This window comes from Acidovorax sp. IB03, assembly GCF_016406015.1.
In the GTDB taxonomy this organism is placed as follows: Bacteria; Pseudomonadota; Gammaproteobacteria; order Burkholderiales; family Burkholderiaceae_C; genus Acidovorax; species Acidovorax temperans.
The window spans coordinates 24161-79767 of record NZ_JAEFCH010000006.1; the positions used below are offsets into that span (position 1 = coordinate 24161).

The 55607-nt window shown below is 62.6% G+C and carries 54 protein-coding genes, 1 tRNA gene and 1 pseudogene (1 of these 56 cut by a window edge); 26 read left to right on the top strand and 30 right to left on the bottom strand.

Annotated features, from left to right (window positions below; genetic code table 11):
- Nucleotides 1–223 precede the first annotated feature (223 nt).
- Complete coding sequence (gene recX, locus IHV84_RS05055; RefSeq protein ID WP_198846069.1) at nt 224–682, top strand: recombination regulator RecX; 459 nt, start codon at nt 224–226, stop codon at nt 680–682.
- A 45-nt stretch (nt 683–727) separates the two neighbouring features.
- Here the strand turns inward: recX and argC are convergent, their stop codons facing one another.
- Nucleotides 728–1660 (bottom strand): N-acetyl-gamma-glutamyl-phosphate reductase, encoded by a 933-nt coding sequence (gene argC / locus IHV84_RS05060; protein ID WP_198846070.1) that lies wholly within the window; start codon nt 1658–1660, stop codon nt 728–730.
- Nucleotides 1661–1866: 206 nt separating this feature from the next.
- Between argC and sucC the strand changes: the two genes are divergently transcribed.
- The 14 genes from sucC to IHV84_RS05130 all read left to right on the top strand — a co-directional run bounded on the left by sucC (nt 1867) and on the right by IHV84_RS05130 (nt 18219).
- The gene (gene sucC, locus IHV84_RS05065; RefSeq protein WP_066696971.1) at nt 1867–3027 is read left to right on the top strand and encodes an ADP-forming succinate--CoA ligase subunit beta; all 1161 of its coding nucleotides are present in this window, start codon (nt 1867–1869) and stop codon (nt 3025–3027) included.
- Nucleotides 3028–3042: 15 nt separating this feature from the next.
- Nucleotides 3043–3939 (top strand): succinate--CoA ligase subunit alpha, encoded by an 897-nt coding sequence (gene sucD, locus IHV84_RS05070; RefSeq protein WP_066696974.1) that lies wholly within the window; start codon nt 3043–3045, stop codon nt 3937–3939.
- A gap of 322 nt (nt 3940–4261) precedes the next feature.
- Nucleotides 4262–6790, top strand: coding sequence for a serine/threonine-protein kinase (locus IHV84_RS05075; protein WP_198846071.1), 2529 nt, complete (start codon nt 4262–4264; stop codon nt 6788–6790).
- Between the two features lie 15 nt (nt 6791–6805).
- Nucleotides 6806–7594 (top strand): Stp1/IreP family PP2C-type Ser/Thr phosphatase, encoded by a 789-nt coding sequence (locus IHV84_RS05080; protein ID WP_198846072.1) that lies wholly within the window; start codon nt 6806–6808, stop codon nt 7592–7594.
- Nucleotides 7595–7637: 43 nt separating this feature from the next.
- Nucleotides 7638–8288 (top strand): FHA domain-containing protein, encoded by a 651-nt coding sequence (locus IHV84_RS05085; protein ID WP_198846073.1) that lies wholly within the window; start codon nt 7638–7640, stop codon nt 8286–8288.
- Between the two features lie 5 nt (nt 8289–8293).
- The gene (locus IHV84_RS05090) at nt 8294–10594 is read left to right on the top strand and encodes a CHASE2 domain-containing protein (protein ID WP_370541197.1); all 2301 of its coding nucleotides are present in this window, start codon (nt 8294–8296) and stop codon (nt 10592–10594) included.
- Between the two features lie 10 nt (nt 10595–10604).
- Nucleotides 10605–11393 carry an MBL fold metallo-hydrolase gene (locus IHV84_RS05095; protein WP_198846074.1) on the top strand — a complete coding sequence of 263 codons (789 nt, stop codon included), beginning with the start codon at nt 10605–10607 and terminating at the stop codon, nt 11391–11393.
- 305 nt (nt 11394–11698) lie between these two features.
- The gene (locus IHV84_RS20605; protein WP_198846075.1) at nt 11699–12109 is read left to right on the top strand and encodes a prepilin-type N-terminal cleavage/methylation domain-containing protein; all 411 of its coding nucleotides are present in this window, start codon (nt 11699–11701) and stop codon (nt 12107–12109) included.
- A 10-nt stretch (nt 12110–12119) separates the two neighbouring features.
- Nucleotides 12120–14102 carry a hypothetical protein gene (locus IHV84_RS05105; protein WP_198846076.1) on the top strand — a complete coding sequence of 661 codons (1983 nt, stop codon included), beginning with the start codon at nt 12120–12122 and terminating at the stop codon, nt 14100–14102.
- The gene (locus IHV84_RS05110; RefSeq protein WP_198846077.1) at nt 14092–14943 is read left to right on the top strand and encodes a glycosyltransferase family 2 protein; all 852 of its coding nucleotides are present in this window, start codon (nt 14092–14094) and stop codon (nt 14941–14943) included. The genes IHV84_RS05105 and IHV84_RS05110 overlap by 11 nt, the downstream gene beginning before the upstream one ends.
- A gap of 46 nt (nt 14944–14989) precedes the next feature.
- Nucleotides 14990–16216, top strand: a complete 1227-nt coding sequence (locus tag IHV84_RS05115; protein ID WP_198846078.1) for a lipopolysaccharide biosynthesis protein — start codon at nt 14990–14992, stop codon at nt 16214–16216.
- Nucleotides 16217–16237: 21 nt separating this feature from the next.
- Complete coding sequence (locus IHV84_RS05120; RefSeq protein ID WP_198846079.1) at nt 16238–16939, top strand: FkbM family methyltransferase; 702 nt, start codon at nt 16238–16240, stop codon at nt 16937–16939.
- Nucleotides 16936–17088: a hypothetical protein gene (locus IHV84_RS05125; protein WP_198846080.1), complete on the top strand. Its 153-nt coding sequence runs from the start codon at nt 16936–16938 to the stop codon at nt 17086–17088. Before IHV84_RS05120 ends, IHV84_RS05125 begins: the two co-directional genes overlap by 4 nt.
- Before the next feature lie 3 nt (nt 17089–17091).
- Nucleotides 17092–18219, top strand: a complete 1128-nt coding sequence (locus IHV84_RS05130; protein ID WP_198846081.1) for a glycosyltransferase — start codon at nt 17092–17094, stop codon at nt 18217–18219.
- A 1-nt stretch (nt 18220) separates the two neighbouring features.
- Here IHV84_RS05130 and IHV84_RS05135 read toward each other — a convergent pair whose 3' ends face one another.
- The 6 genes from IHV84_RS05135 to IHV84_RS05160 form a co-directional block, all read right to left on the bottom strand.
- Nucleotides 18221–19045, bottom strand: coding sequence for a glycosyltransferase (locus IHV84_RS05135; RefSeq protein WP_198846082.1), 825 nt, complete (start codon nt 19043–19045; stop codon nt 18221–18223).
- Entirely contained in the window at nt 19042–20082 is a 1041-nt protein-coding gene (locus tag IHV84_RS05140) for a glycosyltransferase family 4 protein (RefSeq protein WP_198846083.1), read from the bottom strand. The genes IHV84_RS05135 and IHV84_RS05140 overlap by 4 nt, the downstream gene beginning before the upstream one ends.
- A gap of 6 nt (nt 20083–20088) precedes the next feature.
- Nucleotides 20089–21243: a glycosyltransferase family 4 protein gene (locus IHV84_RS05145; RefSeq protein ID WP_198846084.1), complete on the bottom strand. Its 1155-nt coding sequence runs from the start codon at nt 21241–21243 to the stop codon at nt 20089–20091.
- Between the two features lie 26 nt (nt 21244–21269).
- Entirely contained in the window at nt 21270–21638 is a 369-nt protein-coding gene (locus IHV84_RS05150; protein ID WP_198846085.1) for a UDP binding domain-containing protein, read from the bottom strand.
- 213 nt (nt 21639–21851) lie between these two features.
- A complete protein-coding gene (locus tag IHV84_RS05155) occupies nt 21852–23798 on the bottom strand; it encodes an acyltransferase family protein (RefSeq protein ID WP_198846086.1) in 1947 nt (648 codons plus the stop codon).
- A 4-nt stretch (nt 23799–23802) separates the two neighbouring features.
- Nucleotides 23803–25128 (bottom strand): nucleotide sugar dehydrogenase, encoded by a 1326-nt coding sequence (locus IHV84_RS05160; RefSeq protein ID WP_198846087.1) that lies wholly within the window; start codon nt 25126–25128, stop codon nt 23803–23805.
- Between the two features lie 106 nt (nt 25129–25234).
- On the opposite strand from IHV84_RS05160, the gene IHV84_RS05165 reads away from it, so the two are divergent.
- A tRNA-Arg gene (locus IHV84_RS05165) sits at nt 25235–25311 on the top strand.
- 25 nt (nt 25312–25336) lie between these two features.
- Here the strand turns inward: IHV84_RS05165 and IHV84_RS05170 are convergent.
- From IHV84_RS05170 to IHV84_RS05180, 3 genes and pseudogenes are all read right to left on the bottom strand, one after another.
- A pseudogene (locus IHV84_RS05170) lies at nt 25337–25543 on the bottom strand (cyclic pyranopterin monophosphate synthase MoaC); the annotation flags it as partial.
- Between the two features lie 92 nt (nt 25544–25635).
- Nucleotides 25636–26064 (bottom strand): TA system VapC family ribonuclease toxin, encoded by a 429-nt coding sequence (locus IHV84_RS05175; protein WP_198846088.1) that lies wholly within the window; start codon nt 26062–26064, stop codon nt 25636–25638.
- Between the two features lie 3 nt (nt 26065–26067).
- The gene (locus tag IHV84_RS05180) at nt 26068–26313 is read right to left on the bottom strand and encodes a hypothetical protein (RefSeq protein ID WP_198846089.1); all 246 of its coding nucleotides are present in this window, start codon (nt 26311–26313) and stop codon (nt 26068–26070) included.
- A 165-nt stretch (nt 26314–26478) separates the two neighbouring features.
- Here IHV84_RS05180 and IHV84_RS05185 point away from each other — a divergent pair, with 165 nt between their 5' ends.
- A complete protein-coding gene (locus IHV84_RS05185; RefSeq protein ID WP_198846090.1) occupies nt 26479–28101 on the top strand; it encodes a Wzy polymerase domain-containing protein in 1623 nt (540 codons plus the stop codon).
- Here IHV84_RS05185 and IHV84_RS05190 read toward each other — a convergent pair.
- Nucleotides 28058–28663, bottom strand: coding sequence for a Uma2 family endonuclease (locus IHV84_RS05190; protein WP_198846091.1), 606 nt, complete (start codon nt 28661–28663; stop codon nt 28058–28060). The two genes, IHV84_RS05185 and IHV84_RS05190, sit on opposite strands and share 44 nt — an antisense overlap.
- A 60-nt stretch (nt 28664–28723) precedes the next feature.
- Nucleotides 28724–29242, bottom strand: a complete 519-nt coding sequence (gene moaC / locus IHV84_RS05195) for a cyclic pyranopterin monophosphate synthase MoaC (RefSeq protein ID WP_198846092.1) — start codon at nt 29240–29242, stop codon at nt 28724–28726.
- Nucleotides 29243–29367: 125 nt separating this feature from the next.
- On the opposite strand from moaC, the gene IHV84_RS05200 reads away from it, so the two are divergent.
- The gene (locus IHV84_RS05200; protein WP_370541198.1) at nt 29368–30906 is read left to right on the top strand and encodes a M48 family metalloprotease; all 1539 of its coding nucleotides are present in this window, start codon (nt 29368–29370) and stop codon (nt 30904–30906) included.
- Here IHV84_RS05200 and IHV84_RS05205 read toward each other — a convergent pair.
- From IHV84_RS05205 to IHV84_RS05215, 3 genes are all read right to left on the bottom strand, one after another.
- Nucleotides 30874–31227, bottom strand: coding sequence for a phage holin family protein (locus IHV84_RS05205; RefSeq protein ID WP_198846094.1), 354 nt, complete (start codon nt 31225–31227; stop codon nt 30874–30876). The two genes, IHV84_RS05200 and IHV84_RS05205, sit on opposite strands and share 33 nt — an antisense overlap.
- A 55-nt stretch (nt 31228–31282) precedes the next feature.
- Entirely contained in the window at nt 31283–31762 is a 480-nt protein-coding gene (locus IHV84_RS05210; RefSeq protein WP_198846095.1) for a hypothetical protein, read from the bottom strand.
- 149 nt (nt 31763–31911) lie between these two features.
- The gene (locus tag IHV84_RS05215; protein WP_198846096.1) at nt 31912–32679 is read right to left on the bottom strand and encodes a TerC family protein; all 768 of its coding nucleotides are present in this window, start codon (nt 32677–32679) and stop codon (nt 31912–31914) included.
- A gap of 525 nt (nt 32680–33204) precedes the next feature.
- On the opposite strand from IHV84_RS05215, the gene IHV84_RS05220 reads away from it, so the two are divergent.
- Nucleotides 33205–33633, top strand: a complete 429-nt coding sequence (locus tag IHV84_RS05220) for a DUF3717 domain-containing protein (RefSeq protein ID WP_142082717.1) — start codon at nt 33205–33207, stop codon at nt 33631–33633.
- Nucleotides 33634–33691: 58 nt separating this feature from the next.
- Nucleotides 33692–33997 carry a hypothetical protein gene (locus IHV84_RS05225; protein ID WP_044395146.1) on the top strand — a complete coding sequence of 102 codons (306 nt, stop codon included), beginning with the start codon at nt 33692–33694 and terminating at the stop codon, nt 33995–33997.
- 72 nt (nt 33998–34069) lie between these two features.
- On the opposite strand, the gene IHV84_RS05230 is transcribed toward IHV84_RS05225, so the two are convergent.
- Both IHV84_RS05230 and purB read right to left on the bottom strand, forming a co-directional pair.
- A complete protein-coding gene (locus IHV84_RS05230; protein ID WP_066786348.1) occupies nt 34070–34630 on the bottom strand; it encodes a YaeQ family protein in 561 nt (186 codons plus the stop codon).
- Nucleotides 34631–34813: 183 nt separating this feature from the next.
- Complete coding sequence (gene purB / locus IHV84_RS05235; RefSeq protein WP_142082720.1) at nt 34814–36193, bottom strand: adenylosuccinate lyase; 1380 nt, start codon at nt 36191–36193, stop codon at nt 34814–34816.
- A 148-nt stretch (nt 36194–36341) separates the two neighbouring features.
- On the opposite strand from purB, the gene IHV84_RS05240 reads away from it, so the two are divergent.
- The 6 genes from IHV84_RS05240 (at nt 36342) to aroQ (ending at nt 41537) form a co-directional block, all read left to right on the top strand.
- Nucleotides 36342–36959: a glutathione S-transferase N-terminal domain-containing protein gene (locus IHV84_RS05240; protein ID WP_198846097.1), complete on the top strand. Its 618-nt coding sequence runs from the start codon at nt 36342–36344 to the stop codon at nt 36957–36959.
- A 122-nt stretch (nt 36960–37081) separates the two neighbouring features.
- Nucleotides 37082–37786 carry a TetR/AcrR family transcriptional regulator gene (locus IHV84_RS05245; RefSeq protein ID WP_198846098.1) on the top strand — a complete coding sequence of 235 codons (705 nt, stop codon included), beginning with the start codon at nt 37082–37084 and terminating at the stop codon, nt 37784–37786.
- Between the two features lie 173 nt (nt 37787–37959).
- The gene (locus tag IHV84_RS05250; protein WP_198846099.1) at nt 37960–38577 is read left to right on the top strand and encodes a TRAP transporter small permease; all 618 of its coding nucleotides are present in this window, start codon (nt 37960–37962) and stop codon (nt 38575–38577) included.
- 43 nt (nt 38578–38620) lie between these two features.
- The gene (locus IHV84_RS05255) at nt 38621–39901 is read left to right on the top strand and encodes a TRAP transporter large permease subunit (protein WP_198846100.1); all 1281 of its coding nucleotides are present in this window, start codon (nt 38621–38623) and stop codon (nt 39899–39901) included.
- 63 nt (nt 39902–39964) lie between these two features.
- On the top strand, nt 39965–40969 hold the full coding sequence (locus IHV84_RS05260) for a TRAP transporter substrate-binding protein (protein ID WP_066697939.1): 1005 nt from the start codon (nt 39965–39967) through the stop codon (nt 40967–40969).
- Between the two features lie 88 nt (nt 40970–41057).
- Nucleotides 41058–41537 carry a type II 3-dehydroquinate dehydratase gene (aroQ, locus tag IHV84_RS05265; RefSeq protein ID WP_066786362.1) on the top strand — a complete coding sequence of 160 codons (480 nt, stop codon included), beginning with the start codon at nt 41058–41060 and terminating at the stop codon, nt 41535–41537.
- 22 nt (nt 41538–41559) lie between these two features.
- Here aroQ and IHV84_RS05270 read toward each other — a convergent pair whose 3' ends face one another.
- The 13 genes from IHV84_RS05270 to IHV84_RS05330 form a co-directional block, all read right to left on the bottom strand.
- Nucleotides 41560–42021: a nuclear transport factor 2 family protein gene (locus IHV84_RS05270; protein WP_198846101.1), complete on the bottom strand. Its 462-nt coding sequence runs from the start codon at nt 42019–42021 to the stop codon at nt 41560–41562.
- 10 nt (nt 42022–42031) lie between these two features.
- On the bottom strand, nt 42032–42814 hold the full coding sequence (locus tag IHV84_RS05275; RefSeq protein ID WP_067512586.1) for an SDR family oxidoreductase: 783 nt from the start codon (nt 42812–42814) through the stop codon (nt 42032–42034).
- Between the two features lie 8 nt (nt 42815–42822).
- Nucleotides 42823–43365: a DUF3833 domain-containing protein gene (locus IHV84_RS05280; protein ID WP_198846102.1), complete on the bottom strand. Its 543-nt coding sequence runs from the start codon at nt 43363–43365 to the stop codon at nt 42823–42825.
- A 47-nt stretch (nt 43366–43412) separates the two neighbouring features.
- Nucleotides 43413–44723, bottom strand: a complete 1311-nt coding sequence (locus tag IHV84_RS05285) for an MFS transporter (RefSeq protein WP_198846103.1) — start codon at nt 44721–44723, stop codon at nt 43413–43415.
- Nucleotides 44720–45274, bottom strand: a complete 555-nt coding sequence (locus IHV84_RS05290) for a chalcone isomerase family protein (RefSeq protein ID WP_198846104.1) — start codon at nt 45272–45274, stop codon at nt 44720–44722. Before IHV84_RS05290 ends, IHV84_RS05285 begins: the two co-directional genes overlap by 4 nt.
- 27 nt (nt 45275–45301) lie before the next feature.
- Nucleotides 45302–46534, bottom strand: a complete 1233-nt coding sequence (locus tag IHV84_RS05295; RefSeq protein WP_198846105.1) for a cyclopropane-fatty-acyl-phospholipid synthase family protein — start codon at nt 46532–46534, stop codon at nt 45302–45304.
- A 43-nt stretch (nt 46535–46577) separates the two neighbouring features.
- On the bottom strand, nt 46578–47378 hold the full coding sequence (locus tag IHV84_RS05300) for a DUF1365 domain-containing protein (RefSeq protein WP_198846106.1): 801 nt from the start codon (nt 47376–47378) through the stop codon (nt 46578–46580).
- A complete protein-coding gene (locus tag IHV84_RS05305) occupies nt 47375–48682 on the bottom strand; it encodes an NAD(P)/FAD-dependent oxidoreductase (protein WP_198846107.1) in 1308 nt (435 codons plus the stop codon). Before IHV84_RS05305 ends, IHV84_RS05300 begins: the two co-directional genes overlap by 4 nt.
- Before the next feature lie 244 nt (nt 48683–48926).
- Complete coding sequence (locus IHV84_RS05310) at nt 48927–49535, bottom strand: glutathione peroxidase (protein WP_198846108.1); 609 nt, start codon at nt 49533–49535, stop codon at nt 48927–48929.
- Nucleotides 49536–49880: 345 nt separating this feature from the next.
- Complete coding sequence (locus IHV84_RS05315) at nt 49881–51092, bottom strand: HD-GYP domain-containing protein (protein ID WP_198846109.1); 1212 nt, start codon at nt 51090–51092, stop codon at nt 49881–49883.
- 77 nt (nt 51093–51169) lie between these two features.
- On the bottom strand, nt 51170–54256 hold the full coding sequence (locus IHV84_RS05320) for an efflux RND transporter permease subunit (protein WP_198846110.1): 3087 nt from the start codon (nt 54254–54256) through the stop codon (nt 51170–51172).
- An 11-nt stretch (nt 54257–54267) separates the two neighbouring features.
- A complete protein-coding gene (locus IHV84_RS05325; protein ID WP_198846111.1) occupies nt 54268–55437 on the bottom strand; it encodes an efflux RND transporter periplasmic adaptor subunit in 1170 nt (389 codons plus the stop codon).
- 44 nt (nt 55438–55481) lie between these two features.
- Nucleotides 55482–55607, bottom strand: the end of a protein-coding gene (locus IHV84_RS05330; RefSeq protein ID WP_370541205.1) for an efflux transporter outer membrane subunit. Its footprint extends 1293 nt past the window's final position; the window shows 126 of its 1419 coding nt (coding positions 1294–1419); the start codon falls outside the window, past its right edge; it ends in the stop codon at nt 55482–55484.

Below are 55607 nucleotides of genomic sequence, written 5' to 3' on the forward strand. Positions count from 1 at the left end.
TTGGCGGCAGCCAGTGCTGCAGACGAGGCGTAAGCCGAGTGGACCGCAGTTTCACTAGAACAAGGTGCGCGAAGGCTTGGGCATTGCCCTGTTGCCCGGCGCGCTGCAGGCTCCTGCTGCTGCTGGTGAGTGAGCGGCTGCGCCTGAGTTTTAAGAAAAATAGCCCGCTAGCGCTTGATTTGTAAGCGCTGGCAGCTATCAAAACGGAAGCATTCCATCTGCCATGGGTTTCACCACGCTATCGCTCACGGGTCGCGCGCTGCGCTTGCTGAGCCAGCGGGAGCATTCACGGGCCGAGTTGCAGCGCAAGCTCGGCCCCCATGTGCAAGAGGGCGAGGATTTGAATGCGGTGCTCGATGGCCTGCAGGCCAAGGGCTTCATCAGCGAGGAGCGGGTGGTCGAATCGGTGTTGAACCGGCGCGCCAGCCGCCTGGGCGCGGCGCGCATCCGGCAAGAGCTGCAGGCCAAGGGCTTGGGTGCAGAGGCGGTGCAGCAAGCCGTGGCCCGGCTGCAAGATACTGAGCTGGAACGTGCCCGCGAGGTGTGGCGCCGCAAGTTTGGCGAGCCTGCCGCAGACCCGCAAACCCGCGCCAAGCACATGCGGTTTTTGCTGGCTCGGGGGTTTTCTGGCGACGTGGTGCGCCGCGCGGTGCAGGGCACTGAGGATGGCGACGGGGCTTGACCCCGTGGGTGCGCAACGCACCCACGCCATGCGCCATAAAACGTTTTAAACGCCCAACATCAATTGCAGGTTTTGCACGGCAGCGCCGCTGGCGCCTTTGCCCAGATTGTCCAGGCGCGCCACGGCCACGGCCTGGCGGTACTGCTCGTTGGCAAACACGCGCAACTCCAGCTTGTTGGTGTCAGCCAGCGTGTCGGCGGCCAGCTTCAAGTCATCGGTGGGCGGCAGCACGCTCACCCATTGCTCGGGTGTATTGGTGCGGCGGTAGTGGCTGGCGAGCGCGTCGTGCAGGTCGCTGGCCTTGGGCGCGCCGGGCAGCAAGTCCAAATGCAGCGGCAGTTGCACCAGCATGCCCTGGCGGAAGTTGCCCACGGCGGGGATGAACACCGGGCGGCGTGTGAGGCCGGTGTAGCGCAGGATCTCGGGAATGTGCTTGTGGGCCAGACCCAGGGCGTAGGCTTCGTACGGAGCGGCCGTGCCTGCCTCGTACGCTTCGATCATGGTGCGGCCGCCACCCGAGTAGCCCGACACCGAGGGCAGGCTCAAGGGGTAGTCGGCAGGAATCAGGCCCGCATCCACCAAGGGGCGCAGCAGTGCGATGGCGCCCGTGGCATAGCAGCCAGGGTTGGAAACGCGCGAGGCTTCGCGCACGGCCTGGGCCTGTGCAGCGGCCAGTTCTGGAAAGCCGTACACCCAGCCATCGGCTGTGCGGTGCGCGGTGCTGGCATCAATCACTTTCACCGTGCGGCCCGTGCTGCGCTCGATCTCATCGACCATGGCCACGGTCTCGCGGGCTGCGTCGTCGTGCAGGCACAGCACCACCAGGTCCACGCCCGCAATCAGGTCGCGCTTGGCGGCGGGGTCTTTGCGCAGTTCGGGGGCAATGCTCACCAGCTCGATTTGCGGCATGGCTTGCAGGCGTTCACGGATCTGCAGGCCCGTGGTGCCGGCTTCGCCATCGATAAAGACTTTGGACATGGGGGTGTGCTCCTGCGAAAAAGAGAGGGGGCTGCGACAGGCGCCTGCCCTGTATGACTTGACCGGGTGCGTGGGGGCCGTAAGTTTCCCACAAGGATGGTGCGTTGCAGCATGATACAGTCGCAGGTTGCCATGTCCCAAGCCCGCGGCCAGACAATCTGTTCATGGCAAACGGGTAACTACCATCCTTCCCTGAGAGAGACCTCATGAAGATTCACGAATACCAAGGCAAGGAAATCTTGCGTCAATTTGGTGTGCCCGTTCCGCGCGGCATTCCCGCTTTCACGGTGCAAGAAGCCGTGGAAGCTGCACAAAAGCTCGGCGGCCCCGTGTGGGTGGTCAAGGCCCAGATCCACGCAGGTGGCCGTGGCAAGGGCGGCGGCGTGAAGGTTGCCAAGACCATCGACGACGTCAAGAAGCTGGCTGAACAAATCCTGGGCATGCAGCTGGTCACGCACCAGACGGGCCCCGAAGGCCAGAAGGTTCGCCGCCTGTACATCGAAGACGGCGCCGACATCAAGAACGAACTGTACGTGTCCCTGGTGACCGACCGCGCCACGCAGAAGGTGGCCCTGATCGCTTCGAGCGAAGGCGGCATGGACATCGAAGAAGTGGCCCACTCCACTCCCGAGAAGATCGTCACCGAGATGATCGACCCGCTGGTTGGCATCACTGCCGAGCAGAGCAAGAAGGTGGCAGCCGCCATCGGCCTGACGGGCGCTTCCATCGACCAAGCCGTAGACATCTTTGCCAAGATCTACAAGTGCTACATGGACACCGATGCGTCGCTGGTGGAAATCAACCCGCTGAACTGCGACTCCAAGGGCAACCTGATGGCCCTGGACGCGAAGTTCAACTTTGACGCCAACGCCCTGTTCCGCCACCCCGAAATCGTGGCCTACCGCGATCTGGACGAAGAAGATCCCGCCGAAGTGGAAGCTTCGAAGTTCGATCTGGCCTACATCAGCCTGGACGGCAACATCGGCTGCCTGGTGAACGGCGCTGGCCTGGCCATGGCCACCATGGACACCATCAAGCTGTTCGGCGGCGAGCCAGCCAACTTCCTGGACGTGGGCGGCGGTGCTACCCCCGAGAAGGTCACCGAAGCCTTCAAGATCATGCTCAAGAACCCCAAGGTCAAGGGCATTCTGGTCAACATCTTCGGCGGCATCATGAAGTGCGACACCATCGCCACCGGCGTGATCACCGCTTGCAAGGCCGTGAACCTGAACGTGCCGCTGGTCGTGCGCATGAAGGGCACGAATGAAGAGCTGGGCAAGAAGATGCTGGCCGAGTCCGGCCTGCCCATCATCGCTGCAGACACCATGGCCGAAGCCGCGACCAAGATCGTTGCTGCCGTCAAGTAAGCCCGGAGAACATACATGTCGATCTACATCAACAAAGACACCAAGGTCATCACCCAGGGTATCACGGGCAAGACTGGCCAGTTCCACACCGAAAAGTGCCAGGAATACGCAAACGGCAAGAACTGCTTTGTCGCGGGCGTGAACCCCAAGAAGGCTGGCGAGTCGATCTTCAACATCCCGATCTACGCCTCCGTCAAGGAAGCCGCCCAGCAAACCGGCGCCACCGTGTCGGTGATCTACGTGCCTCCAGCAGGCGCTGCGGATGCCATCTGGGAAGCTGTGGAAGCCGACCTGGACATGGCCATCTGTATTACCGAAGGCATTCCGGTCAAGGACATGCTGATGGTGCGCAACAAGATGAAAGCCAAGGAAGCTGCTGGCGGCAAGAAGACCCTGCTGCTGGGCCCCAACTGCCCCGGCATCATCACGCCCGACGAAATCAAGATCGGCATCATGCCCGGTCACATCCACCGCAAGGGCCGTATCGGCGTGGTGTCCCGTTCGGGCACGCTGACGTACGAAGCCGTGGCCATGCTGACCGAAGTGGGCCTGGGCCAGTCGACCGCCGTGGGCATTGGTGGCGACCCCATCAACGGCCTGAAGCACATCGACGTGATGAAGGCTTTCAACGACGATCCAGACACCGATGCCGTGATCATGATCGGCGAAATCGGCGGCCCTGACGAAGCCGAAGCCGCCCAGTGGTGCAAGGCCAACATGAAGAAGCCTGTGGTCGGCTTCATCGCTGGCGTGACGGCCCCTCCCGGCAAGCGCATGGGCCACGCTGGCGCGCTGATCTCTGGCGGCGCTGACACGGCTGACGCCAAGCTCGCCATCATGGAAGAGTCGGGTTTCGTCATCACCCGCAACCCGTCGGAACTGGGCAAGCTGCTCAAGGCCCAGCTGAAGTAATCCAGCGGTTCCAGGCCAGCCCATGGGTTGGCCTGCCACGTACCGTTGACTGCACCCGCCACCGTTTGGTCGCGGGTGCTTTTTTTTGCTGTTCAGGCAGACCGGGATGCTCGGACAAGCTTGAGAGATTGGTGTGACAAATTTGTCGCTACGAGGGTGGCAGGCGACAAAGAGCGGCACCGCCAGAGTGTCGGGCGCCCTGGGAAAGCTGGTGGGGGAGCGCCTACCCGCCGTGTGGCGAACGGGCTTAATTTTTGCTTTTTACATCCACTCACAGAATGGAACGTGGATTGCAGTGGCCAGAAAATTACCGGAGCGCAGGGTGGAACCAAGGCGGTGGACGGGATGGATCAGCGCCGCCACGGCCCTGGCTTTGACGGGAGGCTTGTGGCTTGCGGGTGTATTGCCTCAGGCCCAGCAGATCTTGTACGACGCTGCTGTGGCCCACGCTTCGCCCGGCGCGATGAGCGAGGCGGTGTTGGTGGACATTGATGCCCGTAGCTTGGCAGCGGCTGGCGGTAACTGGACCTATGACAACCATGCCGCATTGATTGACCGCTTGGCCCAGGCCGGCGCCAGCACCGTGGTGTATGCCGTACCGTTGGCCCCGCCTGCCACGCCGCCCGATGCACAAGCGCTGGTGAGCAGCATTGCCCAGGCCCAAAACGTGATCTGGCCAGCGGTAATTGCGGACAAAGGGCCGGCCGCTTCACTGCCACCGGCTTTTCATCGCAGTACCTTGGCAGCCCTTGGCGGCCGTGGGCCTGCCATGGTGCCTGTGCAGATGGGGCCTTTTGCGGAGGCCGCTGCAGGCGTGGGGCATTTGCAATGGGGGGCTGACAGCGATGGCATTCTCCGGCAGGTGCCTCTGGTACTCAGCCACGATAGCGTGGGAGTGCCTGCGCTTGCGCTGCTGGCTGCCCAGCGTGTGTTGCATCTCAGCGCCGAAGATATTTCTTGGAGAGGCGGCAGTTCCAGCCCTGGTCTGCTGCTGGGCAGCTTGGCGGTGGGGGTGGATGCGGGTGCGGTGATGCGCCCAGTGTTTGGCGTATCCCTGCCTCGGTTGGCGGCAGCCGATGTGGTGGCTAACCAAGTGCCACCGGCAGCCCTGCGCGACAAGACCGTGGTGGTAGGAATGACGGCAGGGCCGCAAGCCGCTGTGTGGACCGTACCGGGGGGCTCGTCTTTGCACGCATCCGATGTGGTGGCCCAGACCTTGGTCGGATTGCGTGTGGCCCGCTCCGTGACGGCTCCAAACTGGGCCCACACCCTGGCATGGGGTGCGGTGCTCGCCATGGCTTTGGTGGTTGTGGCGCTGCCCGGTTTGCGCACAAGAGTGGCTTGGGGCGTTGCACTGGGGCTCGCCACGTTGCTGCTTGCCATGCAATGGTGGTGGTTGCAACGCGCCTTGCATATGGTGCCTCTTATGGCCGCCGCCGCAGTGGTGCTGTGGGGGCAGTTGCTGTGCAGTGTTTGGGCTGCATTACCAAAACGAACGCCGGGTGAAGTGCCGCAAGGCTCTGCCGATGCCGAGCGCATGATGGCGCTAGCTCTGCATGGTCGTGGTGAGTTTCTGCAGGCCTTTGAGCGCTTCAAGTTACTGCCGACCAGCGACGCATTGAAGGAAAACCTCTACCACCTGGGCAAGGACTTTGAGCGCAAAAAAGACTTTGCTCTGGCCAAGAAGGTGTTCAAGCATCTGGTGTATCGCGATGCCGAATACAAAGATGCGCGGGCACGCTACCGCCATGCCAAGACCCACTTGCTGGCCCAGGCTGGCATTTCGCCGGGCCATGGCGCTGGCAGTAGCTTTGGCGAAGGTGCTTCGTCACTGCCTGCCTCCGTGCAAGAAACGCTGCCGCGCCAAAAGGCCTCCGGTGCATTTGCGCACTATGAGCTCAAGCACGAGTTGGGCAAGGGCGCGATGGGGGTCGTCTACCAAGGGCGAGACTTGCGCTCAGGCCGAATGGTGGCGATCAAAACCTTGGCACTGCACCAGGAGTTTGAGGGGGCTGCGCTGGTGGATGTCCGCGAACGTTTTTTCAAAGAGGCAGAAGCCGCAGGGCGGTTGGAGCACCCGAACATCGTGACCATTGATGGCTCTGGGGAAGCGCAGGGGCTCGCCTACATCGCGATGGAGTTCGTGGCCGGCACGGACCTGACCGCTTTCACTCAAACCCCCCACCTGTTGCCGGTGGCGCAGGTGTTGGCCATTGGCGCTCGGGTAGCAGGTGCCCTGGACTATGCCCATGCACACCATGTCGTACATCGCGATGTCAAACCCGCGAACATCATGTGGGACCCTGCCACCGACACGGTGAAGGTGATGGATTTTGGAGTAGCCCGTATTACCGATGCGAGCAAGACGCGCACGGGCATCGTGCTGGGCACGCCCAGCTTCATGTCGCCTGAACAGCTGTGTGGCGCCAAGGTGGATGGGCGAACAGATCTGTACGCGTTGGGTGTGACCCTGTTCCAGCTGCTCACGGGCGCATTGCCGCTGCGAGCCGAGTCGATGCCAGAACTCATGCACAAGATCGTTCATGTGCCAGCGCCAGACGTTCGCACGCTGCGCCCCGACTTGCCCGAGGCCGTAGCAACACTGGTGGCCAAGGCGTTGAACAAGCGGCCCGAGGACCGTTACCAGACAGGTGCGCAGCTGGCGCAAGCGCTCACGCACGCCATGGACAACGCTCTGCAACAAAGTATTGGCGAAGCAATTGCGGCAGTCGTCTATGATCCAGACCGCTCCCCTGCAGAGCAAAACATGTTGCTGACAAAAACCACGGTGCTGGAGCACCCACAGCAACAAAGCCCAGCATCCAGGCCTGTGGCTGCCCCTGTGGGATGACGTGCTTCCCAATCCATGACTTACGAATTTTTCGCCCAAACCGACCGGGGGCGCGTGCGCGCCAACAATGAAGACGCCGTGGCTGTCGATCGGGAAGCCCAGGTGGCCGTCTTGGCTGACGGCATGGGCGGCTACAACGCGGGCGAAATTGCCAGTGGAATGGCCATTGCCTACATTGGCACGGAAATGAGTCGCTGGCTGGCGCAGGCCGGGACTACGCCACCCGCCACGGATGTGTGGCGGGCGCTGGAGTTGTGTGTGGAAAACGCCAACCATGCCATTTTGGGCGCTTCGCTGTCCAACCCGCAGTACTCCGGCATGGGTACCACGTTGGTGGTGGGCGTTTTTCAGTGCGATCGCCTCATCCTCGGCCATATCGGGGATTCACGCTGCTACCGCTTGCGCGCAGGGGTTTTGCAGCAAATCACGCGAGACCATTCCTGGTTGCAGGAACAGGTCGATGCAGGCATATTGACCCGGGAGCAGGCAGCCGCGTCGTCCAACCGCAATTTGGTCACCCGTGCGTTGGGCGTAGAGCCGCATGTGCAAATGGAAGTGAACGAATTTCAAGTGGCGCCCAGCGACCTGTTTGTGATGTGCTCTGACGGTTTGACCGACATGGTCAATGACGAAGAGCTGGCAGATTTGCTGTGCGCGCCTGGCTCTCTGGAAGAAAAAGCAGGGCGGCTCATTGACACGGCCAATGCCCATGGCGGTCGTGATAACGTCAGCGTATTGCTGGTGCAGGCGGCTGCCGGAGGGAAAAAACGCAGCCTCATGTCCCGTCTTTTGGGCTCTGCCTGACGGACAGCAACATAACAATTCATCAAATCAGGAGTAGATCATCATGCCCAGAATGATCGTTTCGATCGACGGCGTCGTCATCAAAGAAGTGCAACTCACCAAAGAGCGCACGACGCTGGGCCGCCGCCCGTACAACGACATCGTGATCGACAACCTGGCGGTGAGCGGTGAACACGCGGCCATCCACATGGTGCCTGATGGTGTCGAGATTGAAGACCTGGGGAGCACGAACGGCACCTACGTCAACGCCAAGGCAGTCAAGCGCCAGGAGCTGCGCAACGGCGACACCATCGAGGTGGGCAAATACAAGATACGCTTCCTGCAAGATGCAGACGCCCAGAACTTCGAGAAGACCATGGTGTTCAAGCCGGGAATGGCTCCGGCGCTGAATCCGGCGGCAAGGCCCGGTGGTGTGGTTGCGCCTCCTGCCCCTATGAATGCCGTTATCCGGGTGCTGTCGGGCGCAGCGGCTGGCCGCGAAGTCGCCTTGCACAAGGTGGTGACAACCATCGGCAAACCCGGTGTTGCCGTGGCGTCCATCACCAAGCGCATTCAGGGCTTCGTGCTGGCCCATGTGGAAGGCCCGGACATGCCTCTGCTCAATGGTGTGGCGATTGGCTCCAGCCCTGTCCCGCTCAAAAGCGGCGACAAGCTGGAACTCGCGGGCACCGAGATGCAGTTCGAGCAAACCTGATTGACGTGACCGCCAAGCCCCGGCGATTTGCCTGGGCCGGGTGCGTTGAGCCCATGCGCAGCTCCTTGTTGTTTCGCCGCTGGCGCCGCGTGCTGCTCACGTTGATCCCGCTGGCACTGGCGCTTTTGCATGTTTCGGCCGCCATGCCCCTGCCGCTGCTGGAGCGGCTGGACCAGTTCATCTACGACGCCCGCATGCGCCTGGGGATGTCGCGAACCCTTGACGAGCGCATCGTCATTGTGGATATCGATGAAAAAAGCATCGATCGCATCGGGCGCTGGCCCTGGGGCCGAGACAAACTCGCAGATCTGACCCAAGAATTGTTCGCACGCCAGCGTGTGTCTGTGGTGGGCTTCGATGTGGTGTTTGCCGAGCGCGACAACAGCTCCGGGCTGGCATCCCTGCGCGCCTTGGAGCGAGGGCCCTTGGCCAAAACTCCTGGCTTTGCCGAGCAACTGGCTCGTTTGGCTCCTTCCCTCGACCACGATGCCTTGTTTGCTCGCAGCCTTCATGGGCATGCGGCGGTGCTGGGCTACTACTTCACCAGTGATCGCCAGGGGCACACCCAAGGCACGCTTCCTCCGCCGGTGGTGACTGGTGCCCAGCTGCGCGGCAGGCCGCTGGCAGCCACCACCTGGAATGGCTACGGAGCCAATCTCAGCGAATTGAATCAGGCTGCCGCTCAGGCGGGGTTCTTCAACACCATCGGCGACAACGATGGGGTCGTTCGCAGCTTGCCACTGCTGGCCGAATACCAGGGCCAGTATTACGAGTCGCTGGCTCTGGCCATGTTTCGCGCCATGATGGGCGGGCCCACCGTGGAGCCCGGCTTTCCGGCGACGGCTTCTCTTGGCACCCACGACACACTGGAAAGCGTGGTCTTGGTAGACGGCACGCGCCGCATGGCTTTGCCTGTGGATGAACGGCTGGCCATGCTCATCCCTTTCCGCGGCCCCGGCGGCCCTGAGGGCGGCTCCTATGCCTACATTTCTGCCAGCGACTTGCTGGAAGGAAAAATTGCAGAGGGCACCTTGGCAGACAAAGCGGTCTTGATCGGCACCTCGGCCCCGGGGCTGCAAGATGTGCGTACGACCCCGGTCGGCCCGGTGTATCCAGGCGTAGAAGCCCATGCCAGTATGCTGACGGCACTGATGGACGGCAGCACCATCGCCATCCCGGATTACGCACGCGGTTTCGATGTTCTTCAGCTTTTGATGGTGGGGCTGGTTCTTGCGTTTGGGCTGTCAGTGCTGCCGGCTGGCCCCGCGTTGTTGCTGAGCGCAGCGGTGTTCCTCGCTCTGACCCTGCTCAATTTCTGGTTGTATCGGACGCACGGGCTGGCAATGCCGCTGGCAACCGCCCTTGCGCTGGTATTCACAGCCACAGCGGTCAACATCGCCCATGGCTATTTGTTTGAAAGCCGGGCCAAACGCGCTCTGGCTTCGCGTTTTCGCTCTTACGTGCCGCCCCCACTGGTAGATGAGATGCTCAAGCATCCCGAGCACTACAGCATGCAAGCAGACAGTCGGGAACTCACGGTGATGTTCTGCGACATGCGAGGCTTCACGGCCCTGTCTGAGTGCATGCCCCCGCTGCAACTGCAAGCGCTTTTGAACCGGGTGTTCACGCGGCTGACGGAAGTCATCCAGGGTGAGCGGGGCACCATCGACAAATACATGGGCGACTGCGTGATGGCCTTCTGGGGCGCTCCTGTGCCTGCACAAGATCACGCTGCGTGCGCTGTGCGTGCGGCTTTGGGCATGGCCCGGGCAGTCGAGCAACTCAACCAGGAGCATCGCGCGCAAGGCTTGCCGGAAATTGGCGTTGGCATTGGTCTGAACACGGGGCTCATGTGCGTTGGTGACATGGGCTCCAACATTCGTTTGAGCTACACCGTCATCGGCGATGCGGTCAACCTGGGTTCGCGTCTCGAAGGGCTGTGCAAGACCTACGGCACATCCATCGTGGTGAGTGAATCTGCCATGCAACTCGCCCCTCAGTTTGTTTGGCAGGCCATGGATCGCGTTCGTGTCAAGGGCAAGGCGCAGGCCGTACCGATTTACCAGCCGCTGCTGCCCCTGGATCAGCTACCCGCCGAACTCGCCGAAGAACTGGTGGTGTGGGAGGGTTTTCTGCGAGCCTATGCAGCGCAGGAATGGGCACAATGCGACAAGCTGATGGCGCAGTTGCGAGGCCTCAGACCTTGTTGCACTCTTTATGAGTTGTATGCTGCACGGGTCGAAGGCCTGCGTGGGTTGCCTTTCAATCCCGACTGGGACAGCGCCACCAATTTCGACACCAAGTAGAAGGCTCTACATGAAGGTTCGCGTGCTGGGGTGTTCCGGCGCTATCGCCAAGGACTGTCGCACGACATCGTTCTTGATTGGTGACAGCATCTTGCTCGATGCCGGCACCGGCGTGGGCGACTTGACGCTGGAAGAGATGGACAAGATTGACCATGTGTTGCTGACGCATTCGCACCTGGACCACGTCGCCGCGCTGCCCCTGATGCTCGACGCGGTGTCGTCACAGCGCCGTCACCCGGTGCAAGTGCACGCCCTGGCTGCCACTATTTCGGCGCTGCAGACACATGTCTTCAACAACGTCATCTGGCCGGATTTCAGTGCGATACCGTCTGCTGCATCCCCATTTCTGCAGTATCAAGCTTTTGTATGCGGTGATTTACTGAGCATCGCAGGTGTGCAGATCGAGGTGCTGCCAGCCCACCATACCGTCCCCGCGGTGGGGTTTGCGGTAGAAGGGGATACGGGCTGGTGGGTGTTCAGCGGGGACACCGAGCGCAATCCCCCATTTTGGAATCGTATCAACACATTGAAGGTGGCTTGTTTGGTGATCGAAACAGCCTTCAGCAACCGTGAAAGCGATCTGGCAAGGCGGAGCTTGCACCTCTCGCCCGAGGCCTTGGCGCAGGAACTGGCTCATATCCCTGCAGCTAACCATTACCCCATCTATATCACGCACACCAAGCCGTCGGAAACCGAACTGATCATGGACGAGATCAGGCAGCTTGACGGCACCGCAAGCCCCCTGCACAGCCAGCACGACATCCGATGGCTCAGCGCAGGGCAGACGCTGGAGGTGTAGTGGCCCGTTGTGCTGACATTACTGGGCGACAAAAATGTAATTTGCAAAAGGGTTGGGGCAATGTGCTGCTTGTCGGCCTGTTTCAGGAGTCGCCCAAGGCGAGATAGCTTCCTGCAGCGTCTGCAAAAAACTACGTTTTATGGGGTGATTGTGAAAGACCGCTTGACTCGAAGAGTGAGCTTTTGATCTTGCTCAATGTCTCCAACGCTTGCGCAGTGGTTTGGCCCAGTCACAAGCAGCGAAGGTCAGTGGGCATGGCGTTTGCTTAAAAGCTGCGCATTTGCAACTTTTCCTAGGAGTTCTTCATGAAGCGTTCTCTCCAAAAGGGTTTTACCCTGATCGAATTGATGATCGTTGTGGCGATCATCGGTATCTTGGCCGCCGTGGCCCTGCCTGCTTACCAGGATTACACCAAGCGCGCCAAAGCATCTGAAATCGTGCTCGCAGCCAGTTCTGCACGTACCTGTGTGACGGAAATTGTTCAATCATCAGGTTTTGCCAGTCTCAACACCTGCGGGAGTGGTTTCAAAAAGACGAAATACGCATCTGCCCTCACCGTTGGCACGACAAGCGGGTTGATCACGGTCGTGGGCCAGGTGAGCGCTACCGACCCTATTACAGTCACACTTAAGCCGTCGGGAACCGCCGACAATGGTATCAAAGAATGGGTTTGCAAGGGCACCCCAATCAAGTTGATGCCGGGCTCTTGCCGTTAATTTCGCATTTATGCGACCAAAAACCCCAGGCAACTGGGGTTTTTTTTTGAATATGCAGAAAAAATACCCGCACTTGTTGGCTTTGATTCTGGGTGTCATCACCGTTTTGCTCTACTGGCCAGGGCTGGGCGGTACCTTTTTTTATGACGATTATTCCAATCTCAATGCTCTTTCAAGCATCGCCAATCTGCACCAGTTCATTGAATTTGTTTTCTCTGGCAATGCCGGCCCACTTGGTCGCCCCATTGCTTTATTGACCTTTGGATTGCAGAGCGCCTATTGGCCTGGAGGCGGTACCATTTTGCTTGGTACCAATGTCGCCATTCATGCGTGCAATACCATCCTGGTTTTTTATCTCTGCCGCCAACTCCGGCTTTTGACCCATAACACTTGCGAAGCCAGCCGATCTGACAACGAATTTGCGTTGATCGCTGCAGCCTTCTGGGCACTTTCACCCATTTTGGCGTCGAGCAGCCTGATTCTGGTACAGCGCATGACAGGGCTTTCAGCCCTCTTCGTCTTACTGGGTTTGCTGGGCTATCTCCGTTGCTATTCGCACTTTAAAAACCACCCCCGCCAGCAATTGCTGGTGCAGGCGCTCATACTCGGCGCAGCAACGGTTTTGTCTGCATTGTCCAAAGAAAATGGTGTATTGCTGCCCTCGTTGGCTTTTGCTATCGAGATTGCCTTGCTTAACAATACGGTGGTCGTACAAAAATACAGAAATATCCGCCTTGCCGTTCTGGGGCTTTCTGTTGCAGTTTTTTTGGTATATTTATCGCCCCTCGCAAGGCCCTGGTTTGAAATCAATGAATACCGGGGTTTTTCATCTTGGCAGCGCGTGCAAGGCGAGCTGGTCATACTTTGGCGATATATTTATTTAACCCTGTTTCCAAAAATCGCCTACTTTGGTCCATTTCAGGATCAAGTTGATCTTGGTTATTCTGTCGAGGCCATCGGGCTGAGCGCCTTTGCGTGGTTATTAATCACAGGGGTTGCATTTGGCCTCAGAAAGCGCAATCCCTGGCCCTGGTTTGCCGTGCTGTGGTTTCTGATCGGCCACATGATCGAATCTGGCCCGCTGTTGCTGGAGCCTTACTTTGAGCACCGCAATTACATCCCCCTGCTGGGCATCGCCACGCTCATTGCCCATGCATCCAGCGTTGCCATAAAACACTGGGGCAATCTTGCCAGATTGGCTATTTACGGTTATCTGACCATTCTTGCCGCCATCTTGCTCACCCTTGCCAGTCTTTGGGGCAAGCCACTGGAAGCTGCCAACTTCTGGGTTGAAACCAATCCGGGCTCCATTCGGGCGGTTGTGCACCAAGTCAACCTTAGCATGAGTAGTGACAGTACTGCATTGGCAGAAAATAATATGAACACTATTCAGATCAATCGCATGATGGTTGCCATCAAGCTATTGGACAAAACAACACAATGGTGTAAAGACTGCCTCAGCATCTACATGCAAACGCTTGCTTACTCTTGCATTATTGAAGAGCCAGATAAGACGCGTGTGCGTTTGGCGAAGATTGATGAATTGCTAGCGCAACCAAAAATAAGCATTGACATCACAAGCGTAGACGGTACCGCGGCGCTTGGGAGTTTGGTCGTCAATCAGCGGTGCCCGGCGGTTCAATACACCGATATTGAAAAAATACTTAATGCTATGCTGGCGCATGAAAAACAGGCCACATCGCCAGGGCTTGTGGCACGAATTTATTACCAGCTTGCCACACTTGCCTATGCAGAGCAGCGCTATGATGAAGTTGAAAAAATAATATCAACAGCAGATAAAAAATGGCCAGATGCACAGCCAGTCATTGAATTTCGGATCGAATATTATCTGCAACACAGCTCACGCATCGCTGCCATCAACTACATCCGTGAAAAAATGGCCCAGCATCAGCGAAACGAAGTTCACCTTCCCCGCTCTTACCTGATTGATTTGGAGCGCAGACTTCAAGAGCTGGAAAAAAATGAAAATTAGCATTGTTTTACCCGCAAAGAATGAAAGCGCTGCGATTGGCCAGACCCTCCAAAAGCTGCGCATGCAGTGCGCCCTCGCCGAAATCATCGTAGTCAACGATGGCTCCACCGATGACACTGCTGCCGTTGCGCAGGCGGCGGGTGCGCGCGTGGTGCACCACCCCTACAGCAAAGGCAATGGCGCGGCCATCAAGACGGGTGCGCGTGCTGTAACGGGTGACGTGATCGTGTTCATGGATGCGGATGGCCAGCATGACCCGGCAGACATTGCCCGCCTGTTGTCCAAGTTGGACGAGGGCCACGACATGGTCGTCGGCGCTCGCCAAAAAGGTTCGCAGGCTAGCGTGGGACGCGGGCTAGCAAATGGGCTATACAACCGGCTAGCCAGCTGGATGACCGGGCACAAGGTGGAAGACCTGACCAGCGGCTTTCGCGCCGTGCGGGCAGACAAGTTCCGCGAGTTTCTCTACCTCCTGCCCAATGGCTTTTCTTACCCCACCACCAGCACCATGGCGTTTTTCCGTGCCGGGTACTCGGTGGCTTACGTGCCCATTCATGCCGCCAAGCGCATTGGCAAAAGCCACATCCGCCTGCTGCGCGATGGTGCGCGATTTTTACTCATCATTTTCAAGATTGGTACGCTGTTTTCACCAATGAAGATTTTTGCCCCTGTGGCCTTGGTGATGTTTTTACTGGCGAGCGGCTGGTATGGTTGGACATTTATCACCATGCACAAGTTCACCAATATGAGCGCCTTGCTGTATACCGGCAGCGTGATTACCTTCATGATGGGGCTGATTTCAGAGCAGATTACGGCGCTGATGTACCGTGGCACTGAATAATGCTGTAACCTTTGCTGATTACATGTTGGCTTGATCCGCGCTGCTTATGAGCAGGCTTTCCATCCGCTGGCGCCCCGGCGGCCTGGCCCGTAGCGGCCTGGTTTTGCTGGGCTGGATGCTGCTGCGGGCTGCCATGCAGGCCGCCACGGTGGTGTGGCTGGCGCGGCAACTGGGCGCACAACCTTATGGGCAGTTTGTGGCAGTGGTGGCTGCATCCTCGTTTTTCACCCCGTTTGTAGGCTTGGGGTTGTCGCACATACTGCTGCGCAATGCGGCCCGCGACCCAGCGCACGCTGGCAACTATCTGGCGCGTGCGCTGCGTTGGTGGCTCCGCACGCTCCTGCCGTGCGTGGCTGCGTCCGTGGTGGTGGCCCTGTGGTTGCTGCCTGAGCGTATAGCGTTGCTTGCTCTGTTGGTGGTAGCTGCAGCCGAACTATCCGCAACCTCGTTGACCGAGCTGTGCGCCCGCCACGTGCAGGCGCAGCAGCGCACCCATGCCTTTGGCGCCGTCAACGCGGGCTTGCCGGGCGCTCGGCTGGTGGCACTGGGCCTGTTGTGGTCAGGCACGCGGGATGCAGGAGTCACCGCCGTGCTGTGGACTTACGCGGCCAGCGGGCTGATCTATGCCGCGCTGTTATGGCTGCCTTTGCGCGCGGCGGCCAAAGCGCCTGATGCGGTGCTGCCCGAGCCCATGACAGCGCGCAGTGGGCTGCCATTCAGCTTGGCCGTTTTTGCCACCAAGCTGCAAGGCGAGTTCAACAAACCCATGCTGGCACAAGCGGGGTATGGCCTGGCAGGCACCTACAACGTGGCCCAACGGGTGGTGGACATGGCCAGCCTGCCTGTCTTGGCGCTGCAAGAGGCGTTGTGGCCGCGCTTGTATGCCCAGGCCAACCCGGCGCGGCAGTTGCGCCGCACTGGTGCAGCGCTGCTGGTGCTGGCGCTGGCTTTGGGTGTAGCTTTATGGCTGGTGGCCCCGCTGCTGCCCGTAGTGTTTGGTGCCGATTTTATGGATGCGGTTGCAGTGCTGCGCCTGCTGGCCTGGTTGCCTATGCTGCAGGTGTTGCGGGGCCTGCTCAATTTCCATGCGATTCATCATGGGCGAATGCAGAAAATTGCTTGGGCCTACGCCATCGGTGGGATGGTCAGCGTGGTGAGCGTGGCAGTATTGGCGCCTACTTATGGCCTGATGGGGGCTGTGTGGGCCGGCTACGCCGCAGAGGCCGTGATGATTGTTTTTTTGCTTCAGGGCGCGCTACGCATCCGCCGATAACCCGTTTGACGAAAGCTACGCATGTCTCTGCCTGAACCCATACGCAACTCCCAGGTACTGCGTCGCCCCTTGCTAGCTGTTAGCCGAGCTTTGTTTGCGCTGCTAAAGACCGGGCCTGCGCTGCTGCGTCGGGCTGTCTACGACGCCATGCCGGTACCGTATTTAGTGACCGGGCGTCCTGAACATTTCGTGGTTGCGACTGCGGACAAAGTGATTGGCCGCGAATTGTTCCTGCATGGCGAATTTGACTTTGCCAAACTGCAAACGGCTTTGGCGATTATTGAGCGAGAGGGTCTACCCCGCCCTAAACACTTGATCGATGTCGCCGCCAATATCGGCACCATCGTCATTCCTGCATTGGCCCGCGGACTGATGCAATCGGCCACCGCTGTCGAACCGCACCCCAACAATCTTCGGCTGCTGCGCACCAACCTGGCACTGAACGGCTTGTCGGAGCGTGTGCGCGTGCTGGCACAGGCCGTGGGAGCGGAGTCCCATGCTTCGTTATTCCTCACGGAGTCTTCAACCAACAGTGGCAACCATTCGATTGGTCGCACGGGCCTGCCTGTCGATTCAACGCGTCTCGACGATGTGGATTGTCCGCACGATGGTGCGCTGCTATGGATGGATATCGAGGGTTATGAAGGCCATGCACTGCGCGGTGCGCCAAACCTGTTGTCTGTGAATACAACACTGGCTACCTTGAAAACTCGGGTGGAATGAATTGGTTTCGGGAGGCGCTGGCGGGGCGGCGGATTTTTGATTTGAAGCAAGGTGTGCAGCCTGTAGAGATCACGCTGGATAAGTTGACTGTGATGTATCCGGCAGGTTCTGCATTTACGGATATTTTGGCAATAAAAAATAGGGGTTGATCTTTGAAAATCATATTTTTCACCCCTAGGCTTTTGGCGGGAGGAGCAGAGCAAGTTGCTTATTTGTTGGCTGCTGCGCTTATAGAAAATGGGCATGAAATCATCGTTGCCACACCTTTGGCAGATGGTGAATTTTCTGGAAAATTCAGTAAAAAATGTCGCGTCGTTGACTTCAAGACAGGTAAGCCGATTAAATCAATAAAAAATCTCGCCCAAATTGTCCAAAAAATTGAATTCGATGCGGTGATTTGTTTTGGTATCACTACGGGAATAGCGGCAGCGTTATCTAAGGTGTTTTTTCGATGGAAGTCCCCAATTTTCATACGCAACGAGAACAATCTTCATCTTGATTGGCAGCAGGCAAGCTTCGTTAATCGCTTCATTGGCCCGGTGCTTTCGCGTTGGGCGGCACGGCGCTCCCATGTGATTGCCGTTTCGCGGGCGCTGGCTTCAGCAACTGCCAGTTACCTGCATATTGATTCCTCGCATGTCACAACCATTCTGAATCCAGTCATTGACGATGCCGCAGTGCCAGTTGAAACAGAGTCGGCAAAGTTGCACCCTTGGCTTGAAGATGCATCTGTTCCGGTCTTTGTTGCCATGGGGCGCTTGGAAAATCAAAAGGGTTTTGATGTTTTGATTGACGCTTTTGCAAAAATAAAAAATAAATCCAATGCGCGCTTGGTGATTTTTGGAAGCGGTTCTTTGCGCGATGCATTGCAGGCGCAAATTAATTCATTAAATCTAGAGGGGGCTGTTGTGCTGGCTGGGTATACAGATAGCCCAATCGCACAAATGCGGAAGGCATGTGCTTTTGTTCTCAGCTCCAGATTCGAAGGTTTTGGGCTAGTGCTTGTAGAGGCGTTGTGGGCGGGCACGCGAGTGATTTCTACCGACTGTGATTACGGCCCAGCCGAGGTCTTGGAAGGTGGCCGGTATGGCACCTTGGTCCCTGTTGAGGATCGTGATGCCCTTGCCAACGCCATGTTGGATGTGTTGCAGCAACCACGCTCTATTCAACGCCCGCCTGATACATGGTTTGAAAAATTCACAGCAACGGAAGCTGCGCGCCAGCATGTGGCGCTGATCGAATCCGTAGAGAGAGGCCAGCAAGCTCGCTTTGCCAATTGATTCATTCAAATAGCCTGGAAATTGCCCGCAACGGCACCCATGACCGATACCGCCACGACCGCAGGCATGCACGGGCCAATAAAGATGGAATGCGCGATACACGCATCAACGTTGCAGAAACGGCATTGGACGCCAGTTTTCCCGCCAGCAGCCAGTGGGACTGCACCAGATACCGCTCATAGGCAGCACTGGCATGGCCGCTGCTGCCCAATCCGTCATGCTGCAGATAACTGCGGTCAAGCAGTACCAATTGCCCGCCTTGGCGGCGCATGCGCCAAGACAGTTCCACGTCTTCGCCGTACATGAAGAAGGTTTCGTCAAACAAAGGCTGGGTGTTGTCGGGCCGCTGCACCAACAGGCAACAGCCACTCAGGTACGCAAAGCTGCCCCAAACGGGGCGCTTGGTGACCAACGCCAGCCATGGTTGGTAGTACAGCCAGCCTTGTTCTTGGCCATCCTGCATCAGGCGCGGTGCAATCAGCATGGGGGTGTTGGTGTGCGTCAATCGTGCCTCTAACGCGAGACGCATCCCAGGTTGCACCTGGGCATCGTTGTTGACCAGCAGCACCGGCCCGGCGTAGCCATAGCGCCCCAGGGCGGCCAGCGCGGCGTTCATGCCTTTACCAAAACCCAGATTGCGGGGGTTGGTAACCAGCACGACGCGAGGCTCTGCCGCATAGCGGGTTTGCAGGTCTTGCAAGCTGCCCCCTGCGTCCTCAGAGTTGTCCCAAACCAGAATGGGGGCCCAGCCATCAGCCAACAGGCTGTCAATACACGCACTGGTGAGCTTGGGTTTTTTGAAGTGGATGGTGATGGCAGCAGTCACAGGGTACCTTTGGCATCTGCGGTGGCACACTGGTACAGGTGCAGGTATGCGTTGGTCATGGCGGTTTCTGAAAAACGCTCCACTGCCTGCACCCGCGCGGCTTGCGCCAGGCTAGCGTATCGGATGTGATCAGCAGCCAAGCTGCGCGTGGCAGTCACAAATGCCGCCACATCATTTTGTGGGCACAGCAGGCCGGTTTGACCGTCAGTAACCGCTTCAGAGACGGACGACCCGTGCATTCCAATAATGGGCAAGCCACAGGCCATGGCTTCTATCGCCACCAGGGGGTGGCCTTCGCTGCGTGATGGAAACAGCAGCGCGTCTGCATTCTGCATGGCAGCCACTACGGCGGCATCCCCTTGTAGGCGGCCCATGTCGATCATGTTGGGTGGCATCTGAGCTTTGTCTTTTTCTGCCGCCGGGCCACCGGTGTAATGCAGTACATAGCCTTCGCCCAGTTGGCGCAGTATGGGGGCCAACAAGTCAACGCCTTTGCGCGCCATCCAACTGCCCACAAATAGCAGCTTGAAAGGCTCGCCGGACTGGCGCTGGCGCGTACCGGGGCGAAAGCGCTCGGTATCCACGCCGTTGTAGATGACCTGCATGGGCACATCCAACAGACTGTGCCGGGTGCTGTCAGCCACAAACTGACTTACCGCCACGACGCCCTGGGCCTGGCGCAAAACGCGGCGCTCGTTGGGTGCTATCCACCAGCGGTGGTAGGCAGCACGCAGTGGGCCTTTGTAGGCGCTGGCATCCGGGTGGTGCACGGCGTGGTGGATGGTGGCCACCAGGGGCAGGCTGCGCGGGATAAAGCGCGTGTGCAGCCAGGTGTTGACGTGTGCCACCGTGGCCCATGCGGGCGGCCGGGGTATGGGCAATGCCCAGGGCGCATATTCGGCGCGCAGTGGCAGCCAGGTGATCTCGGCACGCACCCCACGCTTGCACAGATCGGCCACCAACCGCTGGGTAAATACATCGGTGCCTGTGCCTGTGCGCACAGTGGGGAACCAGATGGCGGGGGCTGCGCTGTTCATTTGTATTCAGCTGATGTCTGTTTGCAGTATGTCCCACAATTTTTCGCCCATTACCCGCCATGCAAATTGCGCCGCAAAAGCACTGGCGCGGGTCGGCCACGCGTTGGAGTCATCAGCGAGTACTTGCAGTGCGGCCTGGGCCAGTGAAAGGTAATCGCCGGGTGTAACTAAGTGGCCAGACTGCCCCTCTGCCACGGCATCCACAATTCCCCCTGTCGCAAACGCCACCGTGGGCAGCCCATGCGCTGCTGCTTCAATCGCTACCATGCCAAAACCTTCTGGATCGCCGTGCAGTTCGCGTACAGGGAAGATGTGCAGCGAAGCGCTTTCGTAAGCGCAGGCCAGTTCTTGTGGGTCGGTGATCACACCCAGAAAGCGCAAATGTTGCCCAATGCCTGCTGCATCGGCCACTGCTTGGATGCTGGCGCGGGTTTGCACGCTGGCGTGCAGCGAGTCGGCTGGGGCATCTCCCACGACGACCAGCAGGGTATCGGGTGCTGCCTGAACAATAGCGGGCAAGGCTTGCTGCACAAATTCGCGCAAGCCTTTGCGGGTGGTCAGGCGGCCCACGGACAGCAGCAAGCGCCTGTCACCCAATTGATGGCGTTGCCGAAAATCCTGCAACGCGGCGGGGCTTTGTGGCGCGGTGGGCAGTGTGACCCCTGGATGCACGATGCGGATTTTTTCGGCTGCTACGCCCAGGTTGCGTGCCAGCTCGGCGGTGGGCTGGCTGTTGGCAATCACGCCATCCATACACCGGATCGCCGGGTGCCACACTGCGCGGTAAGCGGGGTGTTGTACGGCGGCATCCAGCCCATGCAGGTACACGTGGGCGCGGGCACCACAGGCGCGGGCGGCCAGCCAGGCTGCTGGCGCGGTTAGGCCGCTGCCAGCCAGCACGACATGCGGCTGAAAGCGCCGTGCCACGGCCACCGCCTGCCAAGCCGATGCCAGCAAAAAGCGCGGCAGTGGGCGCAACGGAACCTCGGTCACTGGCACAGCTGACGGACGTAGTGCGGCAGCGCCACTGGGGCCAATCAGCTGCACCTGCGCATAACGAGACAACTCATCGGCGATGTGCCAGTTCAGGCGCTCCATGCCACCGACCAGTGGCGGCAAGTTGCGTGTGATGTGCAGGATACGGAGAGGACTTTCCGTCATGGGCATATGTTCTGGCGCAAGGCCCCTCAAGCAGGCACCACGCATGCATGAGCGGGCAACCTCCCACGCGTATCCACAATCAGCTGCGCATGCTGCAGCAGCTGTGCGTAGTCAAAGCCATCGTGGTCGGTGGCCAGCACCAGGCAGTCGTAGCTGGCAATGCTTTCGGGCGTCAGTGCCACGGATTGCAGGTCAAAGTGGTAGTCGCGCTTGCGCGGGAAGGTGGGTACGTGCGGGTCGCTGTAGTCGATATGCGCGCCCTTGGCTTGCAGCAGGTCCATGATTTCCACGGCGGGCGATTCGCGCGTGTCGTCGATGTTTTTCTTGTAGGCCAGGCCCAGCACCAGGATGCGGCTGCCTTTGAGTGCTTTGCCTCGGTCGTTGAGCGCGTCCATCACCTTGCCTACCACCCAGTGCGGTTGATCTCGCCAGCCAACTCGATAAAAACAGAAAACGAAGTAAAGGGCGCAAGGCCACTTCCGTTACTGGCACAGCAGGTGGAGGCAATGCAGCCGCAACACTAGGTGCCGATCAACTCTACTTGAGCAAAGCGCGACAACTCATCAGCAATATGCCAAGCAGGATACGAAGCCGGTTCATTAATATTCTCACTGCTTTAGCAGCCTGCTTTCCTCATCGGCTATCTGCCGCAGAAAGTGTTCTGCTGCAGTTGCCACGAAACTCGCCGTCAAATGCTGACTGTCGCGGAACACCACGGTTTCCTTGCCGTTAACATGCCGTTGCGCCGAGCATTGATCATTTGGGCATACATAGCTGCTCGTTTCCAGCCAATGGGCCTTAGGCTGTTGCTCAATGGCTTGCTGTAAATAATGCGCAACCTCTGGGTAACGTGGAGCGCTTGCAGGTGCGCTCCCGCACTCCTCAGGAAGTCGTTGACGCAAGCAGCTGGGGCCATCAAAGGCCAGCGTGGGGTTGGCCTCTATTACATAGATCCCTTCGGCATGGGCTGCGAGTTGCTCCAGGAGACGGCCCGTGCCTTGTTCCCATTGCTCTGGCGTGAAGTCATACGATGCGGTGCTACCCATGAAAATCCATTGCACAGGGTTTTGTCGAACCCATTGAATCGCACGATCACGCCAAACGCTGCACTCGGTGTAATCGCGACCTATGCGCTGGTAGAAAAATGGCTCATCTACCATGGGACAGGAAGATTTTGTCAGCACCACGATGCGCCACTGTTGGTGGTCGAGCATGGCGGTTAGGGTGGGAAACCACTGTGCTCCGATGCTGTCGCCTAGCAATAGTGCGGTTTTGGGGGCATCGGCTTTACCGTAAACACAGGGCTTCAGTTCGTCACTGTGGTACCAGTCATCGCAACCGTGCTGGTAAATGATCGGAACATCAACTGTTGCGCGTGCTGCGATAGTGCTGCTGCTGCGTGCCAAGGTGTCGCGTGCCTCAGTGTTCCAGCGCAGCATCTGCGAATTCAGTAGCACCATCAGGCATAACGCAAGCCCCATTTGCCAACTGTGACGCAGCTGAGCGGGACGACCAAAGCGGATGGGAGTCTCAATCAGGTGGTGGGTAGCAATCGCGGCCAGCAGAGATACTCCTACCGCTAACACGGTGTAATCCCAATGCCCATGAATCGGCAGTATCTGCTGACCAACCACCAGAACAGGCCAATGCCAGAGGTACCAGACATAAGACAGGCGACCTACTGCCTGCATAGGAGCTAAGGATAAAGATTTAATGACTGGTGCGGGAGTATTTGTGCTGCCGGCCCATAACAAAGCCATGCTGCCCAGCGTAGGCAACAACGCCCACTCACTGGGATAGAGCGTAGCCTCATCAATCATGTACAGACTCAATGCCAAAAGAGCCAGGCCCAACCAACTAAAACTTGCTGCCTGAGCAACATTTGGGCGCACATGCTGGGCCAACAGCCATGCCAGTGCGCCAACAGCAAACTGCCAAGCCCGTGTTGGCATTAAATAAAATGCCAGCACAGCTTGTGACCGCACCAACCACAAGCATGTCACGAGTGACATCGCAACCACCACCATCCAGAGAATGGCAAAGCGTTTGGGCTGGCCTCGCATCCAGGGTGCCATGAGCAATATGAGTAGTGGCCAGACCAGATAAAACTGTTCTTCTACTCCCAGCGACCACGTATGTAGAAAAGCGTTATTACTGGTCTCTGGTGCGAAGTAATTCACATCAGTGAAGGCAAAGAATAGGTTACTGGCCCATAAACCAGCCATAGCAGCGGCTTTGCTGTGTTCAGGATGTTCAGTGATGGGCAATAACCACTTCACCAGCAAAGCACTGACAACCAACACCGTCGCCAGGGCGGGCAGTAAGCGACGCAGACGATTGGCATAAAAGCGCAAAAGAGCGATGCGTCCCGTCTCTTGGTACTCACGCATGAGGATGCCCGTGATCAAGTAGCCAGAGATGACGAAGAAAATATCAACGCCAATAAAGCCACCTGCAAACCCAGGAATGGCATAGTGCGCGGCAATCACCAGCGTGACTGCGATGGCCCGAAGTCCTTCAATATCGGGGCGGAAAACGGTTTTGGTTGCTGACATTGCGCTAAGCCACCACCACATTACCCGCCACCTGCCCCAACCGCCCACGCGTATCCACCACCAAACGCGCATGCTGCACCAGCTGCTGGTAATCAAACCCATCGTGATCGGTAGCCAGCACCAGACAGTCGTAGCTGGCGATGCTCTCGGGCGTCAGGGTCACCGATTGCAGGTCAAAGTGGTAATCGCGCTTGCGCGGAAACACGGGCACATGCGGGTCGCTGTAATCGATGTGCGCGCCTTTGGCTTGCAGCAAGTCCATGATTTCCACAGCGGGCGATTCGCGCGTGTCATCAATGTTTTTCTTGTAGGCCAAGCCCAGCACCAAAATGCGGCTGCCTTTGATGGCCTTGCTGCGCTCGTTCAGGGCATCGGTGATTTTTTCTACCACCCAGTGCGGCATGTAGTGGTTGATTTCGCCGGCCAGTTCGATGAAGCGCGTGTTGATGCCGTATTCGCGTGCCTTCCATGTCAGATAGAACGGGTCGATAGGAATGCAGTGACCACCCAGTCCTGGTCCTGGCTTGTAGGGGACGAAGCCGAAGGGTTTGGTGGCGGCGGCTTCGATCACTTCGTGGATGCTGATGCCCATTTTGTCGGCCACGATCTTCATTTCGTTGACCAGCCCAATATTCACTGCGCGGTGGATGTTTTCCAGCAGCTTGGTCATTTCGGCCACTCGGGGGGAGCTGACAGGCACCAGGGTCTGAATTGCCCGTTGATAGAGTGCCTTCCCCAGTGCCAGGCAGCTTGGGGTGCATCCTCCAATTACTTTCGGAATATCTTTGGTGCCGTAGCGCGGGTTTCCGGGGTCCTCGCGTTCTGGTGAAAAGACAAGGGCACAATTTTCCCCATGCACTAATCCACGGGCGCGCAGGCGGGGGGCCAGCACTTCTTCCGTGGTGCCAGGCCACGTGGTGCTTTCCAGGCTCACTAGCTGTCCCGCTCGCATGTGGGGCAACGCGCTCTCAATGGTGGCAATGATGTAGCTGAGATCCGGTTCACGATAGCGATTCAGCGGTGTCGGGACGCAAATAATGATTGCATCTACCTCTTTGCTGAGAGAGAAGTCCGTCGTCGCCTCAAATCCTTGCGACCGTGCGCGCTGGATAACGGCAGGTGGCAAGCGCTCAATGTAGCTCCCTCCCGCATTCAGCTGTTGCACCTTGGCGCTGTCGATGTCAAAGCCGGTGACTTTCAGCCCCACCTCGGCAAACCGCAATGCCAATGGAAGGCCGACATAGCCCAATCCGTAGATGCCAATATGTGCGGTGCGCGCGTCGATTTTGGTTTGCAGGGCCGAGAGCTCTGGAGAAAGGGTGCTGGACATGGTCTAAGACAAAGAAGGAATGAAGCCTAGGTGCGTGAGGCTATGATTGGCGCATTGCTGCCCCATGTATTTGTATTGGAGCAGATATCCGTGGTCGGCGGCATATCTGCCCGTAGCTCAACTGGATAGAGCAATTGCCTTCTAAGCAATAGGTCGGGGGCTCGAGTCCCTCCGGGCAGGCCATCTCACGGCATAGGGTGTGGCTCCCTCAGGCCACAAAGCTTCCCGACTTGCCGCCATGCTTTTCCAGCAGCTGCACGCCGGTTATCACCATGCGCTTGTCTGCGGCCTTGCACATGTCGTAGATGGTCAGCAGCGCGATCTGCACGACGGTGAGGGCTTCCATTTCCACCCCGGTCGGGCCCACGGTTTCTGCGGTGGCTATGCACTGCACGGCGTTGTCGGCGCGCAGTAAAAATTGGGGTCAGACTCCAATTCAAACAGAAATAGGGTTTAAACCCTGGGCGCGACTTTGAGTTCTAAGTTCGCCCATAGTGTCTATTGCGGTTACAGGACGATCAAATGCTCCGCTGTCGCGCCTGGAACGGCGTGAAGGTTCAGCCGAGCATCAAAGCTGACAAAACAGCACTGGTGGCGTACGGCCAAGCCCAGCAGGTAGCTGTCTGTAATTTGCCTGTGGCCCAGCAGGTGTTGCCAGTGCACCTGGTTGGCGTCGAGCAGGCTGTAGTCGTCGGCAAGAAAGGCGTGCGCAGGGTGTGCGGTAGCCTGTGCCAGGCGGCTGACGATTGCCGCCAACGGCAGGGCCTGGGGGTAGGCGGGCTGGGCCATGATGCGCAAGCAGCCGTTCTGCGTGAGTGGGCAGGAGGCCCAGCCGTGAGCAATCTCCTGCTGCAGCCACTGCGTGGCGCGGGCGTGGTGCATGTGCGCCGCATCCAGCAGGGCGATCAGGACATTGACGTCGAGCAGGGCACGCATGGTCTAAATGCCGTCGGCATCGCGCAAGCGATTGATCAGTTCGTTGCTGACAACGACCCCGCGCGACCCGAAGGGCACGAACCCTGTGGCCGTGGCGGGCAGGTTGTTGATGGTTTGGGGTGCTGCACCTCCGGTCAGCGCCTGGCGCAACAAGCGCGAGATTACTTTGCCCAGACTCGTGTTTTCGGCGCGGGCGATTTCTTTGGCGGCAATCAAGGTATCGTATTCAAGATCAATGGTGGTGCGCATGACATGCCTCCTGCATTTTCGTGGGAGTGATGTCTTGATTCTAAATCATCATGATGCAATTGCATCATTGAAAACAAGGGTATCGTGGGTATCATCCGCCCACCTTGCGCCGTCCTCTCGTGTACCTTGCTTGCCTCACTGCCTCACTGCCTCACTGCCCCGCTGATGGCGCTGGCGGTTGCCTTCCCGTTTCTGTTTTCCTATACCCAGCCACCCTCTACCAACTTCTGGCCCTTGATGGCTGCCGGGCTGTGCGGTTGGGTGGTGGCGGTGGTGTGGAATGCACGCTCAGCAGGCCGCGTTAACACTGTGCGGGGCGGCTGGATGGATCGCTCCGAGATGGCCACCTGGCTTGGCGCGGGCCTGTTGCTGGCCGCCGTGCTGGCCAGTGCCATCGGCCTGCTGCAATATTTTGGCGCGGCCCCTGGGCTTGATCCCTGGGTGCATACCGCCAAGCCCGGCCAGGCCATGGGCAATTTGCGGCAGCGCAACCAGCAGGCCACGCTGCTCAGCATGGGGCTGTGGGCTTTGCTGTGGGTGGTGGCGCAGACCGAGGCGCATTTGCGTGCGTCATCGGCGGGAGGGAGCTCGGCGCAGGCCGGGGCAGACTTGCATGGGGGCGGTCGGCCCTGGCCTCTGTGGCTGGTCGGGATTCTGACGGCCTGGGCGCTGGCCCTGCTGGCAGTGGGCAGTGCGGCCACGGCGTCGCGCACGGGGCTGGCGCAATTGTTAGTGATTCTGGTTCTGCTGGCGCTGTGGCGCGCTTCGGTCGGACGGGTTGCGCTCGGGCTGGTGCTGGCGGGCTTGGCCATTTATGCGGTTGCAGCCTGGTTGTTGCCCAATTTGCTGCTGCAATGGACCGGTTTTCGTGCCGAAGGCTTGTTCGCCCGCTTTGGCGACGCACCCGGCTGCACCAGCCGCAGGGTGCTGTGGTCCAACGTGCTGCACCTGATTGCGCAGAAGCCCTGGCTCGGCTGGGGCTGGGGGGAGTTGGACTATGCGCATTACATGACGCTGTTTCCGGGTGAGCGCTTTTGCGTGCTGCTGGACAACGCGCACAACCTGCCCCTGCACCTGGCGGTGGAACTGGGCGTCCCCGTGGCAGCGCTGCTGTGTTTTGCCGTGCTGGCATGGGTGTGGAAGGCGCGCCCCTGGAGTGAAACCGATCCCGCGCGCCAACTGGCCTGGGGGATCCTGGCGCTGGTGGGCTTGCACAGCATGCTGGAGTTTCCGCTCTGGTATGGCCCGTTCCAGATCGTCACGCTGTGGGCCCTGGCGCTGCTTTGGCGCGGGCGTGGGCTGGATGCAGCCGTACAAGTCGTGCGGCGTGTGCCCTTGGGTCTGTGGGCGGTGGTTGCGGTGGCGGGTCTGGTGCTCTGGGGGGCGCTGGGGTGGCAGTACCACCGCATCAGCCAGATCTACACGCCTGTGGCGCAGCGCATGCCTTCCATGCGCGACAACCCCTTGGCGCAGGTGCAAGGCAGTTGGGTGTTCAAAGATGCCATTGCCTTTGCCGAGCTGACCACCATGCCGGTCAACCGCGACACTGCCGAGCGGGCGCATGCGCTGGCCCTGCGCATGCTGCAGTATTCACCCGAGCCCCGCGTGATCGAGCGCCTGATCGAAAGCGCCACCCTGCTGGGCCTGGACGACGAAGCCGCGTTCCATTTGCAGCGCTACCGGGTGGCGTACCCCAAAGACCATGCGCGCTGGCAGAAGAAGAACGGGGCGTCGGGCGAGCCGCTTATGCCTGGTCGGGCGCCGGGTGTGGTTGTGGCCCCGTCGTAATAGGCACGTCTTCGTACAGGGCCTCCAGCGGCACTTGAAGGCCCACGCTGGCCCATTCGACGTGGCCGCCAGCCTCGATGGGGTGCAGCACCCAGCGCTTGCTGTCGCCTTCGCGGCGAAACAAATCGAGGCTCAGGCGCTCGGGGTCGATCAGGGCGTATTCGCGCAGTGTGGGCAGCTTGCGGTAGGCAGCAAACTTGGCGCCCCGGTCGTAGGCGCTGGTGGCGGGGGACAGCACTTCCACTACCAGCACGGGGGCACTCTTGCTGTGGCTCTGCCCACGGTCGCTCTCGGCGCAGGTGACGAAGACATCGGGGTAAAAAAACGCGTTGTCTTCTTCCACGCGCAGCTTCATGTCAGAGATGAACACGCTGCAGGGGCTGCCGCGCAGGTGGTTGCGCAGGGCCATGTACACATTGCCTGCCACCGTCACATGGGCGTCTGACGCGCCCGCCATCGCAAATACCTCACCGTCGTGGTACTCGTGCTTGGTGCTTTGCTCGGCCTCCCAGGCAAGGTAGGCTTGGGCATCAAAAAACGGCTGTGGTGCGGGTAGGGACATGGCTCGCTCCGGGGTAGGTGGTCATGGTAGCAGTCTGCGCCTGGCAAGGAGCATCGTGCATCAGTCCGCCACATAACTCCCCGACTTGCCCCCGTGCTTTTGCAGCACGCGCACGTCGTGGATGGACATGCCGCGATCGGCCGCCTTGCACATGTCGTAAATGGTGAGCAGGGCCACCTGCACGGCGGTGAGGGCCTCCATCTCCACGCCCGTGGGGCCCACGGTTTCCACCGTGGCGGTGCAGGCAATGCCGGTGGCGCCGGGGTGATGGGCGCTGGCGGGGGCAAAGTCCAGCGCCACGCGGGTCAGTGCCAAGGGGTGGCACAGGGGAATGAGGTCGCTGGTCTTCTTGGCAGCCTGGATGCCTGCGATGCGGGCGATGCCCAGCACATCCCCCTTCTTGGCGTTGCCGGCCTCGATGAGCGCCAGCGTGGCGGGCAACATTTCGATGCGGCCGGTGGCCACGGCGATGCGGTGGGTGGCGGCTTTGGCGCCGACGTCCACCATGTGGGCCTGGCCTTGGGCGTCGAAGTGGGTGAGGGGGCTGGTGGCGGTGGCTTCTGGGGTTTTGGATGTCATGGTCGAGGGCTCTCTGTGCACTTGGTAGCAACCACGTGCGAAACAATTCGCGGGTCGGGGGCATCATACGGTGCAGTGCGCCGCAGTTGGCGCTGTCGCCACCAATGGCGCCAGGGAGACCATGAGTGTTGATATTGGATAAAAAAAGGCGTCTAGCGCTCGCCAGTCAAGCGCTAGTAGCTTCTCTTTTGATAGCGTTCGGCGCGGCAAGCCCCTTGCCTGCTCGGGCACAGGGGGCGCTTCCTACCCTGGGGGATGGCAGCGACCTGACCAGCAGCGAGGAGCGGCGGCTGGGCGACCGCATCATCCGCGAGCTGTACCGCGACCCGGACTACATCGATGACCCGGTGATTGGCGAGTACGTGCAGGGCATCTGGCAGCCGTTGATGGCGGCGGCGCGGGCGCGGGGCGAGTTGTCGCCCGAGCTGGACGAGCGCTTTGCGTGGGAGGTGCTGCTGGGGCGTGACCGCACCGTGAATGCCTTTGCCCTGCCGGGCGGCTATCTGGGGCTGCACCTGGGCTTGATCGGGGTGGTGGGCACGCGCGACGAGCTGGCCTCGGTGATGGCGCACGAGCTGAGCCACGTGACGCAGCGGCACATTTCACGTTTGCTCACGCAGCAAAGCCGGCAGACGCCGCTGCTGCTGGGCGCGATGGTGCTGGGCGCGCTGGCGGCCAGCAAGAACCCGGGCGCCACGCAGGCGCTGGTGGTGGGCGGGCAGGCGCTGGCCCTGCAAAACCAGCTCAATTTTTCGCGCGACATGGAGCGTGAGGCCGACCGTGTGGGTATGGGGCTGATGGAGCCAGCGGGCTTCGCCCCCGAGGGTTTTGTGGGCATGTTCGACAAGCTGCAGCAGGCCAACCGCATCAACGACAACGGCAGCTGGCCGTATCTGCGCAGCCACCCGTTGACCACGCAGCGCATAGCCGACATGCAGTCGCGCCTGCCCTCGGGCGGGTTGACGGCGACCAGCCCCTTTGTCTTGCAGGCCGAGCATGCCATGGTCACCGCGCGGGCACGGGTGCTGTCCAGACCCGGTGTGGATGTTCTGCGCCAGTGGGTGGCTGAGCCGCAAGGCACTGGCTTTGCAGCGCTGCCGCCAGCGCGGCAGGCGGGCGTGCTGTATGCGGCGGCGCTGGGCTCCAGCCAGCTGCGGGATGCGGCAGGGGCGCGGCGCTGGGCGGGGCAGTTGCAGCAACTGGTCAAGAACGATGCTGCGGCCACCCGGTTGGCAAAACTGCTGAGGGCGGAGCTAGAACTGGCAGCAGACGATGCCCCCGCTGCGCTGGCGGCCATGCCACCGGGGGATTTACGCCGGCCCGAGATGCTGCTGCGCACGCAAATTGTGCTGCGCACCGGCCAGTCGAAAGAGGTGACGGGGCCGCTGCAGACCTGGCTGGCGACCCACCCGCGCGATGCGTCGGCGTGGCAGGCCATGGCAGCTGTCTGGAATGCGCAGGGCCAGCCACTGCGTGCAGTGCGGGCAGAGGCGGAAGTACATGCGGCGCGCTACGACTACGCTGCGGCGGTGGATCGCTTCAAGGCCGGGCAGGATCTGGCGCGGCGCAGCACTTCGGCCGACGACCACTTCGAGGCGTCGATCATCGACACCCGGCTGCGCGCCGTGCAATCACTGCTTCGTGAACAGGCCGCCGAGCGCTGATTCGATCACCAGGCCCAGCGCGGAGTAGATGAGCGAGCCGAGCAAGGCTGCCATGAACCCGTTGACGTGAAAGCCGTCCAGCACGCCCGCCGCTGCCCAGAACATGAGCGCGTTGATGACGAACAGGAACAGGCCCACGGTGACCACGGTGACAGGCAGGGTCAGGATCACCAGCACCGGGCGCAGCACGGCGTTGAAAAGGCCGATGACAAACGCGGCAATCAGCGCCGAGCTAAAGCTCTGCACCTGCACGCCGCCATAAACATAAGCCACAAAGAGCAGCGCCGCGGCGCTGAGCAGCCATTTCAGGAGGAGTTTCATGGCCAGAGAATAGCACCGGCCTTGAGGCAGGGCACGTGCCGCAGCGGGCGGGCGCTCAGTCCAGCGCCAAGGCCCACAAAGTGCTGCAGCCGGTGAGCACGCTGCCCAGCACGCCGGGCCAGGAGGATGGTGGTGATGGGCGCTCAGCGGAGGAGTTGACGCCGATTTGCGCTTCGGTGCCCATGCGGGGTTTGCGTGCATCCAGCACCTGGGCAGGGCGGCCGCAGGCCTGTTGGGTTTGCGATTGCAGTTGCTCGGTCAGCTCTGCCAACGGGATTTTGGCCAGCACGGTCGTCACCTGAGAAGGCTGCAGCCCAGCGCCGGGGATGATTTGTGCGAACAGCTTGTCAGCCCATTTGTTGCGCCAGCTTTCGCGGGCGCTGTGGCTCACCCATTTGCTGACGCGGTGCGTCATGCGCGGCGCACAGGCCACCAGCACCCAGTGGCGCTGGCTGGCTGGTTCGTTGGCTACCAGGGGCGCAAGCAGCTGCTGCGCATGGTCAGCGTCGTCCACGTACACAATGATTTTGTCCATGTCGCAGGCCCTGTGGGTGGGTGAACGGGGTGAAACAGAAAGCAAAAAGGGCGTTGCCCTGCCCGTGCGGCGGGCGGAGGTCAACGCCCCTGGGGGCCGCAGCCTGCATGCAGGCTGCGAACGGCGGGAGCCGCTGTGCAGGCGCGGGGTCAGCCGTGGGCTGCGCCACCTTCGCCGCCGTCGCCAGCGCGGCGGGACACGATGAACTTGCCCACTGCCAGCACCAGCAAGGCGCCTACCACGTGCGATGCCCAGTACAGGGTGTCGGAGATGACCGCCAGGCCCTTTTCATCCACGCTGCCCCACTTGGGCATCCAGTCCATCACTGCGGGGTTCACGAATGCAGGATCGGTGACCAGCATGCCACCAGCAATCCAGCCCAGCAGCATGCCGCCGAAGGTGATGATGAACGGGAAGCGCTCCATCAGCTTGATGACGAGCTGGCTGCCCCAGACGATGATCGGGATCGAGATCAGCAGGCCCAGCACGACCAGCAGGAACGAGTGTTCGCCTGCGTTCTGTGCGGCACCGGCGATGGCGATCACGTTGTCCACGCTCATCACCAGGTCGGCCACGATGATGGTCTTGATGGCGGCCAGCAGCTTGTCGCTGCCTTGCACGTCGCCGTGGCCTTCTTCGTCAGGGGCCAGCAGCTTCACGCCGATCCACACCAGCAGCAGCGCACCGACGAACTTGAGGAACGGCAGCGACAGCAGGGTCATGGCAAAAGCAATCAGCACCACCCGCAAGACGATGGCACCGGCGGTGCCCCAGATGATGCCCTTGGCGCGTTGCGCAGGTGGCAGCTTGCGGCAGGCCAGCGCGATCACGACGGCGTTGTCTCCGCCCAGCAAGATGTCGATGATGATGATCTGGCCCAGTGCTAGCCAGAATTCGGGTGAAGTCAAAAAGTCCATGAAGTCCTCGGTGTCCTAAGGCAAAAGGAGTTTCCCGCTGCTGTGATGGCAAAGGGTCTGTCCTGGCGAGTCAGGCCTGCGGCGGAGGACCTGGAACCTGCCCGCGCGCTGGTGCGCAGGAGCGAGGGACGGCCTTGATCACCCCGCTGCGGGGCCATCAAAGGTCTTGCTCAGTCGGTGTGGCCACGGTGGCTGCACTGACCCGGACCGCCGGAAGCGAGACGCTTCGTACTGACGACGGTACGCTGCCCGGATGCTGCTGCGCGTGCTGGGTGGCGCGTGCATGGCCTGGGCGGGAACTACTCCCCTTCGAAGGGGGTGATTGGAACACCGTCAGGCGACCGGTGCAAGGGCGCGGGGGTTGTGGGTATTGCGTATGTCCTGAAGGGGTATCAGGGTTTACCAGCAGGTTGGCAGATACCCCTGCGCTGCTGTTTGGCCACCTGGGGTCGCTATCATCCAGCCCCCGCTAGCTCCCGGTAGCCTCTGCCTGCCCAGGGCCCCTTGCGCTGCACCCCCATCTTCATGACCGCCATCCACATCACCGACATCGAAGCCGCCATCAACCACTGGCGCCAGCGCTTGCCCTCCAATGCGGGTATGGCCCTGGCGCCACAGGTGCAGGCGCTGGCCGAGGTGTATGCGCTGATGGTGTACCGCCACGAAGATACGGTGGAAGAAGCCGACCTGCCGCTGGCGGCCCTGGATGCCTGGCTGGGCTGGTACGACACCACGCCCGACACGCCCTGCATTGCCATCTGCTCCACCAGCCAGGGCGACGATCTGTGCAAGGGCTGTGGCCGCACGTTCGATGAAGTGCAGCACTGGCCTGCCATGGGCCCAGCCGCCAAGCGCCAGGTGTGGCGGCGCATCACGCTGGAGCACACGGCCTGGCGGTTCACCCGCTATGCCGAGCGGGCGGCGGAAGGCGCTTCCAAACCGCCTGCGGTGTAGCCAGCAGCGTTCCCCCGGGGGCTGTACGCGAGGCGACCAAACCGCTATGGTGGCCCCTATGCTGCGCCTGACCCAAGCCCCCAATATCGCCATCGCCACCCTGTGGGCCGACTTGCTGTGCGAAGCGGGTATGACGGCATCGGTGCAGCGGCAATACCTGGGGGCTGCGGCCGGGCACCTGCCGCCGGACCAGTGCCTGCCCGAAATCTGGCTGGATTACGACGAACACGCCCCCCGTGCACGCGCGCTGCTGCAGGAGCTTCAGGATTTGCCCCAGCGCCGCTGGGCTTGCCGGTGCGGGGAGATCGTCGAGGGCGGGTTTGAGCAGTGCTGGCAATGTGGCGCGCTGATGCCGCGCGACTGAGTCATTGCTATTGATTCAATAGCTGCTGGCGCTTCTCTGTAGGGCGCTAGAAGGCTTTTTGGTTGATATCTATCACTTCCAGCGCACGGGCTCCAGGTGCACGCTGCCCAGGTTGCTGCTCAGCGTCAGCGCGCCTTCCTGCACCGTGGCCTGCAGCTGCATGCTGCGCTCGGCCATGGCCGCCATGGCCTGCGAGGCTTCGGTGGGAATGCGCCAGACCTGGAGCTTTTCCAGGCGCGTCAGCTTGGTTTCAATGCCCTTCCACCACACTTCAGACGCGTGATTGAAGCAGTAGACGATGACCGAGTCGGCCTTGCTGCAGGCCTTGGTCAGCGGCTTGTCTTCGGGCTGGCCTACTTCGATCCACACGCGCTTGCGGCCGGTGAAGTCGGTGAGCGAGGCGTCCGGGTCATCGGGGTCTGACAGCCCTGCGCCAAAGGCCAGGGTGGCGTCGCCATTGCACAGCGTCTGCAGCTGGTGGGCCTGCAGGGCCAGCGCGGCCAGCCGCACCATCATGCGCTCATCCGTCTCGCTGGGGTGGCGTGCCAGGGTGAGGGCATGGTCGGCGTAGTAGCCGTGGTCGATGTCGGCGATTTGCAGGTTCGCCTTGAAGATGGTGGATTTGATGGCCATGCAGCCTCACTATTAATTTGATAGCTGCCAGCGCTTATCAGGAAAGCGCTAGAGGCAAAAAGTATCGAAAGCCCGCCAGCGTTCGCTACGGGCGGTGCCCTGGTCAGTGCAACCGTGGAACCGGCTTTGCCGGGCCACGGGTTGCGTCCCCCTGGGGGGAAGGCGTGAAGCGCCTCAGGGGGGTTACACCCTTCGGGCCAGCTCAGCGGCCTTGCCGGTATAGCTGCCGGGTGTCATGGCCAACAGGCGGTCTTTTTCGGCTTGCGGGATGTCCAGCGACTGGATCAGTGCGTGCAGCGCTTCGGCCGTCACGGTCTTGCCGCGTGTGACTTCCTTGAGCTTTTCGTACGCACCTTGCACACCAAAACGGCGCATCACCGTCTGGATGGGCTCGGCCAGCACTTCCCACGACGCGTCCAGGTCGGCGGCCAGGGCTTCTTCGTTGATTTCGAGCTTGTTCAGGCCAGTGAGCAGCGAGGTGTAGGCCAGCGCGGCGTAGCCCAGGGCCACGCCGATGTTGCGCAGCACGGTGCTGTCGGTCAGGTCGCGCTGCCAGCGGCTGATGGGCAGCTTCTCAGCCAGGTGCTTGAGCAGCGCGTTGGCCAGGCCCAGGTTGCCTTCGGCGTTTTCAAAGTCGATGGGGTTGACCTTGTGCGGCATGGTGCTCGAACCAATCTCGCCCGCCTTGAGGCGCTGCTTGAAGTAGCCCAGGCTCACATAGCCCCAGATGTCGCGCGAGAGGTCGATCAGGATGGTGTTGGCGCGCGCCACGGCGTCGAACAGCTCGGCCATGTAGTCGTGCGGCTCGATCTGGATCGAGTAGGGCTGGAAGGTCAGACCCAGGCCCAGGGGCTCGGGCGTTTCGATGACCTTCTTGCTGAAAGCTTCCCAGTCAAAGTCAGGCCAGGCGGACAGGTGGGCGTTGTAGTTGCCCACGGCACCGTTCATCTTGCCCATGATCTTGACGGCGGCGATCTTCTCGCAGGCCGTCTGCAGGCGCATCACCACGTTGGCCATTTCCTTGCCCACGGTGGTGGGGCTGGCCGTCTGGCCGTGGGTGCGGCTGAGCATGGGCACGTCGGCAAACGCGTGGGCCATCTCGCGCAGCTTGAGCATGATGCGGTCCAGGCCCGGCAGGATGACCTGGTCGCGGCCCGAGCGCAGTTGCAGCGCGTGGCTGGTGTTGTTGATGTCTTCGCTGGTGCAGGCAAAGTGCACAAATTCGGCGGCCTTTTCCAGCTCGGGGCGGGCTTCAAACTTGCTCTTGATCCAGTATTCCACGGCCTTCACGTCGTGGTTGGTGGTCTTCTCGATTTCCTTGATGGCGGCGGAATCGGCCTCGGAGAAGTTTTTCACCAAGCTGAGCAAGTAAGCGCGTGCTCCGGTAGTGAGGGGCTTGAATTCTGCAAAGCCTGCATCAGACAGGGCGATGAACCACGCCACCTCGACCTGCACCCGGCGGTGCATGTAGCCGTGCTCGCTCATGATGGGGCGCAGCGCGGCAAGTTTGGGGGCGTAACGGCCGTCAAGCGGCGAGAGGGCGGTGATGGTGGACAGGCTCATGGCGCGCAATTGTAGGCGGGCAGTGGGCGGGCACGTACTGTTGTACCTGCGCCAGTACTCGTCAGGTAGGAGTGATCGGGTGCCGATAGAATCGCCTGCCCAGCCAGCGTGCGCCGTTTGCGTGCGGGCATTCACTTCCTGCTGACCCATGAAACTGATCGGATCCACCACCAGCCCGTACGTGCGCAAAGTGCGCATTGTGCTGGCCGAGAAAAAGCTCGACTACCAGTTCGTGCAGGACAACGTCTGGGGGGATGACACCACGGTGACCGCCTCCAACCCGCTGGGCAAGGTGCCCTGCCTGCTGATGGAAGGCGCCGAGGCCGTGTTTGATTCGCGCGTGATCGTGGAATACCTCGACACCCTCTCGCCCGTGGGCAAGCTGATTCCCTCCTCGGGCCGCGAACGCGCCGAGGTGAAGACCTGGGAAGCCCTGGCCGATGGCGCCATGGACGCCGGCATTCTGGCCCGCATGGAAGCCACCTGGGTGCACCGCCCCGACGACCAGCGCTGCCAGGCCTGGATCGACCGGCAAATGGGCAAGGTGAACGCGGCCCTCAAGGCCATGAGCCAGGGCCTGGGCGACAAGCCTTATTGCAGCGGCATCCACCTGAGCCTGTCGGACATTGCCGTGGGCTGCGCCCTGGGTTGGCTGGAGTTCCGCTACCCCGAGCTGGCCTGGCGCACCGAATACCCGAACCTGGGCAAGCTGATGGACAAGCTCATGCAGCGCGCGAGCTTTGCGGACACCAAGCCGGGCGCCTGACGCCCAGGGCCCCAGGGCCTTGCCCACCACCCCGGCGCAAGCTGGCGCGGGCTCCCCGCTGCGGGCGGCGCGGGTATCTTGGGGGACGAAGCTGGCTGTGGTTCGCTTATGCTTGGCTGGCTATGAACGAACCGGTTAGAACCCCTTTGGTGGACGAGCCTTCCCCACGCCGTACCGCACGCAAAGCTTCCGCAGCGGCGCCGGAACGTGGCCGGGTGAACGACCCGGACCGCACCATGGCCAACATCCTGGAAGTGGCCACGGCCGAGTTTGCCGACAAGGGGCTGGCTGGCGCGCGTATCGACGAGATCGCCGCGCTGACCCACACCAGCAAGCGCATGATTTACTACTATTTTGGTAGCAAAGAGGGCTTGTATCTGGCGGTGCTCGAAGAGGCTTACCGGCGCATTCGCCAGATCGAGACCAGCCTGCGCCTGGAAGACATGGAGCCGGAGGCCGCGCTGCGCACCCTGGTGGGCTTCACCTTCGACTACCAGCTGGACAACCCCGATTTCATTCGCCTGGTGATGAACGAGAACATGCACCGGGGCGAGTTCATCCGCCGCTCCGCCACCATCCAGGAGCTGAACGTGCCCGCCATCAACGCCGTGCAGGCGGTGTACGAACGCGGCGTGGCCAGCGGGGTGTTTCGCCCGCACATGGACCCGATTGACCTGCACATGTCCATCTCGGCCCTGTGCTTCTTCAATGTGGCCAACCGCCACACCTTCAGCGCGATCTTCAAGCGCTCACTCGACGAACCCGAGGCCCTTGCGCAGCGGCGCGATTCCATCATCGACATGGTGGTGCGCTTCGTGCGCGCCTGACTGACCACTTCGCTGCTTCCCGTTGTGCTCCTGCGCTTCCGTTTCCCGCAGGCTGCCGTGCGCGCGTGCAATTCCGCGCCCGCCATTCACCAAGGGTTTGCCCGAATCATTAAAACTAACCAGTTCGTACAAAATAATTCCAGCAGCCGATAACGTTTTGACTGGAGACAACCATGTTCGATTTGGTGGACCGCGTTTTGCGGGGCTACACACGAGCGCTGGACATGCTGGGGGGCTTGTTCCTCGCCGCCATGGTGGTGCTGGTCTTCGGCAACGTGGTGCTGCGCTACGCCTTCAACTCGGGCCTGACCATGTCCGAAGAAGTCTCGCGCTGGCTGTTTGTGTGGCTGACGTTCATGGGCGCTGTGGTGGCCCTGCGCGAGCACGGGCACCTGGGCACTGATGCGCTGGTGTCGCGCCTGCCCCGCCTGGGCAAAAAAATCTGTCTGGTGCTGGCCCAGGTGGCCATGCTGTATGTGTCCTGGTTGCTGCTCAAAGGCAGCTGGGTGCAGGCCGAAATCAATTGGGACACTGAGGCCCCCGTCACGGGCGCGTCGGTGGGCATCTTCTACGCCAGTGGCGTGATGCTGGGCGTGTCCTCCATGGCCATCTTGCTGCGCGATTTGCTGCGCACGCTGCTCACCCACCCGAGCGACCAGGAACTGGTGATGGTGCAGGAAAGCGAAGAAGTGGCCGCGCTGGAACAGCGCAACCTGGGCGATGTGGCGCCCCATTTTTCGCATGGCCCCATCGTGGCCAAAGACGATTCGCCCCCTGTGCGCAAGCCTTGATGGCCCGCGCCCACCGCCTCTACTTTCCTGAGCACCGCCGCCCATGACCGTCGCCATCTTCCTCGGCTCCCTGCTGATCGCCATGGCGATTGGCATTCCCATCGCCTACTCGCTGCTCCTCAGCGGCATTGCGCTGATGTGGCACCTCGACCTGTTCGACGCGCAGATCCTGGCGCAGAACGTCATCAACGGCGCAGACTCCTTCCCGCTGCTGGCCGTGCCGTTCTTCATGCTGGCGGGCGAAATCATGAACGTGGGCGGGCTGTCCAAGCGCATCGTCAAGCTGGCGCTGGCCGTAGTGGGCCATGTGCCCGGCGGCCTGGGCTATGTGGCCATCATGGCAGCGGTGATTCTGGCGGCGGTGTCCGGCTCCGCGGTGGCCGATGCGGCGGCGCTGGCTTCGCTGCTGCTGCCCATGATGGTGGCGGCCGGGCACGACAGGGCGCGCTCTGCGGGGCTGATTGCCTCGGCGGGCATCATCGCCCCGGTCATTCCCCCGTCCATCGGTTTCGTGATTTTTGGTGTGGCGGCCAATGTGTCCATCAGCAAGCTGTTCCTCGCGGGCATCGTGCCCGGGGTGCTGCTAGGCATCGCGCTGGCCATCACCTGGTGGTGGCTGGTGCGCAGTGAAAAAGTGGCCCCACCCGCCCGCGCCAGCCGCGCGGAAGTGCTCAAGGCCCTGCGCGAATCGGTGTGGGCCCTGGGCTTGCCCGTCATCATTCTGGTGGGCTTGCGCATGGGCGTGTTCACGCCGACCGAAGCGGCCGTGGTGGCCGCCGTGTACGCCCTGTTCGTCGCCATGGTGGTGTATCGCGAGCTGAGCTTTCGCCAGCTGGCCGACATCTTCCAGGCGGCGGCCCGCACCAGCGCAGTGGTGATGTTCCTCGTGGCGGCGGCCATGGTGTCGGCCTGGCTCATCACCGTGGCCGACCTGCCCAGCAAGATCATCGGCATGCTGGAGCCCTTCATGGGCAACCAGACGCTGCTGCTGATCGCCATCATGCTGCTGGTGATGATTGTGGGCACGGCCATGGACATGACGCCCACCATCCTCATCCTGACGCCCGTGCTCATGCCCGTGGTAAAGGCCGCTGGCATCGACCCCGTCTACTTTGGCGTGCTGTTCATCATCAACAACGCCATCGGCCTCATCACTCCGCCCGTGGGCACGGTGCTCAACGTGGTGGCAGGGGTCGGGCGCATTTCCATGTCGGATGTGACGCGCGGTGTCATGCCCTTCATGCTGGCGCAGTTCATCGTGATGTTCCTGCTCGTGGCCTTCCCATCCATCGTGATGGTGCCGCTGCGCTGGCTGGGCGGCTGATTGCCCTCGCCACCCTTTTCCTCTTACGGCCTTGCTTCATTCATCCCTACCAAGGAGCCTTCCATGACCCTCTTGAAAACCCTGCTGGCCACGGCGCTGGTGGCTGCCTCGCTGGTGTCGGGCGCGCACGCCCAAGACCGCACCATCAAGTTCGCCTTCCAGAACCAGAAGGACCACCCCCAGGCCCAGGGCGCGCAAAAGTTTGCAGACCTGGTGGCCGCAAAGAGCGGCGGCAAGATCCAGGTCAAGCTGTTCCCCGGCGGCACGCTGGGCGGCGATTTGCAGACCGTGTCGGCCTTGCAGGGCGGCACGGTGGAGATGACGGTGCTCAACGCGGGCATCCTGTCGGCGCAGACCAAGGAATTCGGCATTTACGACTTCCCCTTCCTGTTTGCCTCGCCGCAAGAAGCCGATGCCGTGACCGACGGCCCCTTTGGCAAGAAGCTGCTGGACAAGCTCAAGGCCAAGAACCTGGTGGGCCTGGCCTATTGGGAGCTTGGTTTTCGCAACGTCACCAACAGCAAAAAGCCCATCACCAAGGCCGAAGACCTGGCGGGCCTGAAGATCCGCGTGATCCAGTCGCCCATCTATATCGACATGTTCAACGCCCTGGGCGCCAACGCCGTGCCCATGCCCTTCCCCGAGCTGTACACCGCGCTGGAGCAAAAGGCCGTGGACGGACAGGAGAACCCAGTCACCACCATCCTCTCGTCCAAATTCAACGAAGTGCAAAAGCACCTGGCCATCACGCGCCACATGTACAACCCGCAGGCGGTCATCGTCAGCAAGAAGTTCTGGGACGGCCTGTCGCCCGCCGAGCAAAAGTGGATCAACGACGCCATGGCCGAAGCCACCACGTTCCAGCGCGGCGTCTCGCGCGTGCAGTCGGACGTGGCGCTCGACCAGCTCAAGAAGTCAGGCATGCAGGTGACCGAATTCCCTGCCGCCGAGCTGGACAAGCTGCGCGCCAAGATGAAGCCTGTGATTGAAAAGCACAGCGAAAAGGTGGGCGCCGACACGGTGAAAGAGGTGTACGACACCCTGGCCAAGCTGCGCGCTGCCAAATAAGCGCCGGACTTGCACACGCACCGGAGGCAAGCCCTCGGGTGCGGGGGCTGGCATCGCTGCCGGGCCGGTGGCGGCCATTGGGCAGACAATGCCGTATTTCCCTCGTTACGCTGATTCCACCGCCATGAGCATTCTTCTTCTGAACGGCCCCAACCTGAACCTGCTGGGCACGCGCGAACCCCACATCTACGGCGCCGACACCCTGGCCGATGTGGAGCGCCACTTTGCCGCCGAGGCGGTGCGGCTGGGCACCACGGCCGCCTGCTTTCAGAGCAACCACGAAGGCCACCTGATTGACCGCATCCACGCTGCGCGCCTGGATGGCACGCGCGGCATTGTCATCAACCCCGGCGGCCTCACCCACACCAGCGTGGCGCTGCGCGATGCGCTGGCGGGCGTGGCCCTGCCGGTGGTGGAAGTGCACATCAGCAACGTGCACAAGCGCGAGGAGTTTCGCCACCACTCCTACATCTCGGGCATTGCCGATGGCGTGATTGCAGGCCTGGGCATCCAGGGCTATGAAATGGCGCTGCACTACCTGGTGCGCAAGCTGGCCAAGGCGGCATGAACGCGGCGGGCGCCTCGGTCCGCTAACTGTTCGCGCGGCGCTTGAGCCAGCGCATCAGAGCGCCCACCACGGGCAGCTTTTCGTACAGCTCCTCGGCGGCGTCCCAATAGTCGCGGTGCAGTGTGACCAGGCCTTGCTCGTCGAGCACCAGGTGCGAGGCGCCGCGCACCGTCTGCGTCACGCCCTTGTGAAAATTTTGGAAAGCAAACAGGAAATCCCAGGTCAGAAAGCACTGCTGGCCTTGCACCACCCGGCCGGTGACGATGAAGCGCGGCTGTTCCAGCGCCTCGAACATATGGGAAAAGATGCCCTGGATGGCGGGCACGCCCTGCACCTCGTTGAACGGGTCTTTGAAGCGCGCCTCTGCCGCGTAAAGCTCGCCCAGTTGCGCCACACCTGCGGGCGACAGCGTTTCAAAAAAGACGATGACGCGGCTGACGGCTTCTTCCGTCAAGGCTGCTGGGGGGCTCAGGGGGTGTTCCATGGCGTGGGTTTTACAGGCCGGTAAAGCGGCGCACTGCCGGAAAGTACCACCGGTAGGGCAACAACCGCAGCCATTTCATCCAGCGGGTGAAGCGTTTGGGGAAGTGGATGTCGAACTCGCCGTCTTCCCAGCCGCGCACGATGGCTGCAGCCGCTGCTTCGGGCGTGATGAGCGCGGGCATGGTGAAGTCGTTGCGCGCCGTCAGCGGCGTGGCCACAAAGCCGGGGTTGATCACGCTCACGCCCATGCCCAGTGCGTGCAGATCCAGGTACAGCGCCTCGGCCAGGTTGATGAGGGCCGCCTTCGTAGGGCCGTAGGCCAGGCTCTTGGGCAGGCCGCGAAAGCCCGCCACGCTGCTGACCAGGCTCACGTGCCCTGGCCGCCCCATCTTGGCCGATGCCACCATAGCGGGCAGCACGCCGGCCAGCACGCGCAAGGTGCCGGTGTAGTTCACGTCTTCGTGGCGCAGGGCTTCGGTCAGGTCGAAGTCGGTGGCGCGCATGTCGCGGTAGTGGCCCGCGCAGTAGCACACCAGGTCCAGCGGGCCGCCCGCCAGCACCTGCTGCGCAGCGGCCTTGACCTGGGCGGTGTGGGCCGTGTCCAGCGGCACGGCCACGCTGCCGGGGTGCTCATCTACAAACGCTTGCAGGGCTTGCGCGTTGCGGGCCGACACAATGACCTGCGCCCCCCGCGCATGCAGCAGCGCCGCCGTGGCCCGGCCAATGCCGCTGGAGGCGCCCACCAGCCACACGCGTCGGCCCTGCCAGTAATGGATGCGGGGATTGAGACTCATGGCGTGGCTCAGGTGCGCTTGGTGAACGACAGGGTGATCTCACCCAGCCGCACGCCAAACTTGCTCATCGTGGCGCGGTTGAGCATCACGCGCTCGTCGATCAGGTACATCCAGTCGTCAAAGTCCACGTGGTAGACCTTGCCATCCACCGGCAAGGCCAGCGTGTAACCCCAGCGAAAGGCATTGCCCTGCGTCTGGCCCCTGGCTGTGCCCACCACGTCGTCGGCGGTGCCGGTGTAGTGGCCGCCCGGCAGCCTGGTCAGCCGCCAGATGCGGCGCTGGGTGGTGCCGTCGGAATAGGTGAAGGCTTCGTCCAGCACGCCTTCGTTGCCTTTCCAGCTGCACTCCATCACCACCGTGAAGCGGCGGGCGATCTGGCCGCTGCGGCCCTGGAAGATGCCGTGGGCATCTACCGTGCCATTGAAGTACTGGGTCAGATCCAGCACGGGCTTTTCGCTGGCGTATCCGGCCAGGTTCTGGCTGGCGCACCCGGTCAGGGCCGCAAGCGGCGCCACGGCAGTGGCGCCCAGAAGGGTTCGGCGTTGGATCATGGGAAGGCCTTGGTGGTGGGTGGGGTGCAGGGTTGCATTGAGAAAAATCACGGGGCCTGGAACGCAGCGCTACCGGGCGTGCGCCGCACCACCAGCAGGTACAGCGCGGCAGCCGCCGCCAGCTTGAGCAGGCAGGGCAGCACGGCATACGCCAGGCTCAGGGTTTGCAGGCCGGCTTCGCTGCGGGTGCCGGGTGTGTAGCCCAGCAGGGCCAGCAGCGGCAGCGCCAGCCCGGCGGCCAGGGCCAGGTTGAGCTTGGTGGCAAAGTTCCACCAGCCAAAGTACGCGCCTTCGTGCTGGCCGCTGTCGCCTTCGTAGGCGATCACGCCCGCCAGCAGGGCACTGGGCAGGGCCAGGTCGGTGCCCAGCGCCACGCCCGAGAGGGCGCACACCACGGCAAAGGCCAGCGCATCGCCGCTGCCGAGCAGCGCCGTCCAGGCAAACACGGCCACGGCCAGCAGCATGCCCATGAGCCAGGTGCGGGCCAGGCCAAAGCGGCTCACGGCGCGCAGCCACAGCGGTATCGACAGGGCGGCGCAGACGAAGTAAGCGCCCAGGAACAGCGGTTCCTGCGTGGATGGCGCCTGCAATCGGTCTTGCACGAAGAACAGCACCAGCGTGGCCGGGATGGCGCTGGCAATGCCGTTGAGCATGAACACCGCCAGCAGCCGGCGGAAGGCCGGACGCCCCCAGGGCCGCCACAGGCTGGCGTGCTGGGCGGGGTGATACACGCCATGCATGTCGGCACCCTGCGCCGCAGGCCGGGGCGCGCAGGCCCAGGCCCACCAGCCCAGCACCAGCGTGGCGGCAAACACGCCCAGCATGGCAGGCAGGCCCAGCAAGCTGGGCAGCAACGATGCCAGGACCACGCCCACCAGGGCCGCGCCTTCGCGCCACGCCACGATGCGGCTGCGCAGTGCCTCATCACCGCCCAGGCGGGCGCCCCACGACTGGTGCGCAATGCTGAGCTGGCTGTAGGCCAGGTAGGTGGCCAGCAGGCACAGCAGCGCCCACCAGGCCAGGGCCTGCTGGCCCTGCACGGGCGGGAAGAACAGCGCCCACATGCCCAGCGCCAGCACCACGGCCGACCCGGCCCCCGCGCCCAGCACGGTGCGGGTGGAGCGGCCAAACAGCCGGTCGCTCAGCCGGCCCAGCAGCGGGTCGGTGGCGGCGTCGAACAGGCGGGCCGCCAGCAGCACGGCCCCCAGGGTAGCCAGCGGCATGCCGTAGGCGCGTGCGTAGTGGTTGGGCAGCAGCACGTACAGCGGCAGCGCCACAAAGGCCAGGGGCAGGCCCAGCAGGCCATAGGTCAGGCCTTGGCGGGCGGGCAGCGTGCCGGGGGTGCCAGGTGCGGTCATGGCGATCCTGCGGGGCTGCGGCTGGCCAGCAGCGCCTGGCGCAGCGCGGGCTCGGACGTGTTGGGCGAGAGCCAGATGCCGAAGAACAGGCGCGCAAATTCAGGGTCGGCCACCTCGCCCACCACCTTGTCAGCCATGCGGAACACGGCGCCGCCGCCCGGGCGGTAGATGCCGGTGAGGGTGTCGCCCGGCTTCACATCGGGCAAGGCGGCTTGCAACGCGGCTTGCCAGCGTTCGGCCTGCTCGGGGCCGAACGGGGCCACGCGCCGCATCTCTTCGATGGAGCGCTTGGCAATCGCCTGGGCCGTGAAGTTGCGCTGGTAGGTCAGCGCCAGCGCCAGCGGCTGGTCGGCATAGCGCTCGGGTGCAAAGCCGGGGCTCACCCACAGCCGGGCCTGGTACACCTCCAGCCCAAAGAAGCGCATGGTGCCCTGGCCTGCCAGCACGGTGCCGGGCAGGGGCGTGGCGTCACTGCCCTGTGCGCTAGCAGGGTTGATATAAAAAATGGCTGTAGCGCCCGCTAATAAAGCGCAAGCAGCTATCTTTTTCATAGTGATTGACCCTGCGGCAAAGTGCTTTCAGGCCACGCTGTCGTTCACCAGCGTGTACTGCACGAGGTCGATGTTCTGCATGGCGAACGCGGCTTCGCAGTAGGCGAGGTAGAACTCCCAGATGTGCATGAAGCGCTCGTCAAAGCCCAGCTTCAAAATCTCAGCGCGCTGCGCCAGGAAGCGCTCGCGCCAGCGCTTGAGGGTTTCGGCGTAGTCCTGGCCAAAGGCGAACTCGTCCACCACGCGCAGGCCCGCGGCCTCGGCCTCGCGGCGGAACTCGCGTGGGCAGGGCAGGCAGCCGCCGGGGAAGATGTACTGCTGGATGAAATCGGTGGAGCTGATGCAGCGCTTGAACAGCCCGTCGTCGATCACGATGCTCTGGATGCAGGCCTTGCCACCGGGCTTGAGCAGGCGCTTGATGGAGGCAAAGTACGTGGGCCAGTATTCGCGCCCCACGGCCTCTACCATTTCAATGGAGCAGATGGCGTCGTACGGGCCGTCGCTGATGTCGCGGTAGTCCTGCAGCCGCAGGTCGGCCTGGCCCGCCACGCCGTGCTGCGCCATGCGCTTGCGGGCAAACGCGAGCTGTTCGGTGGACAGCGTCACGCCGGTGAGCGTGGCGCCGAATTCGGTGGTGGCCATTTCCGCCAGCGCGCCCCAGCCGCAGCCAATCTCCAGCACCCGGTCGCCCGGCTGCACACCGGCCATGCGCAGCGCGCGGCGCACCTTGGCGAGTTGTGCGGTGCGCATGTCGCCCCCCGCATCGCCCTCGAACCAGGCGGACGAGTAGTTCATCGTGTCGTCCAGCCACAGCTCATAAAACGCGTTGCCCAGGTCGTAATGCGCGTGGATGTTCTTCTGGCTGTTGGCCTTGGTGTTGCGGTTGAGCAGGTGCTTGATGCGGTACAGCAGCCGCCCGGCCCAGGTGCCATAAATCACGCCTTCGACCTGCTGGCGGTTGGCGATGAAGAGTTTGAGCAGGTCGGTGAGGTGTGGCGTGGTCCAGTCGCCAGCGATATAGCTTTCGGCAAAGCCGATGTCGCCCGACTTGAGGGCGGCACTGCACACGTTCCAGTTCTTGAAGGCAATGGCTGCCGAGGGGCCGCCACCGGGGCCGAAGTGCCGCTGCGTGCCGTCGGGCAGCTGCACCGTGAGGTGGCCATGCTGCAGGCGCTGCAGCAATTGCAAAGCGGTGCGCGCGGCAGCGGGCGTGCCAGCGGGCAAGGCCAGGGCAGAACGGGGTGCGGTGGTGGAGTTCATGGCAGTGGTCTCGCAGGTGGGTGCGGAATACGGGTCGTGCATGTCAACGGGTCACGATCGAGGCCGGGGCCTCGGGCTTGCGATGAAAGCGCACGCGCTTGAGCCACAGCTGCAGCGCGTGCCAGTGGATGCGGGCGATGATGGCCAGCGTCATGGCCGGGTAGCCCCACAGCGCCTGGCGCAGGGTGCGGGCGGTGGCGGGTTGCAGGGTGCCGCTCACGCTGGTCTGGATGAGAGGGCCGCTGGCGTCGTCGTAATCAATGCGCACCACGGTGCGGCCGGCATCCTGCGGGCCGGGGGCTGTGCGCATGAAGCGGAAGCGGTAGCCGCCCGTCACTTCGCAAAACGGCGACACATGGAACACCTTGCGCGCCTGCTGCTCCACGCCGTACTGCGGGGCGTCGAGCAAATAGCAGTGGCGCTCGCCAAAGGTGTTGTTCACCTCGACCAGGATGGCGCGCAGGCTGCCATCACTGCGGTGGCAGTACCAGAAGCTCACGGGCTTGAAGGTGTAGCCCAGCACGCGCGGGTAGGTGTGCAGCCACACCTCGCCCGTGGCGTCGTCAATGCCTTCGGCTTGCAGCAGGCCGTCCAGCCAGGCCAGCGCGCCGCCTTGCTCGGCACTGCGGCCATCGCCATGGTCCACATCGTGGAAGCTGATGGCCCCGCGCCGGTTCACGGCCAGCGCGCCATCCCGCCCACCTTGCGCCAGCGTGCGCATGGGCAGCATCAGGAAGAACGTGCCGTAGGCAAACGCGTGCCTGCGCGGCCGCAGCCGGGTGTGGCGCACGTGGCCAAAACCCAGCAGGGGCTGCGCGGCGGGCGTGGGGCGCAGGTCGGTCATGCGGCCAGCCTTTGGGGGGCTTGCAGCAGCGGCGCCAGTTGACGCGCGACGGCCAGGCCGGACTTGAGCCCGTCTTCATGGAAGCCGTAACCCGTCCACGCGCCACAGAACCAGGTGTTGTGCTGGCCTTGCAGCGCGGGCACCTGCTGCTGCGCGGCAATGGCGCCCAGGTCGAACACGGGGTGGGCGTATTCGTACTCACCAATGATCTGGCGCGGGTTGATGTTGCGCACCGGGTTGAGTGACACCACCACCGGCTGGGCAAACGGCAAGGGCTGCAGCTGGTTGAGCAGGTAGTGCAGGCACACGCGTGCGCTCTCGCGGTCGGTTTGCTGGGCGCGCTCGTAGTTCCAGGCGGCCCAGGCGGCGCGGCGCTGCGGCAGCACCGTGGTGTCGGTGTGCAGCACGGCGCGGTTGGGCTGGTAGCGGATGGCGCCCAGCACCTCACGCTCCTGCGCCGTGGGCTGCGCCAGCAGCGCCAGGGATTGGTCAGAGTGCGTGGCCAGCACCACATGGTCGAAATGCTCGGTGCCCTGGTTGGTGGACACGCGCACACCCGCAGCGTCGCGCTCGATGCGGCGCACGGGGGTGTTCAGGCGCTTGTCGGGCACGCCGGCCAGGACTTTTTCGACGTAGTTGCGGGCGCCGCCGGTCACCGTCCACCACTGGGGCCGGTTGGCCACCTGGATCAGGCCGTGGTTGTGGCAGAAGCGGATCATCGTTGCCACCGGGAACTTCAGCATCTGGTCCGTTGGGCAGCTCCAGATGCAGCCCAGCATGGGCAGGAAGTACCAGTCGCGGAAGGCGTCGCCAAAGCGGTGTTCTTTGAGGAAGTCGCCCAGCGGCTGCATCAGCGCCTGCTCGGCATGGGCCCGGGCAATGCGGGTGCACAGCTGGTTGAAGCGCAGCAGGTCGGTCAGCATGCCCCAGAAACGGGGGTTGACCAGGTTGCTGCGCTGGGCGAACACGGTAGAGAGGTTGGTGCCGCTCCACTCCAGTGCCTTGCCGCCGCGCGCACCGGGCACCTGCACCGAGAACGACATGTCGGACTTGGCCGTGGCCACGCCCAGCTCGGCCAGCAGGGCGATCAGATTCGGATAGGTGCGTTCGTTGAAGACCAGAAAGCCCGTGTCCACCCCGTGGGTGACGGCTTTGCCCGCCGCGTTGGGCAGGGTCACATCCACCGTGTGGGTGTGGCCGCCAAAGTAGCTGCCGGATTCAAACAAGGTGACTTGCGCCTGGCTGCGCAACTGGTGCGCCACCGAGAGCCCGGAGATGCCGGAGCCGATGATGGCGACTTTCATGGCCGGCCCCCTCTGGCCGACTCAGCGAATAAAAAGGTTGCGAAGCACCCCGAAACGAATAAGAGAGGGAGGGAGGAGAAGCGCTCCAGGAGGGCAGTCGGAACCCGAGGCACCGAAAGGCTTCGCAACGTTAAACCGGGAGAGCACGTACCGCGCTCTTGCAGGGGATAGAGTGGGGCCCCTTTGCAGAAGTTCCAGAGCTGATCGCGCATTTTTTTAAAGAAAAGTAAAGAAGGGTTGCCGCTCAGCGGGGCGCCGCCACCGCGAGCTGCTGCTCAATGGCCCGCACCAGGCTCTTGCTGTCGGGAGCGGTCATGCTGGAATAGTTGTCCACCAGCCGGCCATCGCGGCCCAGCAGGTATTTGTGGAAGTTCCACTTGGGCGCCGTGCCCGAGAGCTGGGCCAGCTGCTTGTACAGGGGCGACGCGTCGGCCCCGCGCACGGCGGTCTTGGCAAACATGGGGAACTTCACTCCGAAGGTGTTTTCGCAAAAGTCGGCAATCTCCTTGTTGCTGCTCTTTTCCTGTGCGAAATCGTTGGACGGGAAGCCCAGCACCACCAGCCCCTTGTCCTTGTAGCGGCTGTACAGCTCTTCCAGCCCCTTGTACTGGCCGGTGAAGCCGCAGTAACTGGCCGTGTTCACCACCAGCACCACCTTGCCCGCGTATTGGCACAGCGACTGGGGCTTTTCGTCCTGCAGGCGCAGATAGGTGTGCTGCAGCGTGGCCGGGCAGGCGGCAGCGCTGGCGGCGGCAGGCGCATCGGCCGCGTGGGCGGCCGGGTTGGCAAACCCCCATAGCCCCACTATGGCCAGTTGGACGACGATGTAACGATGGGTCAGTGCGGCGCGCATGGTTTTCTCTGAAGTGATGGGTAAGCAATTTAACCGCTGAATCATATTTTGTCCAAGTGAGTTTTTATTTGTACTGATTGGTATACGGCTGACCTGCGCGTTTGGATTCAGCACGCGTGCCTGACCACCTGGCGGGCCAGGGAGCATCGGTTTTCAAGCAAGAAATGGGTGTAAAGCCCGCCAGATAAGCGCAAGCAGCTATGTTTTTAATAGCTATTGGACTGCGCAGGCGCAGAGATACCTGGGCCCAGCGGCTGCAGGCGACGCGAACGCCCTCCCGCCAAAGCCGGGCGCCGGCTGGGGGGTTGCGAGAGGGGTGCGGGGGCTTGCGGCCGCCGCAGGGGGTCAGACCAGCAGGAGCAGCCGGTCCAGCGCGATCTTGACGCGCACGTCCTTGTGGGCGACCACGCCGGTGATCTTCCATTGCGGCTGCGATGTGTCGCGGGGGATGAACTCGCCCGTGGGCATGCCCAGGCGGTTGGTGACGATGGCCACGCGCGGGGTGGTGGCGCTGATGCCGCGGCGCAGCACCACGCCCACTTCCTCGCTGGCCAGGCGCACGAAGGCGCCGGGCGGGTACACGCCCAGGCCTTTGACGAGGGCGGCGCCCGCTTCGTCCACCTTGTTTTCCTCGTCGTAATAGCTGGCCTTCATGGCCGCAGTCACGGGCATGGGCCAGCGCGAGGCGCGGGGTGAGATGCGCGCGCCAAACACGTCAGCGCGCTGGATCAGGCGGGCCATTTGCTCGCCTTCTGTCTTTTCGGCGAAGGGGCCGGGCTTGCGGTGGTGGTGGTGGCGCACGGCCTCCAGCCACACCGCGTCGGTCACCCCCAGCTCGCCCAACATCGCGGCCGAGCGGGCGGCGTGGTCTTCCACGGCGGCAATCTGGCGTGCGGTCAGGGGCTGGGATTGCTGTGCGAGCTGGTCTTGCAGCTCGGTCATGGCAATGTTCATGGTCAGGCCCGCAGCGCCCAGGCGGCGCACCTGGGCGGGCGACCACCGCAGCATTTCGCGGGCCACCACCATGCAGACGCAGCTGACCAGCATGGCGTGGGTGCCGCTGTACATGCGGGTTTCCTGGGCCGACAGGAAGATCAGGGCCAGCAAGGTGGCGTCTGGCGCCTGCTCGCAGCGGCGGGCCAGGTCTTCGTGCAGGGCCTGCAGGCGCTCCCGAAAATCCACCGCCCTGGGCGCCCGCAGCACCTGCGTCACGCGCAGTTGCAGCTCGGACCAGTCCAGCGGCCCGCGCTCTTCGCGGTTGCGGGCAGGGGCAGGCGCCGGTGCAGAGGCGCTCATCTTCACAGAGGCCAGCTCGCCCAGCGAGGTTTCTGCCATCAGCATCTGCTGCAAGCGGCCCACGTAGGCGCGGTAGCTGTCGCCGGATTCGTCCACATCCACGCACAGTTGAATGCCCATGCCCGTGATGTCGTTCAACGCTTTGGCATCACTCACCACAAAGCCTTTTTGGGCCAGCAACGCGCCATTGGCGGAACGCAGCGCAAAAGGCAGGGGTTGGCCGAGGGGCACCGACTCGGAATTGATGGGGACGAGGTTCATAGGCGGAGGCCATTATCCCGAGAACTGCAACGGTCAAAAGCTTGCAAACCCCCGGGCTTGCCCTGTAGTTCGGGCCTTCAACGGGCTGCAGGGGTGTCGGCCGACCCTCCCGTCACGCGCCGCCAGAGCTTTCCGAACTTCAGCCCCAGGTCGTCCACCCCGGTGAACACGGCCGGGATGACCAGCAGGCTCAGGAAGGTGGAGGTAATCAGCCCGCCAATCACCGCCACCGCCATGGGCGAGCGAAAGCTGCCGTCGGCCGCGCCCAGCCCCAGGGCAATGGGCATCATGCCCGCGCCCATGGCCAGCGTGGTCATGATGATGGGGCGCGCGCGCTTGTGGCAGGCGTCCATCAGCGCTTCAAAGCGCGTCATGCCCTGCTCGCGCCGCGCCAGGATGGCGTATTCCACCAGCAGAATGGAGTTCTTGGTGGCAATGCCCATGAGCATGATGAGTCCGATCAGTGAAGGCATCGAGAAGCTCTTTTGCGCGATGAGCAGGCCCACGAAGGCACCGCCCAGCGACAGGGGCAGCGCCACCAGGATGGTGGCCGGGTGCAGGAAGTCCTTGAACAGCAGCACCAGCACGATGTAGATGCACAGCACGCCGGTGAGCATGGCCAGGCCAAAGCTGGTGAACAGCTCCTCCATCATCTCGGCATCGCCAATGGTGATCTGGCGCACGCCGGGCGGCAGGTGGGTGATGGAGGGCAGCGCGGCCACGGCCTGCGTCACGTCGCCCAGCGGCTGGCCCGACAGCTCGATCTCGAAGTTCACGTTGCGGGCGCGGTCGTAGCGGTCCACCACGGCGGGGCCACCGCTGAACTCCAGCGTGGCCACCTGCCCCAGCAGCACCGGGCCCTTGGCGCCGGGCACGGGCAGGCGCTCGAGCACCGAGAGGTCCTTGCGCGCATCGTCTTGCAGCTTGACGACGATGGGCACCTGGCGCGAGGCCAGGTTGAGCTTGGGCAGGGCCGTGTCGTAGTCGCCCACGGTGGCAATGCGCAGGGTTTCGGCGATGGCGCTGCTGGTCACGCCCAGGTCGGCGGCGCGGGCAAAGTCGGGGCGCACGGCGATTTCCGAGCGCACCAGGCTGGCGGTGGACGAGATGCTGCCCAGGCCGGGAATGGTGCGCAGGTCTTTCTCTACCGCCAGCGCGGCCGTCTGCAGCGCCTGCGGGTCGTCGCCGGTGAGCACCAGCACGTACTTCTCGCCCGAGCCGCCCAGGCCGACCTTGGTGCGCACGCCGGGCAGGGTCTCCAGCGCGGTGCGGATGTCGGCCTCAATGCCTTGCTTGCGCGGGCGCTCGCCGCGCGCATCGAGCGTGATGGTCAGCGTGGCCTTGCGCGTTTCGGCATTGCTGCCGCCCGCGAACGGGTCCGACCCCGCCGAACCGCCGCCGATGGTGGTGTACACGCTCTTCACATGCGCCACAGCGGCCACGCGCTGGCGCGCGTCTTCGGCCACGCCACGGGTCTGGGCCAGCGTGGCGCCGGGGGGCAGCTCCAGGTACACCTGGGTTTGCGAGTTGTCGTCCGGCGGGATGAAGCCTGTGGGCAGCAGCGGAATGAGTGCCAGCGAACCCACAAAGAACGCAATGGTGGCGGCAAAGGTGATCCAGCGGTGCTGGATGCACCATGCGGCCCAGCGCAGGTAGGTGCCCATCCAGCGCGGGTCGTCGTGGGTGCCGACGATGGGCTTCAAGATGTACGCCGCCATCATGGGCGTGAGCACCCGCGCCACCACCAGGCTGGCAAACACGGCGAGCGACGCCGTCCAGCCAAACTGCTTGAAGAACTTGCCCGCAATGCCGCTCATGAACGCGGTGGGCAAAAACACTGCAATCAGCGTGAAGGTGGTGGCCACCACGGCCAGGCCGATTTCGTCCGCCGCCTCCATCGCGGCCTGGTAAGGCGTTTTGCCCATGCGCAGGTGGCGCACGATGTTCTCGACCTCCACGATGGCGTCGTCCACCAGAATGCCCACCACCAGCGACAGCGCCAGCAGCGTGATCACGTTGATGGAAAAGCCCAGCCACTGCATGCCGATGAACGCCGGAATGACCGACAGCGGCAGCGCCACGGCCGAGACAAACGTGGCCCGCCAGTCGCGCAAAAACAGCCACACCACCACCACGGCCAGCAGCGCACCTTCGTACAGCAGGTGCATCGACCCGTCGTACTCCTCCTGCACAGGCTGAACAAAGTTGAAGGCCTCGGTCACCTCCAGCCCGGGGTGGGCTGCGCGCAATTCGGCCAGCGCCACTTTCACGGCGGCGCCCACTTCCACTTCGCTCGCGCCCTTGCTGCGGGCCACTTCAAAGCCCACCACGGGTTTGCCGTTGAGCAGCGCCAGGGCGCGGGGCTCGGCAATGGTGTCGGTCACGGTGGCCACCTGGTCCAGCCGCAGATGGCGGCCATCAGAAAGGGCCAGGGTCAGGCCCGCCAGCTCTTGCGCGGTCTGCACCGTGGCCAGCGTGCGCACGGGTTGCTCGCTGCCGCCCAGGTCGGTGCGGCCACCCGCGCTTTCGGTTTGCACCAGGCGCAGCTGGCGCGACACATCGGCCGCCGTGGCGCCCAGCGCCTGCAGCTTGAGCGGATCGAGCGCCACATGCACCTGCCGATCCACCCCGCCCACGCGGTTCACGGCGCCCACGCCGGGCACGGTGAGCAGCTTCTTGGCCACGTCGTTGTCCACAAACCACGACAGTGCCTCGTCGTCCATGCGCGGCGAGGCCACGGTGAACGCCAGCACCGGCTGCGCGGCCAGGTCCATCTTGGTGATGATGGGGTCGCGCACATCGCCCGGCAGGTCGGCGCGCACGCGCGCCACGGCCGAGCGCACGTCGTCCAGCGCCTCTTGCGTGGGCTTCTCCAGGCGGAACTCGGCGGTGATGGTGGCGCCGCCGTCTTGCACCTTGGTGTAGATGTGCTTGAGGCCCTGCAGCGTGGCGATGCTGTTTTCGACCTTGCGGGCCACATCGTTTTCGAGCTGGGTGGGCGAGGCACCGGGCAGGCTCACCGTCACCGAGATGGTGGGCAGGTCCATGTCCGGAAAGTTCTGCACCTTCATGGCGTTGAATGCGATCAGGCCGCCGAAGGTCAGCAGCACAAACAGCATCAGCGCCGGTATCGGGTTCTTGATCGACCAGGTAGAGACATTCATGCAAATGCTCCTTATTTACTAGCTGCCTGCGCTTGTGGGGCGGGCGCTGGAGCCTGTTTTGGCTTGGAATCTGCGGCATCGTTGGCCACGCGCACCAGATCGCCATCGTTCAAAAAGCCCGCGCCGCGCACGGCCACGGTGGCGCCCGCGTCCAGCCCGGCGGTGATCTCCACCCGGTCGGCCACGCGGCGGCCGGGCTGCACCTTGCGCTGCTGCACGCGCTGCTGGCCGTCCACCACAAACACGTAGAAAAAGCCATCGCGCACCACCACGGCCTCTTGCGGCACGGTCAGCGCCTGGCCCTCGCCCAGCGCAAAGTCGCCGCGCGCAAACATCCCGGCGCGGATGTCGGGGTTGGCGGGCAAGTCCACGTAGACCAGTGCGTTGCGTGTTTGCGTGTCCACGGTGGGGGCCACCATGCGCACCGTGCCCTCCACCGCCGCGCCGCTGGCGCCGGTGATTTGCACCTTGGCACCGGGTCGGATGCGGGCCAGCTCGGCCTGCGTGACTTCGGCGCGCCACTCCAGTCGGCCCTTGCGCACCATGCGGAACAGCTCGGTGCCCGACGCGACCACGGCGCCCACGGTGGCGGTGCGGGCGGAGATCACACCGCTGTCAGGCGCAAGCACCTGCGTGAACTTCAGCCGCAGCTGCTGTGCGTTGAGCTGTGCACGGGCGGCCTCCACGCGCGCCTTGGCGGTCTGCTCGGCGGTGGTGTATTGCTGGATCTGCTGCTGGCTCAAGGCGCCCGAGGCTTGCAGGCCCCGCGCACGCTCGGCGTTGGCGGCGGCTTCGGCGGCATTGGCCTCGGCTTCCATCACGCTGGCGCGGGCCTGTGCCACGTCGGCCTGCACGGTGTCGGCGGCAAAGGTGGCCAGCACCTGGCCCGCCTTGACCACATCGCCCACGTTCACGTTCACGGCCGTCAGGCGCAGGCCGTTGCTTTCAGCGCCCACGCTGGCCTCCTGCCAGGCGGCCACGTTGCCGTTGGCCGACAGGCGCTGGGGCACGCTGGTGCGCTGGGGTTGCGCCGTGGTCACCGTGAGGGCGGGGCGGGGTTGCGCGGCGGCAGGTTGGTCGGCCGCGCGCGAGGCATCGGTGTGCAGCAGCGCGGCACCGCCGGTCAGCACGCACAGGGCGGCCAGGGCCAGGGCGACGGGAGAGAGTTTGAATGCGGGCATGGGCATCGTCCGTTTCTTCAAAAAGGGGCTCGGGTTTGGGGCGCTCAGAGCGCCGGGGCGGCTGGCGTGTCGTGGGTTGTGCGGTTGGCGGCGTCAAAGCCACCCCCGGCTGCGCGGTACAGCGCCACCCAGGCCGATTGGCGCTCGTGCTGCAAGGCCACCAGCGTGGT

What these genes read in the sequence shown, in the direction of transcription:
- recX (WP_198846069.1), top strand. Translation starts at nt 224, where the DNA reads ATGGGTTTCACCACGCTATCGCTCACGGGTCGCGCGCTGCGCTTGCTG.
- argC (WP_198846070.1), bottom strand. Translation starts at nt 1,660, where the DNA reads ATGTCCAAAGTCTTTATCGATGGCGAAGCCGGCACCACGGGCCTGCAG.
- sucC (WP_066696971.1), top strand. Translation starts at nt 1,867, where the DNA reads ATGAAGATTCACGAATACCAAGGCAAGGAAATCTTGCGTCAATTTGGT.
- sucD (WP_066696974.1), top strand. Translation starts at nt 3,043, where the DNA reads ATGTCGATCTACATCAACAAAGACACCAAGGTCATCACCCAGGGTATC.
- IHV84_RS05080 (WP_198846072.1), top strand. Translation starts at nt 6,806, where the DNA reads ATGACTTACGAATTTTTCGCCCAAACCGACCGGGGGCGCGTGCGCGCC.
- IHV84_RS05085 (WP_198846073.1), top strand. Translation starts at nt 7,638, where the DNA reads ATGCCCAGAATGATCGTTTCGATCGACGGCGTCGTCATCAAAGAAGTG.
- IHV84_RS05095 (WP_198846074.1), top strand. Translation starts at nt 10,605, where the DNA reads ATGAAGGTTCGCGTGCTGGGGTGTTCCGGCGCTATCGCCAAGGACTGT.
- IHV84_RS20605 (WP_198846075.1), top strand. Translation starts at nt 11,699, where the DNA reads ATGAAGCGTTCTCTCCAAAAGGGTTTTACCCTGATCGAATTGATGATC.
- IHV84_RS05105 (WP_198846076.1), top strand. Translation starts at nt 12,120, where the DNA reads ATGCGACCAAAAACCCCAGGCAACTGGGGTTTTTTTTTGAATATGCAG.
- IHV84_RS05110 (WP_198846077.1), top strand. Translation starts at nt 14,092, where the DNA reads ATGAAAATTAGCATTGTTTTACCCGCAAAGAATGAAAGCGCTGCGATT.
- IHV84_RS05115 (WP_198846078.1), top strand. Translation starts at nt 14,990, where the DNA reads ATGAGCAGGCTTTCCATCCGCTGGCGCCCCGGCGGCCTGGCCCGTAGC.
- IHV84_RS05120 (WP_198846079.1), top strand. Translation starts at nt 16,238, where the DNA reads ATGTCTCTGCCTGAACCCATACGCAACTCCCAGGTACTGCGTCGCCCC.
- IHV84_RS05125 (WP_198846080.1), top strand. Translation starts at nt 16,936, where the DNA reads ATGAATTGGTTTCGGGAGGCGCTGGCGGGGCGGCGGATTTTTGATTTG.
- IHV84_RS05140 (WP_198846083.1), bottom strand. Translation starts at nt 20,082, where the DNA reads ATGAACAGCGCAGCCCCCGCCATCTGGTTCCCCACTGTGCGCACAGGC.
- IHV84_RS05145 (WP_198846084.1), bottom strand. Translation starts at nt 21,243, where the DNA reads ATGACGGAAAGTCCTCTCCGTATCCTGCACATCACACGCAACTTGCCG.
- IHV84_RS05150 (WP_198846085.1), bottom strand. Translation starts at nt 21,638, where the DNA reads ATGGACGCGCTCAACGACCGAGGCAAAGCACTCAAAGGCAGCCGCATC.
- IHV84_RS05155 (WP_198846086.1), bottom strand. Translation starts at nt 23,798, where the DNA reads ATGTCAGCAACCAAAACCGTTTTCCGCCCCGATATTGAAGGACTTCGG.
- IHV84_RS05160 (WP_198846087.1), bottom strand. Translation starts at nt 25,128, where the DNA reads ATGTCCAGCACCCTTTCTCCAGAGCTCTCGGCCCTGCAAACCAAAATC.
- IHV84_RS05175 (WP_198846088.1), bottom strand. Translation starts at nt 26,064, where the DNA reads ATGCGTGCCCTGCTCGACGTCAATGTCCTGATCGCCCTGCTGGATGCG.
- IHV84_RS05180 (WP_198846089.1), bottom strand. Translation starts at nt 26,313, where the DNA reads ATGCGCACCACCATTGATCTTGAATACGATACCTTGATTGCCGCCAAA.
- IHV84_RS05185 (WP_198846090.1), top strand. Translation starts at nt 26,479, where the DNA reads ATGGCGCTGGCGGTTGCCTTCCCGTTTCTGTTTTCCTATACCCAGCCA.
- IHV84_RS05190 (WP_198846091.1), bottom strand. Translation starts at nt 28,663, where the DNA reads ATGTCCCTACCCGCACCACAGCCGTTTTTTGATGCCCAAGCCTACCTT.
- moaC (WP_198846092.1), bottom strand. Translation starts at nt 29,242, where the DNA reads ATGACATCCAAAACCCCAGAAGCCACCGCCACCAGCCCCCTCACCCAC.
- IHV84_RS05205 (WP_198846094.1), bottom strand. Translation starts at nt 31,227, where the DNA reads ATGAAACTCCTCCTGAAATGGCTGCTCAGCGCCGCGGCGCTGCTCTTT.
- IHV84_RS05210 (WP_198846095.1), bottom strand. Translation starts at nt 31,762, where the DNA reads ATGGACAAAATCATTGTGTACGTGGACGACGCTGACCATGCGCAGCAG.
- IHV84_RS05215 (WP_198846096.1), bottom strand. Translation starts at nt 32,679, where the DNA reads ATGGACTTTTTGACTTCACCCGAATTCTGGCTAGCACTGGGCCAGATC.
- IHV84_RS05220 (WP_142082717.1), top strand. Translation starts at nt 33,205, where the DNA reads ATGACCGCCATCCACATCACCGACATCGAAGCCGCCATCAACCACTGG.
- IHV84_RS05225 (WP_044395146.1), top strand. Translation starts at nt 33,692, where the DNA reads ATGCTGCGCCTGACCCAAGCCCCCAATATCGCCATCGCCACCCTGTGG.
- IHV84_RS05230 (WP_066786348.1), bottom strand. Translation starts at nt 34,630, where the DNA reads ATGGCCATCAAATCCACCATCTTCAAGGCGAACCTGCAAATCGCCGAC.
- purB (WP_142082720.1), bottom strand. Translation starts at nt 36,193, where the DNA reads ATGAGCCTGTCCACCATCACCGCCCTCTCGCCGCTTGACGGCCGTTAC.
- IHV84_RS05240 (WP_198846097.1), top strand. Translation starts at nt 36,342, where the DNA reads ATGAAACTGATCGGATCCACCACCAGCCCGTACGTGCGCAAAGTGCGC.
- IHV84_RS05245 (WP_198846098.1), top strand. Translation starts at nt 37,082, where the DNA reads ATGAACGAACCGGTTAGAACCCCTTTGGTGGACGAGCCTTCCCCACGC.
- IHV84_RS05250 (WP_198846099.1), top strand. Translation starts at nt 37,960, where the DNA reads ATGTTCGATTTGGTGGACCGCGTTTTGCGGGGCTACACACGAGCGCTG.
- IHV84_RS05255 (WP_198846100.1), top strand. Translation starts at nt 38,621, where the DNA reads ATGACCGTCGCCATCTTCCTCGGCTCCCTGCTGATCGCCATGGCGATT.
- IHV84_RS05260 (WP_066697939.1), top strand. Translation starts at nt 39,965, where the DNA reads ATGACCCTCTTGAAAACCCTGCTGGCCACGGCGCTGGTGGCTGCCTCG.
- aroQ (WP_066786362.1), top strand. Translation starts at nt 41,058, where the DNA reads ATGCCGTATTTCCCTCGTTACGCTGATTCCACCGCCATGAGCATTCTT.
- IHV84_RS05270 (WP_198846101.1), bottom strand. Translation starts at nt 42,021, where the DNA reads ATGGAACACCCCCTGAGCCCCCCAGCAGCCTTGACGGAAGAAGCCGTC.
- IHV84_RS05275 (WP_067512586.1), bottom strand. Translation starts at nt 42,814, where the DNA reads ATGAGTCTCAATCCCCGCATCCATTACTGGCAGGGCCGACGCGTGTGG.
- IHV84_RS05280 (WP_198846102.1), bottom strand. Translation starts at nt 43,365, where the DNA reads ATGATCCAACGCCGAACCCTTCTGGGCGCCACTGCCGTGGCGCCGCTT.
- IHV84_RS05285 (WP_198846103.1), bottom strand. Translation starts at nt 44,723, where the DNA reads ATGACCGCACCTGGCACCCCCGGCACGCTGCCCGCCCGCCAAGGCCTG.
- IHV84_RS05290 (WP_198846104.1), bottom strand. Translation starts at nt 45,274, where the DNA reads ATGAAAAAGATAGCTGCTTGCGCTTTATTAGCGGGCGCTACAGCCATT.
- IHV84_RS05295 (WP_198846105.1), bottom strand. Translation starts at nt 46,534, where the DNA reads ATGAACTCCACCACCGCACCCCGTTCTGCCCTGGCCTTGCCCGCTGGC.
- IHV84_RS05300 (WP_198846106.1), bottom strand. Translation starts at nt 47,378, where the DNA reads ATGACCGACCTGCGCCCCACGCCCGCCGCGCAGCCCCTGCTGGGTTTT.
- IHV84_RS05305 (WP_198846107.1), bottom strand. Translation starts at nt 48,682, where the DNA reads ATGAAAGTCGCCATCATCGGCTCCGGCATCTCCGGGCTCTCGGTGGCG.
- IHV84_RS05310 (WP_198846108.1), bottom strand. Translation starts at nt 49,535, where the DNA reads ATGCGCGCCGCACTGACCCATCGTTACATCGTCGTCCAACTGGCCATA.
- IHV84_RS05315 (WP_198846109.1), bottom strand. Translation starts at nt 51,092, where the DNA reads ATGAACCTCGTCCCCATCAATTCCGAGTCGGTGCCCCTCGGCCAACCC.
- IHV84_RS05320 (WP_198846110.1), bottom strand. Translation starts at nt 54,256, where the DNA reads ATGAATGTCTCTACCTGGTCGATCAAGAACCCGATACCGGCGCTGATG.
- IHV84_RS05325 (WP_198846111.1), bottom strand. Translation starts at nt 55,437, where the DNA reads ATGCCCGCATTCAAACTCTCTCCCGTCGCCCTGGCCCTGGCCGCCCTG.